38 protein-coding genes and 2 pseudogenes (1 of these 40 running past the window's edge) are annotated in these 57,671 nt (G+C 74.6%); 21 read left to right on the forward strand and 19 right to left on the reverse strand.

What is annotated here, in order from left to right:
- Nucleotides 1-305 precede the first annotated feature (305 nt).
- From Q5530_RS00005 to Q5530_RS00025, 5 genes are all read left to right on the forward strand, one after another.
- Nucleotides 306-1,172 carry a tyrosine-type recombinase/integrase gene (locus tag Q5530_RS00005; protein ID WP_415359797.1) on the forward strand — a complete coding sequence of 289 codons (867 nt, stop codon included), beginning with the start codon at nt 306-308 and terminating at the stop codon, nt 1,170-1,172.
- A gap of 141 nt (nt 1,173-1,313) precedes the next feature.
- Nucleotides 1,314-5,174, forward strand: a complete 3,861-nt coding sequence (drmA, locus tag Q5530_RS00010; RefSeq protein WP_415359798.1) for a DISARM system helicase DrmA — start codon at nt 1,314-1,316, stop codon at nt 5,172-5,174.
- Nucleotides 5,171-7,072, forward strand: a complete 1,902-nt coding sequence (gene drmB, locus Q5530_RS00015; protein WP_415359799.1) for a DrmB family protein — start codon at nt 5,171-5,173, stop codon at nt 7,070-7,072. Before drmA ends, drmB begins: the two co-directional genes overlap by 4 nt.
- Nucleotides 7,069-7,839, forward strand: a complete 771-nt coding sequence (gene drmC, locus Q5530_RS00020) for a DISARM system phospholipase D-like protein DrmC (RefSeq protein ID WP_415359800.1) — start codon at nt 7,069-7,071, stop codon at nt 7,837-7,839. Before drmB ends, drmC begins: the two co-directional genes overlap by 4 nt.
- Before the next feature lie 223 nt (nt 7,840-8,062).
- On the forward strand, nt 8,063-10,606 hold the full coding sequence (locus Q5530_RS00025) for a DUF262 domain-containing protein (RefSeq protein ID WP_415359801.1): 2,544 nt from the start codon (nt 8,063-8,065) through the stop codon (nt 10,604-10,606).
- Nucleotides 10,607-10,659: 53 nt separating this feature from the next.
- Here the strand turns inward: Q5530_RS00025 and Q5530_RS00030 are convergent.
- The 14 genes and pseudogenes from Q5530_RS00030 to Q5530_RS00095 all read right to left on the reverse strand — a co-directional run.
- A pseudogene (locus Q5530_RS00030) lies at nt 10,660-10,950 on the reverse strand (NUDIX domain-containing protein); the annotation flags it as partial.
- A gap of 445 nt (nt 10,951-11,395) precedes the next feature.
- Entirely contained in the window at nt 11,396-12,400 is a 1,005-nt protein-coding gene (locus tag Q5530_RS00035; protein ID WP_415359802.1) for a 3-deoxy-7-phosphoheptulonate synthase, read from the reverse strand.
- Nucleotides 12,393-13,853, reverse strand: a complete 1,461-nt coding sequence (locus tag Q5530_RS00040) for a DHA2 family efflux MFS transporter permease subunit (RefSeq protein WP_415359803.1) — start codon at nt 13,851-13,853, stop codon at nt 12,393-12,395. The genes Q5530_RS00035 and Q5530_RS00040 overlap by 8 nt, the downstream gene beginning before the upstream one ends.
- Nucleotides 13,850-24,100 (reverse strand): amino acid adenylation domain-containing protein, encoded by a 10,251-nt coding sequence (locus Q5530_RS00045; protein WP_415359804.1) that lies wholly within the window; start codon nt 24,098-24,100, stop codon nt 13,850-13,852. Before Q5530_RS00045 ends, Q5530_RS00040 begins: the two co-directional genes overlap by 4 nt.
- A gap of 17 nt (nt 24,101-24,117) precedes the next feature.
- Nucleotides 24,118-24,894, reverse strand: coding sequence for an ABC transporter ATP-binding protein (locus Q5530_RS00050; protein WP_415359805.1), 777 nt, complete (start codon nt 24,892-24,894; stop codon nt 24,118-24,120).
- Nucleotides 24,891-25,913: a FecCD family ABC transporter permease gene (locus Q5530_RS00055; protein ID WP_415359806.1), complete on the reverse strand. Its 1,023-nt coding sequence runs from the start codon at nt 25,911-25,913 to the stop codon at nt 24,891-24,893. Before Q5530_RS00055 ends, Q5530_RS00050 begins: the two co-directional genes overlap by 4 nt.
- A complete protein-coding gene (locus tag Q5530_RS00060; protein WP_415359808.1) occupies nt 25,910-26,905 on the reverse strand; it encodes a FecCD family ABC transporter permease in 996 nt (331 codons plus the stop codon). Before Q5530_RS00060 ends, Q5530_RS00055 begins: the two co-directional genes overlap by 4 nt.
- Nucleotides 26,905-27,909 (reverse strand): ABC transporter substrate-binding protein, encoded by a 1,005-nt coding sequence (locus Q5530_RS00065; protein WP_415359810.1) that lies wholly within the window; start codon nt 27,907-27,909, stop codon nt 26,905-26,907. The genes Q5530_RS00060 and Q5530_RS00065 overlap by 1 nt, the downstream gene beginning before the upstream one ends.
- 46 nt (nt 27,910-27,955) lie before the next feature.
- On the reverse strand, nt 27,956-28,825 hold the full coding sequence (locus Q5530_RS00070) for a siderophore-interacting protein (protein ID WP_415359812.1): 870 nt from the start codon (nt 28,823-28,825) through the stop codon (nt 27,956-27,958).
- Nucleotides 28,822-29,064 carry a phosphopantetheine-binding protein gene (locus Q5530_RS00075; protein ID WP_415359814.1) on the reverse strand — a complete coding sequence of 81 codons (243 nt, stop codon included), beginning with the start codon at nt 29,062-29,064 and terminating at the stop codon, nt 28,822-28,824. The genes Q5530_RS00070 and Q5530_RS00075 overlap by 4 nt, the downstream gene beginning before the upstream one ends.
- The gene (locus Q5530_RS00080; protein ID WP_380638919.1) at nt 29,061-29,735 is read right to left on the reverse strand and encodes an isochorismatase family protein; all 675 of its coding nucleotides are present in this window, start codon (nt 29,733-29,735) and stop codon (nt 29,061-29,063) included. The genes Q5530_RS00075 and Q5530_RS00080 overlap by 4 nt, the downstream gene beginning before the upstream one ends.
- 3 nt (nt 29,736-29,738) lie before the next feature.
- Nucleotides 29,739-31,391, reverse strand: a complete 1,653-nt coding sequence (locus Q5530_RS00085) for a (2,3-dihydroxybenzoyl)adenylate synthase (protein ID WP_415359815.1) — start codon at nt 31,389-31,391, stop codon at nt 29,739-29,741.
- Nucleotides 31,392-31,441: 50 nt separating this feature from the next.
- Nucleotides 31,442-32,638: an isochorismate synthase gene (locus Q5530_RS00090; protein ID WP_415359817.1), complete on the reverse strand. Its 1,197-nt coding sequence runs from the start codon at nt 32,636-32,638 to the stop codon at nt 31,442-31,444.
- 178 nt (nt 32,639-32,816) lie between these two features.
- The gene (locus Q5530_RS00095; protein WP_415359819.1) at nt 32,817-33,638 is read right to left on the reverse strand and encodes a 2,3-dihydro-2,3-dihydroxybenzoate dehydrogenase; all 822 of its coding nucleotides are present in this window, start codon (nt 33,636-33,638) and stop codon (nt 32,817-32,819) included.
- Nucleotides 33,639-33,869: 231 nt separating this feature from the next.
- Between Q5530_RS00095 and Q5530_RS00100 the strand changes: the two are divergent.
- From Q5530_RS00100 to Q5530_RS00125, 6 genes and pseudogenes are all read left to right on the forward strand, one after another.
- Nucleotides 33,870-34,355, forward strand: a pseudogene (locus tag Q5530_RS00100) (RNA ligase family protein); the annotation flags it as partial.
- Between the two features lie 475 nt (nt 34,356-34,830).
- Nucleotides 34,831-34,977 (forward strand): hypothetical protein, encoded by a 147-nt coding sequence (locus tag Q5530_RS00105; protein ID WP_415360452.1) that lies wholly within the window; start codon nt 34,831-34,833, stop codon nt 34,975-34,977.
- A gap of 45 nt (nt 34,978-35,022) precedes the next feature.
- Nucleotides 35,023-35,541, forward strand: coding sequence for an AAA family ATPase (locus Q5530_RS00110; protein WP_415360438.1), 519 nt, complete (start codon nt 35,023-35,025; stop codon nt 35,539-35,541).
- Nucleotides 35,541-38,303 carry an RNA repair domain-containing protein gene (locus tag Q5530_RS00115; protein WP_415360439.1) on the forward strand — a complete coding sequence of 921 codons (2,763 nt, stop codon included), beginning with the start codon at nt 35,541-35,543 and terminating at the stop codon, nt 38,301-38,303. The genes Q5530_RS00110 and Q5530_RS00115 overlap by 1 nt, the downstream gene beginning before the upstream one ends.
- A gap of 109 nt (nt 38,304-38,412) precedes the next feature.
- A complete protein-coding gene (locus tag Q5530_RS00120; protein WP_415359820.1) occupies nt 38,413-39,852 on the forward strand; it encodes a phosphatase PAP2 family protein in 1,440 nt (479 codons plus the stop codon).
- Nucleotides 39,853-40,144: 292 nt separating this feature from the next.
- On the forward strand, nt 40,145-41,905 hold the full coding sequence (locus Q5530_RS00125) for a sigma-70 family RNA polymerase sigma factor (RefSeq protein ID WP_415359822.1): 1,761 nt from the start codon (nt 40,145-40,147) through the stop codon (nt 41,903-41,905).
- Between the two features lie 6 nt (nt 41,906-41,911).
- Here Q5530_RS00125 and Q5530_RS00130 read toward each other — a convergent pair whose 3' ends face one another.
- Nucleotides 41,912-42,658: a GAF and ANTAR domain-containing protein gene (locus tag Q5530_RS00130; protein WP_380638933.1), complete on the reverse strand. Its 747-nt coding sequence runs from the start codon at nt 42,656-42,658 to the stop codon at nt 41,912-41,914.
- Nucleotides 42,659-43,037: 379 nt separating this feature from the next.
- On the opposite strand from Q5530_RS00130, the gene Q5530_RS00135 reads away from it, so the two are divergent.
- The 3 genes from Q5530_RS00135 to Q5530_RS00145 are packed head-to-tail and all read left to right on the forward strand — an operon-like array spanning nt 43,038 to nt 45,369.
- On the forward strand, nt 43,038-43,478 hold the full coding sequence (locus Q5530_RS00135) for a hypothetical protein (protein ID WP_415359823.1): 441 nt from the start codon (nt 43,038-43,040) through the stop codon (nt 43,476-43,478).
- 33 nt (nt 43,479-43,511) lie between these two features.
- Nucleotides 43,512-44,708 (forward strand): sensor histidine kinase, encoded by a 1,197-nt coding sequence (locus Q5530_RS00140; RefSeq protein WP_415359825.1) that lies wholly within the window; start codon nt 43,512-43,514, stop codon nt 44,706-44,708.
- A 1-nt stretch (nt 44,709) separates the two neighbouring features.
- Nucleotides 44,710-45,369, forward strand: a complete 660-nt coding sequence (locus tag Q5530_RS00145) for a response regulator (protein ID WP_415359826.1) — start codon at nt 44,710-44,712, stop codon at nt 45,367-45,369.
- Here the strand turns inward: Q5530_RS00145 and Q5530_RS00150 are convergent.
- Together Q5530_RS00150 and Q5530_RS00155 are read right to left on the reverse strand one after the other, a co-directional pair.
- A complete protein-coding gene (locus Q5530_RS00150; protein ID WP_415359827.1) occupies nt 45,362-45,913 on the reverse strand; it encodes an RDD family protein in 552 nt (183 codons plus the stop codon). The two genes, Q5530_RS00145 and Q5530_RS00150, sit on opposite strands and share 8 nt — an antisense overlap.
- Before the next feature lie 60 nt (nt 45,914-45,973).
- Nucleotides 45,974-47,521 carry an FAD-dependent oxidoreductase gene (locus Q5530_RS00155; protein WP_415359828.1) on the reverse strand — a complete coding sequence of 516 codons (1,548 nt, stop codon included), beginning with the start codon at nt 47,519-47,521 and terminating at the stop codon, nt 45,974-45,976.
- 176 nt (nt 47,522-47,697) lie between these two features.
- Here Q5530_RS00155 and Q5530_RS00160 point away from each other — a divergent pair, with 176 nt between their 5' ends.
- Genes Q5530_RS00160 through Q5530_RS00170 form a run of 3 tightly spaced genes read left to right on the forward strand, consistent with a single transcriptional unit; the run spans nt 47,698 to nt 51,112 of the window.
- Nucleotides 47,698-48,519, forward strand: coding sequence for a carotenoid biosynthesis protein (locus Q5530_RS00160; protein WP_415359829.1), 822 nt, complete (start codon nt 47,698-47,700; stop codon nt 48,517-48,519).
- 35 nt (nt 48,520-48,554) lie between these two features.
- Nucleotides 48,555-49,643, forward strand: coding sequence for a glycosyltransferase (locus Q5530_RS00165; RefSeq protein ID WP_415359830.1), 1,089 nt, complete (start codon nt 48,555-48,557; stop codon nt 49,641-49,643).
- Entirely contained in the window at nt 49,643-51,112 is a 1,470-nt protein-coding gene (locus Q5530_RS00170; protein ID WP_415359832.1) for a phytoene desaturase family protein, read from the forward strand. The genes Q5530_RS00165 and Q5530_RS00170 overlap by 1 nt, the downstream gene beginning before the upstream one ends.
- Here Q5530_RS00170 and Q5530_RS00175 read toward each other — a convergent pair.
- Nucleotides 51,096-51,770, reverse strand: a complete 675-nt coding sequence (locus Q5530_RS00175) for a CDP-alcohol phosphatidyltransferase family protein (protein ID WP_415359834.1) — start codon at nt 51,768-51,770, stop codon at nt 51,096-51,098. The two genes, Q5530_RS00170 and Q5530_RS00175, sit on opposite strands and share 17 nt — an antisense overlap.
- Nucleotides 51,771-51,814: 44 nt before the next feature.
- Here Q5530_RS00175 and Q5530_RS00180 point away from each other — a divergent pair, with 44 nt between their 5' ends.
- The 4 genes from Q5530_RS00180 (at nt 51,815) to Q5530_RS00195 (ending at nt 55,391) form a co-directional block, all read left to right on the forward strand.
- On the forward strand, nt 51,815-52,657 hold the full coding sequence (locus tag Q5530_RS00180; RefSeq protein ID WP_415359836.1) for a YhjD/YihY/BrkB family envelope integrity protein: 843 nt from the start codon (nt 51,815-51,817) through the stop codon (nt 52,655-52,657).
- 66 nt (nt 52,658-52,723) lie between these two features.
- A complete protein-coding gene (locus tag Q5530_RS00185) occupies nt 52,724-53,146 on the forward strand; it encodes an Hsp20/alpha crystallin family protein (RefSeq protein WP_415359838.1) in 423 nt (140 codons plus the stop codon).
- A gap of 320 nt (nt 53,147-53,466) precedes the next feature.
- A complete protein-coding gene (locus Q5530_RS00190; RefSeq protein ID WP_415359839.1) occupies nt 53,467-54,762 on the forward strand; it encodes a sensor histidine kinase in 1,296 nt (431 codons plus the stop codon).
- Entirely contained in the window at nt 54,726-55,391 is a 666-nt protein-coding gene (locus Q5530_RS00195) for a response regulator (protein ID WP_380643577.1), read from the forward strand. The genes Q5530_RS00190 and Q5530_RS00195 overlap by 37 nt, the downstream gene beginning before the upstream one ends.
- A gap of 183 nt (nt 55,392-55,574) precedes the next feature.
- On the opposite strand, the gene Q5530_RS00200 is transcribed toward Q5530_RS00195, so the two are convergent.
- A protein-coding gene (locus Q5530_RS00200) for an FtsX-like permease family protein (RefSeq protein ID WP_415359840.1) crosses the window boundary here: on the reverse strand, nt 55,575-57,671 show its 3' portion. It continues 471 nt past the right edge of the window; the window shows 2,097 of its 2,568 coding nt (coding positions 472-2,568); the start codon falls outside the window, past its right edge; the stop codon is at nt 55,575-55,577.

The raw sequence follows: 57,671 nt of genomic DNA on the forward strand, positions 1-57,671 counted from the left end.
GGTCGGGAGTGAGGATGAAGCCCTTGCCCAGGACGTTGGAGCCTTGGAACGATCGTCCTCGATTGGATACCAGGCGGAACTGGCCGTGTTTCACGAAGTGAACGGTCGATCCCCAATGTGGACTCCTGGTTGCGTTTCAGCAGGTCCGCGGCACAACCAGGGCATGATGACAGGACCGAGCAGGTGATATCCCACAGTGCCGAGCAAGCCAACGAGGCTGAGGTTCAGGCCACAACACCGGCTCTCCGCGAACTCCACGAGGAACTGGTATCCGAATGCGGCCTCACCAGTCCATGATGTCGCCCATGGACATCGAGGGGTTCATCGAAGCGCAGCGTGCCGACGGCTACTCACGCAACACAATCGGAGCCCGGGTCCGATGCATCAAGGCGATCGCGCGCCACGCCGGCACAGCCGCCGGCAAGCTCACGCTCGACTCCGTGGTGGCGTACTTCGCAGACAGGGAGCTTCGCCCCTGGTCCCGGCGAACCTACCTGAACCACCTCAAGGTGTTCGGCAAGTGGCTCGGGGTCGACCTGATCGAGGGGATCCGCAAGCCCCCGGCCCCGAGGTCGACGCCCGACCCGCTCTCCGAGCAGGATCTGAAGAAGCTGGTGGACGCCGAACAGGGGCCACGGAAGCTGTGGGTCCTGCTCGGCGCGTTCTGCGGCCTCCGCGCCCATGAGACGGCGAAGCTCTCCGCTGCCGATGTGATCACAGGAGACGGCGGCGAAATCGTTCTCAGGGTGACCGGTAAGGGTGGGCGCACAGACGTCGTCCCCGTCCCGCCGGTTGTCCTCGAAGCGCTCGATCTGGAGAAGAGCGGTCCGCTGTGGCCCGGGGTGCGGCCCGAACGGGTATCCCGAGCGGTTGCGGTGGCGGCGGCCAAGCTGGGCATCCGGATGCGGTACCACCAACTCCGACACCGTTACGGGACGGCGGTGTACCGATCATCCGGGCGTGATCTCCTGCTCACCCAGCGGCTCATGCGGCATTCGTCACCGGCGACGACGGCCGGGTACGCCGCCGTGGCCGACGATCAGATGCACGTGGTGGCCTATGCGTTGCCGGGCGCCGATCCTCAGGGGACCCGATCGGCGTCAAAGAGGCGCAGCTCGCAGCCCTGTTCGACCTGTGAGCCCGTCCGCCAAAGCAGAGCAACCAAAAATTGAGCCCCCCTCGGATAACGGACTGATCAGCACATGACATGTGGAACTGAGGTGCGCTCGATATTCACAGAGGTCCGCGCCATGCCTGAATGGTCGATACCCTCAGCGCTCCAGTTACCCGCCGGACGGGAGAGGACTCCGTTCATGCCCGACCAGCAGCCTGACGCCACGGGCTTCGCGGTTCCGCACCCCATCGACGAGGTGCCCCAGAGTTTCCTGGCCGGCGACTCGCACGACGTGCGGAGCGCGCTGGAGAAGTACATCTCCCGCGATCTTCTCGGCCCCTGGGACGGCGAACTCGAAGATCTCGCACCCGGCTCCGCCGGTCCCCTGGACCGCTACCTCGTCGGCATGCTGGGTCCGAAGCGCATCCCCGCTGAAATCAAGGACCACAACGCCGTGGCTCGCAAGGCGGCACAGGACGATGACGACGGAGCCGGGTTCAGCGGCGGAGGGGACGGTCAGGACGCCGAACTCCCGGAGCTGCTCACACCACAGGTGGCTGGCCGGATCTGGGCTTCCTCCATGGGACTGTCCTTCGTCGTTCCGGCCTCGATCGGCGAGATCAGCGTCGTGGCGTCCTGGGGCAGCTACACCCAGGGCGAGTCACTGTCCGACTCCGCTCGGCCCACTCGTCGCTGGGCCCGCCGACCGGTCAGCCACGAACGGCGGATCACCGTGACCACCGTCGGCGACCAGGAGCCCTACCTCCTGGAAGGCGAGCACGCCGACCAGCCATCGGTCCAGCTCCGGGTCAAGGTCCGGAGTCGGGTCGAGGATTCCGACGGCGAGAGTGGCACGGAGCTGCGCGTCGTGGAGGTCGCTCTCGTCAACGCGCTGGACGAATCGCGCGACCTGCGTGACGCCAACTGGCTCTTCCAGACCAAGCTCGAAGTCACCGGATCGACCAAGGACGCCGCCGTCTTCCTGCCGATCGACGACCCCCTGCTCCCCGGCAACGCGCGACGTGCACCCGAGGACCCCGAGGAACGTCGCCTGAGGCTGCTCTACCGCGACCAGTTGCGCCATGCCGTCGGCCGCAACGTGGCCGTGCACCCCAAAGTGCGGGAGGGTGAACGCCGAGCGTACGAACTCGTCACCACCTGGCTGCCTGCCTACAACGTCGCCGCGACCACCGCACCCGGTATCGAGCGACAGAAGCTCTTGACCGGCCTCGAACTCTCCATGGACAAGCTTGCCGGCCTTGCGGTTCCCGCGCACCGCGAGCAGCTCGTCACCGCCCTCCGACCACTCTCGGACGGTTACGCGACCTGGCTCGCCCAGCAGCGCACGGACGCGCAGCGGCTTCCCGAGGAGCTGAGGACCAGCGCCGAAGTGGCCATCGACGAAGCCCGGGACATCCGCGCGCGGATCTCCGAGGGCATCGACACCCTGCTCTCCGATCCCCTCGCGCTCGAAGCTTTCCGCTTCGCCAACCAGGCGATGGCACTTCAGCGGCGCAACACCGCTCTGGCCACCCTGCGCTCGGCCTCCGAGGACGGCTCGCTGACGTACCGGCAAGCCAAGGCGGAGATCGACAACCGAGGTGAGGCGGCTGCGAGCTGGTACCCCTTCCAGCTCGCGTTCGTCCTGCTGAACCTTGCCTCCCTCAGCGACCCCGCGCACCCCCACCGCGGCACCGGCCACGAGGCACTGGTCGACCTGCTCTTCTTCCCCACCGGCGGCGGCAAGACCGAGGCGTACCTCGGCCTGGCCGCGTACACCTTCGCGCTGCGCCGCCTCCAGGGAACCCTCGGCACCGGTCCGGACGCCCGCAGCGGCGAAGCAGGTGTCGCCGTCCTGATGCGCTACACCCTGCGGCTCCTGACCGCACAGCAGTTCCAGCGGGCAGCCGCGCTGGTGTGCGCCGCCGAGGTGCTGCGCCGCGAGGCGTACGACGGGGTGCGCGACGAGGCGGGCGCCTGGGTCACGGCTCCCGATCACCGATGGGGGGCCACGCCCTTCCGCATCGGTATGTGGGTCGGTGGCACGGTTTCCCCGAACTGGTACAAGGAAGCCGCCGAGCAGGTCGCTGAAGCGCGGGAGGCAGGGCACGGCAAGGCCGCTCGCGCCTTGCAGGTGCTCAGCTGCCCCTGGTGCGGGGAGGGCTTACGCGCCCACCGCGACCTGTCCACCGATGACGACGTTCGTCGCGTCTTCGTCTACTGCCCCCGTGGCGAGGGTGGGGACGCCTGTCCTTTCTCCCGACGGCTCTCCCCGAACGAGGGCCTGCCGATCCTCACCGTGGACGAGGAGATCTACCGACTCGTCCCCAGCCTGCTGATCGCCACGGTCGACAAGCTCGCCCAGTTGCCCTGGCGGGGTTGGGCGGGCTTGCTCTTCGGCCGGGTCTCCCACCTGTGTCCCCGGCACGGCTACCGACACGGGGACCTGGACCAGGAAATCGGCTGCGGCAGCCACCACCAGAACAAGCGCGGAGGCAGAGCCAGGGGCGGCTTGGACAAGGTCGTCTCACAGCCCGTCACCCAGCTACGTCCGCCGGACCTGATCATCCAGGACGAGCTGCACCTGATCTCCGGTGCGCTGGGTACGACGGTCGGGTTGTTCGAGGCGGCAGTCGACCAGCTGTGCACCTGGTCCTACACCGATCGGGAAGGCACCACGCACGAGGTCGGACCCAAGATCATCGCTTCCACCGCGACCACCAAGCGCGCCGCCGAACAGGTGCTCGGGGTGTTCGGCCGCAGGGTCGCGGTCTTCCCGCCCCAGGTGGTGGATGCGGGGAACACCTTCTTCTCGCTCCAGGTCCCCGTGACCAAGGACCAGCCCGGCCGCCGCTACCTGGGCGTCTGTGCCCACGGCTTCCGCATCAAGGCCGCCGAGATCAGGCTCGCGGAGATCCTGCTGCTGGCCGGGCAGGAGCTGTTCGACCAGTACGGGTCTCCCGCGGACCCCTACATGACCCTGGTCGGCTACTTCAACGCCACTCGCGAGCTGGCGGGTATGCGTCGGTACCTGGACGACGACATCACCACCCGGGTACGCCGCAACGGTACGGCCAAGGGGATCGCCGATCGCATCGTCACCAAGTCCGGGATGCTCACGATCCAGGAGCTGACCTCTCGGGTTTCCTCGGCGGACATCAACACGGCCCTGCGCAGGCTGGAGACAGGCTTCGACCCGGAGCACGACACCAGCCTGCGGCGCAGGGCCTTCGCCGCGGAGGTGACCGACGCACTCAAGAGCAAACCTCCTCGCAAGCCCCGCGGCCAAGGGGCAACTCCGGACCACAAGGGCGTCGACGCGGTGCTGGCCACCTCGATGCTGCAGGTCGGCGTCGACGTGTCGCGATTCGGACTGATGATGGTGGTCGGTCAACCGAAGAACACCGCCGAGTACATCCAGGCGTCCTCCCGCGTGGGACGTGACCCGCAGCGGCCCGGCCTCGTCGTCACCCTCTACAACTGGACCCGACCGCGGGACCTGGCCCACTTCGAGGACTTCGAGCACTACCACTCGACCTTCTACCGCCAGGTGGAAGCCTTGTCCGTCACCCCCTACACCCGGCGGGCGTTGGATCGGGGCACCGCGCCCACGTACATCGCCGCTCTCCGGCACGCCGCCTTCGAGCATTCGCACAACCTCGACGCCGGGACGCTCGACCTCGACGGACCGATCGCCCAGCGGGTCGAGAAGCGCCTGCTGGAGCGAGCCGAGACGGTCAGGGGAGAAGTCGCCCGGGGCTACTTCAAGGAACGGATCGAGGCGCTCAAGGACTCCTGGCGCAACCGGCGGGAGAGCGACGGGGGCAGCCTCGGCTACAGGGAGAAGAAGCTCAAGGACCGACATGTCATCCGTCTACTGCGCAACGCCGACGGCGGCCGGTGGAACGAGTTGACGGTGCCGCAATCAATGCGCGAGACGGAGAACGAGATCAATCTGCTGTTCCCCGGGAGTGGGAACTTCGCCGGGCAAACCGGTCCGGCATGGCGGTTCAGATCCCCTGCTGACGCGGACCACAGTCCGGAAGGGACCCAGGAATGAGTGGCGCGTACCGCAGGGTTGGCGCGGCGCGACCCAGCCACCTGATGTACACCGGCGGCATCGGATCACTGGTCGACTTGCCGAACTTCTCCGTCCTGGTCAAGGGTCTGGAGTCGTGGACCTACGGTGGAGTGCACGGCTATGACGTGGACGAACCACGACTCCGCGCCGCCGTCAACCGCGCCCTGCAACTCTACGGTTCGGATCGAATCACCGAACTCCGGTCGGCCCCGTGGATGGAGGGCGCGGACCAGGACCCCAAGGGGCAGGCCGCCCAGCAGATCGGTGCGCCGGTCATGCCATTCCCGCAATGGCTGCGCTGTACCGCGTGCAACGAATTGGGGTCAATCGGTTCAGATGTTTTCCGCTTCATCAACTCGGTGCCGAGAGCTCCGCACGAGGCCAGATTCACTCACAAGGGCTGCGGGAAGAGGAAGAAGGAACCGCTGGCCGTTGCCGCCCGCTTCCTGCTCGCCTGTACGGCCGGCCACCTCGACGAGTTCCCCTACGTCGCCTTCGTCCACCACGGCGGACCCTGTCCCAAAGGAGTCGTGCCGCGGATGAAGATGTTCGACCACGGTGGCAATCAAGCGGCCAGAGTTACCATCAGTTGCACCCCGTGCGGCACGCGCCGCAACATCCAGGAAGCCCAAGGGGCGCAGGGTGCGCAGAACCTGCCGGCCTGCCGGGGTCGGCACCCGCACCTGGATTCCTTCGACGACGAAGGTTGCGGCCAAGCGGCGATGCTGCTGGTGTCCGGCGCCTCCAACCAGTGGTTCCCGATCACGCTCAGCGCCCTTGCGTTGCCGCAGACCGGTGATGAAGGGTTGGCGAAGCTGGTCGAGGCACGGTGGGATGAACTACAGGGAATGACCGATCAGGCTTCCTATAAACTATTGTCCAACATTCCCGTGTTCAGCTACCTAAAAGATCATGACGCCACTGCGTTGATCGCCGCCGTGCACGCCCGAAATGCCGTGCAAGAAGGAACGGCCACATCAGATAAGGTCAGCCAAGAAGACCTCCTGACCCCGGAGTGGGAAACACTCTCAGCAGCCAAGTTACCCAATCCAACCAATGACTTCGCCTTGGCGCACGTCCCGGTACCCCCCTCGCTCACCTGCCTGTTCTCGCACGTCCGCCAGGTCGAGAGGCTGCGTGAAGCCCGAGCCCTGATCGGGTTCACGCGCCTCGACGCCCCGGACCCGGAGGACCCCGACCTGGTCACCCGGGTCAAACTCAGCCGCACTTCGCAGAAGTGGATCCCGGCGAGCGAGGTCCGCGGCGAGGGCATCTTCCTCAGGCTCGACGAAGAACTGGTCGCCGACTGGGTCACCCGGGTCGAGGACTCGGCGCAGATGATCGCGCACCTGGAGTCCTACAAGCGTTTCCGGACCAACCGCCGTTCCGATCGCCTCACCGGTGCGTTCGATCCGGAGCGCGGGTGGCCCGGCGAACGTTACATCGCCTTGCACACGCTGTCGCACCTGCTGATCAGGGCGATCGCGCTCGATTGCGGCTACAGCTCGGCCAGCCTCGCGGAGCGGATCTACGCGGGCAATGAGGACGACCCCCGCACCGGCATCCTCATCTACACCGCCGTGCCGGACTCCGAAGGCACTCTCGGCGGCCTGGTGACGCTGGCCGAGGAGGAGCACTTCGAGCGGATCGTGCGCAGCGCCTTGGCCGGAGCCCGTCACTGCTCGTCGGACCCGCTGTGCGCGGAGCGGCTTCCCCAGTCCCCTGCCGATTTCCTGCACGGCGCTGCCTGCCACGTCTGCCTCTTCGTCTCGGAGACGACTTGCGAGCGGGGCAACCGCTTCCTCGACCGGAGCTTCCTCGTGCCGATCGGCAACGATCCGTCCATCGTGCTGTCGCCGAAGGAGCTGACGGGTTGAGCAGGGCGGAGTTCGAGGCGGCAGCCGCTGAGGCGGTCGCCGTGCTCGGACCCGCCCAGACCAGGGACCTGGCGGGGCAGTTGGCCGAGGGGCGCAGTCGGGAGTACATCCTGCACGCGGTCCGGATGCGCACCGCGGGACCTACCGTCCACCGCCTCTTGAACGCCGTGGACCTCGCGGGCATACCTACTGGCGAGGTGGCGATGTACCTGCGCGGCTTCGCAGCCGCCTGGACGCGGCAGCGGGAACTGACCGAGGTGCAGCCGGTGTGGAGCGGACCACCGACCCCCGGCGTGCCGGTCCGGTCGACTGCCCAGGTACTGGTGTCCGTCGTCGGACAGGCGACGACGGAGGTGCTGGCGATGACCTACTCCGCTGCTGCCTACAAGCCGTTGACCGCGGCCCTGCGCGCAGCGGCGGAGCGCGGGGTCGAAGTGGACATCGTGGTGGAGACGATCCAGGGCGCCGGCGGCCTGCTGACCGGCCCCGAGCCGGCCCGGGCTTTCTCGGAACTGGCCGGGTTCACCACCGTGCGACTCTGGCACTGGCCGCTGGACCAGCGGGAGGAACGGGGTGCCCGGCAGCACGCCAAGATCCTGGTGGTCGACCGACAGGTCCTGTTCCTCGGCAGCGCGAACCTGACCGCCTCCGGAGCGCGTCACAACATCGAAGCAGGCGTTCTGATCCGCGGCGGCACCGCACCGGCCCGCTCCGCCGAGCACGTCAGGGAGCTGCAACGACGAGGTGTGCTGCGGCCGCTGAAGTGACCGCCTCATCGGACTTCGGTCTCGAACTCCAGGATGAACGACGAGTGGGGCAGCACTTCTCCCGCCGGGCCCATGTTCAACGCGGTCAGGCGGTGTAACGGCTCGAAGGGGTTGAGCGACGAATAGCCGTGCGGTTGATCTCAACGCCCCTGGGGTGTGCCGGCAACCGCAGGCGGAGACGAGTGGGCCGGCCGTTTGAACTCGGCTGTGATCGAGGTAGGGCATGAAGGCATCTGAGACCAGTCTGGTCGGTCTGATCCAGGGGCAAAAGCAGTTCCAGATCCCGCTGTACCAACGGACCTACTCATGGCAGGACAAACACCTCGGTCGTCTGTGGGATGACATCGTCAACCAGATCGAACTACTCACAGCAGGTGCGGCCGGTCCCTCCCACTTCCTGGGCTCGGTTGTGCTCGCGCCTTCGCCGAACACCGAGGCCCCCTTCGAGCGATGGCTGGTTGTCGATGGTCAGCAACGGTTGACGACGTTGAGCGTGGCGCTGGCCGCCGTACGGGATCACCACCTTGCCGCCGACGACCGGGAAGCGGCCGAACGCATCAACGACCAGTACCTGGTCAACCGCTGGAAGAAGGGCGACGACCACCTGCGACTCCTGCCCACGCAGGCCGACCGCCCCTCCTACGTCGAGTGCATCCGGACGAACAAGTCGGGCGGTGAGGATCGGCTCGCGGTGGCGTACCGGTTCTTCCGCAGCCGACTTGAGGCTCTGGAAGCCCCGATCAGTGTCGAGGATGTCGAGCAGGTGCTCACCACACGGCTGACGCTGGTGGTCATCACGGCCGACCACGGCGACAACGTGCACCGGATCTTCGAGTCGCTGAACAACACAGGACTGCGGCTCAGCCAGGCGGACCTACTGCGCAACTACCTGTTCATGTGCCTCCCCACGCGGGGCGAGCAGGTGTACGAGGACTACTGGCTGCCATTGCAGCGCAGTTTGAGCAATGATCAGCTTGAACAGCTGATGTGGCTGCAACTGGTGCTGGACGGGGACGAACGGGTCCGCAGACAGGACATGTACGCCGCACAACAAGCACGTTTGCGTCGCGAGGGTGAGACCGAGAACGCGGCGGAGGCATACATCGAGGAGTTGGCCCGCCGCTCCGCACATTTCATCCGAATGGTCGACCCGACGCGTGAGCCCGACGTCGAGGTTCGCGAGTACTTCCAACGCCTCCTGCAATGGCGTGGTGGTGTCGCCTACCCGGCGGTCATGCTGCTGCTCGACCGGCAGGAACGAGGTGAGCTCTCCTCACCCGACCTGCTGCGGGCACTGTCCTACATCGAGAGCTTCCTCGTGCGGCGCGCGATCTGCCAGGTGCCGACGAACAACCTCAACCGCATCTTCCAGGCGTTGCCTTCGCAGTTGCCTGCCGGCCGACCGGTCGTGGACGGGTTGCACTGGGTCCTGTCGGGTGCCCGGAGGTTCTGGCCGAGCGACGAAGAGCTGCGGAAAGCCATCCGCTGGAACCCCTTCTACTGGCAGGGCAGGCCGGAGCAGCAACGTATGGTCCTGCAACGCCTGGAGGAGAGCTACGGGCACCCGGAGCCGGTGGACTTCGCCGCTGCCGCTCTGACCGTGGAACACGTGTTGCCGCAGAACCCGGGAGGAGAGTGGCTGGCGGTACTCGCCGAGGATGCCGGCGAGGACGAGTCGGCACAGGAGCTTCACGAGCGCCTCGTCCACACCCTGGGCAACCTCACGTTGACCGCGGAGAACGCCAAGCTGTCCAACCACCCGTTTCAGCGCAAGCAGGACCTGCTGTCCGGAAGCCACCTGGAGATGAACCGCCGTATCGCCGAGGCCGCGCGCTGGGGCATGTCGGAAATCCTCGCTCGCGCCGACGACCTCGCCGATCGGGCCACCGCGCTGTGGCCCGCTCCGGGAGAAGGCAGCCACAAGGTCGAGCGCGGGCGGGACTGGGCTCTGCTCCACCAGGCCCTGTTGGTCATGCCTGCGGGTACGTGGACCACCTACGGGGATCTGGCCACGCTCGTCGGCTCGCACCCCCGGCCGATAGGCGCGCACCTCGCCAACACTCCCGGGGTCGTCAACGCCTATCGCGTGCTGGGCCACGGCGGACGGGTGTCAGACACCTTCCGCTGGGCGGGTGAGGACCGGGGGGACGTGCTGACCGTGCTGCGAGCCGACGGGATCACCCTCAACGAGCAGGGAGTCGCCGATCCGGTGCAACGGCTGACTGCCCGCGACCTGGCCGACCTGTTGGGGATGGCCGAACCCGGCAGCACGACTACCGGGGTGGGTGCTGATGCGTTGGCCGAGCGGCAACAGCGCTTCCTCGATCAGCTCCACGAGCACAACTCCGACGCAGTCGCCGACGCAGTCGTGAAGCTGCTCAAGCGCTGGACGACCCTCGGCGGAGTTCTTCAGTTCGGTGACGGAACCACGGTGACGAGCTGCTTCCTCGTGCTGGAACGCCCGAACCAGCCAGACATCTGGCCCCTGACGATCTACCCCACCTATGGACGCTCCGGTTACCTGGAAGTGGTTTTCAAGTACTTGGCCACCCGCGAGCCCTTCGAGGAGCTCGCCCTGCGCGACGAGCTGCGCGTCCGCCTCAACAAGCTCCCCGGCGTCAATCTTCCGGAGAGCAAGCTCGCCTTGCGGCCGAGCATCCCACTGAAGGTTCTCGAAGATCAAAATTCGGTCGAAACGTTGTGCGAAACCCTGCACTGGTTCTACCGGAGCGCAGAAATCAAACAATCAACCCCGACCGGGGATTGATCGAATCATACCCAAAGTGTGCAACCAGCCTGACTGTCGAGGTAGTGAACCACGGGTTCCCGGTTGATCGGCGTCCCGGCCCAGCGGCGGGTTTCGAAGAAGAGGCCGAGGCGGGGTTCGGGACCGGAGCCGTTGACGTGCAGGGTGTGGACCAGGCGTACGTCGACGGGGTCGAGGTGGAGGCCGACTTCCTCCTTTGCTTCGCGAACGGCGGCGTCGAGTTCGCCGGAGGGCAGGTGCCACAGGCCGTCGAAGAGTGGGTTGGCATCACGACGGCGGGTGAGCAGGATGTCGTCATCACGGACGATGAGAAGGTGGACGTCGATCAGATGTCGGTCGGCCATGGGTCCTCGTCGGTTGCTCACGCGGTCTGGGACCCGGCGCAGCTCACGTGGTGCGTGATTCTCGGGGTGGATCGGTCGTCAGTTGTACGATTCGTTTATCGATCATGTTGACTACCCGCTCTGTTGCGCTTTGCGTCGTGTCGATCGCGAGTATTGGGCAGCCTCCGCGGTCAGGCCACATCCAACAGCGACGACGCCCTTGCCGAGAGCTGCGCCGTTTGCAGTCTGGGCATGGAAACGACCGGAGACGACCCCGCCGCCGTCATTCAGAGCATAATCCAAGCCGACTCGCAACGACGTCACCGGCCGGGTCGTGGCAAAGCGGAATTGGCCGTGATGACCAGCACCCCCGGCGGCGGCTGACAGGTAACACCGGTCCCATCCTTCGCGACAACCGCCCGGTGCACCCCGGAGCAGGGCCCACCGGTCGAACTCCTGCCGGTCCTCAGCCGCGCCGCCGCCGGGCGGCCCGCGCCAGGGTCTCCAGCAGCGGGACCGTGCGGTCCCAGCCCAGGCACGAGTCGGTCACGCTCAGGTCCGGCCGCAACCGCCCGACCGCCAGGTCCTGCCGCCCGTCGGACAGGTAGGACTCGACCATCACCCCCACCAGGGCCCGGTTGCCGCCCGCCACCTGCTCCGCCAGGTCCTCCACCACGGCCGGCTGGCGGTCGTGGTCCTTGCCGCTGTTGCCGTGCGAGGCGTCGACCACCACGCGGGGCGGCAGCCCGGCCGCCGTCAGCGACGTCAGCGCCGCGGCCACGTTCGCGGCGTCGTAGTTGGGCGTGGGACCGCCCCGCAGGACCAGGTGGGCGTCGGGGTTGCCGGTGCTGCGCAGGGTGGTCAGCCTGCCGTCCGCCGCGACCCCCGGGAACGCGTGGGACAGCCCGGCCGCGCGGACCGCGTCCACCGCGGTGCCGATGTGCCCGGACACGCAGTTCTTCATGCCCACCGGCATCGGCAGCCACGAGGCCAGGTGCCGGTGCGGCTGGGACGCCACCGTGCGCGCGCCCACCGCGCCCCAGCTGATCAGGTCCGCCACGTAGTGGGCCAGCACGGGGTCCACGAACTCGTAGGCCAGCGGCAGGCCGGTGGCCGCCGCCTCGGCGAGGAACGCGCGGCCGCGGCGGATGCCCGTCGCGATGTCGCCCTTGCCGTCGAGGGAGGGGTCCGGCAGCAGGCCCGTCCAGCCCGACACCGTGCGCGGCTTCTCCAGGTAGGCCCGCAGCACCACCACCAGGTCGTCGGCGTACCGCTCGGCCGCGCCCGCCAGCAGGGCCGCGTAGTCGAGCGCCGCGCCCGGGTCGTGGACCGAGCAGGGGCCGACGACCACGAGCAGCCGGGGGTCGCGGCGGGACAGGACGCCGGTGACGGTGTCGCGGTGCCCGGTCACCGCGTCGGCCACGCGGTGCGCGGCGAACTCGGCCGGCGTGGGCAGGGTGTCCTCAGGCATCTGCGGGGTCCTTCTCGCTCGGGTTCCGGGACGCGCTCGCGGTGGTGGGCTCGTTCGGGATCCGGGCTCGGCCCGGTGCTTCGGGGCGGGGCAGCCTGGTGGCGCCCAGCGCGGCGACGACGGCCAGCGCCAGCACCCACCAGAAGGTGTCGGCGAACGCGGCGGACGCGTCGGGGCCGCGGGTGTCCAGGCGGGCCTGGAGGACGACCGCGAGGGCCGCGGTGCCCAGGGACCCGCCCAGGGTGTTGAGGAGGTTCAGCGCGCTCGCCGCCCCGGGCAGGTGGGCCGGCTCGATGCGGCTGTAGACGATGTTCATCACCGGCGCGCCGATCATGGCCGCGCCCGCGCCGCGCACCAGCAGGGACAGCGCGACGGCGACGTCCGGCAGGTCGTGGTGCAACTGGGTGAACGGCGCGGTGCCGACGGCCACCAGCACGATGCCGGTCAGCACCAGGGTGCGGGGCGGGGCGGTGACGACGGCCCGGTTGATCGCGATGGCCGCGACCGCCGCGCCCACCCCCTGCGGGGCGAGCAGCAGGCCGGTCTCCCAGGCGGTCAGGCCGCCCGCGCCCTGGAGGTACAGCGGCAGCAGGAACATCGTGCCGAACACCGACGCGCCCAGCAGGACCAGCGCCAGGGCCGCGACGCCGAACGGCGGGCGGGCGAACAGGCGCGGGTCGACCAGCGGGGTCCGGGTGGTGCGCAGGCCGTGGACGACGAACCCGACCAGCATCGCCGCGCCCACCGCGATGGACCCCGCCGACACGACCGGCGGCGTGCCGCCCTCCAGGCCGGTGAGGCCGAAGACCAGCACGGCCAGGCCCGGCGACAGCAGCAGCGCGCCGCGCGCGTCGAACGGGGTGCGGGTCGCGGCCGGTGGCGCGGCGGGCACCGCGCGGAGGGCCAGCAGCACCGCGACCGCGCCGATCGGCACGTTCACCGCGAACAGCCACGGCCAGTCGGCCACGGCCAGGACCGAACCGCCGACCAGCGGACCCAGCACGGGCGACAGCAGCGGCACCACCGAGACCACGGCCAGCACGCGGCCGATCCGCTCGCGCCCGGCCGCCCGCGCCAGCAGCGCCTGCCCGGTCGGCGGCAGCAGCCCGCCCGCCAGGCCCTGGAGCACGCGGAACGCGACCAGGCTCGGCAGCGACCAGGCCAGCGCGCACAGCACCGAGGCGAGCACGAACACCACCACGGCGGCGAGCCAGGTCCGGCGGCCGCCGAACCGGTTCGCCAGCCAGCCCGACGCGGGCACGGCGGCGACCACCGCGAGCAGGTAGGCCGTGCTGACCCACTGGACGTCGGTGACCGCCGCGTCGAACCGCTCGGCCAGCACCTCGACGCCGACGGACACGATGGTGCTGTCCAGCGTCGCCATGAACGTGCCGAGCACCAGGACGAACGCGGTGCGCCACAGCGCCGCGTCCACCTTCGGGGCGGCGCTCACCGCCCACCCGCCGGCGCGACGAGGTCGAGCAGCGAGGCGGCGTCGTCGTCGAAGCGGTCCGGCAGCCCGCGCAGCACCGCCAGCAGGTCGTCGACCAGCGCCCGCGCCTCGTCCGGGCGGAACAGCCCGGCCTGGTGGCCGAGGACGCCGGTCCAGCCGCCGCCGGTCTCGGGCACGACGGTGAGGGTCACCGGGTGGTGCGTCCGCTCCCGGAAGCGCGTGCCGGTGACGGTCAGTCCGGGCGCGGGCTCGCGCAGCCGCGCCGGGTCCACCGGGTAGTTCTCGAACACCACCAGGCTGTCGAACAGCCGCCGGCGGCCGGTCAGCGCCTCCAGCTCGGCCAGGCCGACGTGGTGGTGCTCCACCATCGCCTGCTGCCGCGCCTGAAGGTCCGCCAGCGCTTGCGCCGCGGTGCCGGTGAGGCGGGCGCGCACCGGCACCGTGTTCGCCAGCAGCCCGATGATCTCCTCGATGCCGTCCACGTCGGCGGTGCGGCCGGAGACCATGACGCCGAAGCAGGCTTCCCGCCGCCCGGACCGGGCCGCGAGCACCGCCGCCCACGCGCCCTGGAGCAGGGTGTTCGGGGTCAGCCCGCGCGCCGCGGCGGCCCGGGTCAGCTCGGTCACCACCGGCTCGTCGACCTCGAACAGCACGGGGTCGGTCGCGCCGACGGCCTCGGGCCGGCCGGCCACGAGGTGGTCCCCCTCGGGCAGGTCCGCCAGCTCGGCGCGCCAGGCGCGCAGGTCGGCGGTGTGGTCGCGGGCGGCCAGCCAGCGCGGGTAGCGGGAGAACGGCACGGGCTCGGACAGCGCGGCAGTCTCGGACAGCGCGGCGGAGCCGGACGACGGTGCGGTCCCGCCCACCCGTGCGGTGTAGAGGGCGAACAGCCCGGTCAGGATGCGCGGCGCGGACCACCCGTCGGACAGCACGTGGTGGCTCGTCAGCACGAACTCGTGGCGGTCGGGGCCGCGCCGCAGCACGGTCAGGCGCACCAGGGGTCCGGTCGCCGGGTCGAACGGCTCGGCGAGGTCCGCGGCCAGCGCGCGGTCCACGTCGGCGTCGTCGGGCGCGTCGAGCACCCGGAACGCGGGCTCCGGGTCGACCGGCACCACCTGCACGTCGTGGCCCGGCGGGAACACCGCGCCCAGGTTCGGGTGCCGCCGCAGCAGGTCCGCGCCCGCCGCGCGCAGCGCCGCCACGTCCAGGGCGCCGGACAGCGAGAACGCGGCCTGCACGGTGTAGGGGTCCGCCGGGCCGTGCAGGCGCGACTGCTCGAGCACCAGCTCCTGCAACGGGGTCAGCGGCAGCACCTCGCCGGCGGGCACGTCGGCGGTGAGGTCGACGAGGGCGCGCCGGAAGCACTCGCCCAGGTCGCGGACCTCCTCCTCGGTGAACAGCGCGGCGGGCCAGGTGAAGCGGACGCCGAGCGCGTCGCCGTCGCCGGTGTCGCGGGCCAGGGCGTTGACCATCAGCGCGTGCGGCAGCGGCAGGTCGTCACCACCGCCCGAGCCCAGCGGGTCGGCGTCCGGCGGCGCCTGCCACGCCGTCTCCGCCGCCGGGGCGGCGGGGAACCGGCCCAGGTAGTTCCAGCTGATCTCGGGCGTGCGCCCGAGGTCGGCGCGGGAGCCGGCGAGGATGCCGTGGCCCAGCCCGTCGCCGGCGGCGCGCAGGTGGTCCCGGACGGACCGCAGCCGCGCGGCGGCACCGCCCTCGGGCAGCGTGATCCGGGCGGGGTGGACGGCGGTGAACCAGCCGACGGTCTGGGACAGGTCGACCGGTCCGGAGAAGTCCGGGGCGTGCGGCGGGCGGCCGTGGCCCTCCAGCGCGACCAGGAGGTCCGGCTCGCCGCCGCGCCAGTCGGCCACCGCCAGCGCGAGCGCGGTGAGCAGCACGGTGTCCGGGGTGGTGCGGTAGGCGGCGGGCAGGGTGGTGAGCGCGGCCCGCGTGGTCTCCGGGTCCAGCGCGACCTGGTGGTGCGCCGCGGTGGCGGCGGTGTCCCGGGCGGGGTCGAGCGGGGTGCGCGCCAGCGGCGCGGCGGGTGCTTCGGCCACCCGCCGCCAGTGCGGCAGCTCCGCCTCCCGGTGGGGCCCGGCCGCGCGCAGCGACCGCGCCCAGCCCAGGAAGGACTGCCCGTGCCGGGGCAGCGCCTCCCCCGTGGCGTGCACGTGCGCGATGTCGTCGAGCAGCACCCGCCAGGACACCGCGTCCACGACGAGGTGGTGGGCGACCAGCACGAGCCGGCCGAGCCGGGTCGGGCCGGCGTCGACCCAGACCGCGCGCAGCACCGGCCCGGTCCGCGGGTCCAGGCCCGCGCGGGCCTCGGACACGTGGGCGTCGACCAGCGCGCGCAGGTCGTCGGACTCCCCCGCGCGCACGGCGGTCAGCACGTCCGCGCCGGTCACCGCGCCCACCGCGGGGACGCGCAGCGCGTCCTCGACCAGGTGGGCGCGCAGCACGTCGTGGCGGGCCAGCACGGCGTCGAGCACCGCGCGCCAGGTCGCCGCGTCGCCGCCGGCGGGCACGCACACCTCGACCCACTGGCAGAACCCGTCGGCCGCGCCGCGCCGCAGCAGGTCCCGCATCACCGGGGTGAGCGGCGCGTCGCCCACGGCGGGCGCCTCGTCGGCCCGCGCCGGCCCGCCGCAGCGGGCCGCGATGCCGGCGACCGTGCCGCCCTCGAACACGTCGCGGGCGGTCAGGACGACCCCCTCGCGCCGGGCCCGGGAGACCACGCGCAGGGACACGATGCTGTCGCCGCCGACCTCCAGGAAGGAGTCGTCCAGGTTGACCTCGTCGGTGCCCAGCACCTCGCGGAACACGCGCAGCAGCACGGCTTCGGCGGGCGTGGCCGGTTCCCGCGCCGCGGTGGGCGCGACCTCGGGCGCGGGCAGGGCGGCCGGGTCGAGCTTGCCGCCGGGACCCAGCGGCAGGCGGTCGAGGACCACCAGCGCGCTCGGCACCATGTGGTCGGGCAGCGCCGCGGCCAGGTGCTCGCGCAGCCGCGCCCGGTCGACCTCCGCGCCGTCGGTGGGGATGACGTAGCCGACCAGCCTGTTCTCGCGCACGACCACCGCGCACGCCCGCACGTCGGGGTGCCGGGTGAGCACGGTCTCGACCTCCGGCAGCTCGATGCGGAACCCGCGCAGCTTGACCTGGTGGTCGGCGCGGCCCAGGAACACCAGCTGCCCGTCCGGCCGCCACCGCACCAGGTCGCCGGTGCGGTACATGCGCTCGCCGGGCGGGCCGAACGGGTCGGCCACGAACCGGTCGGCGGTCAGGCCCGGCCGGTTGAGGTAGCCGCGGGCCAGCTTCGGCCCGGCCAGGTACAGCTCGCCGGTCACGCCCGCGCCGACCGGCAGCAGGCCGGCGTCCAGCACGTAGGCCCGCACCTCCGGGTCGGGCCGGCCGATCGGCAGCGGTCCCGCGTCGTCGGGGTCGTAGTGCCAGGTCACCGAGTTGACGGTGACCTCGGTGGGGCCGTAGGCGTTGAACAGCGCCCGGCGGCCGGTGCCCCAGCGGCGGGCCAGCTCGGGGTCGAGGCGTTCCGCGCCGACGACGAAGAACACCTCCGGCGGCACGGTGCGGTCGTCGGGCACGGCGGCCAGGAACGACGGCAGCAGGTTCACCCCGGTCACCCGGTGCTCGGCGATGTAGTCCAGCAGCTCGTCGCCGGGCACCCGCACCTCCTCGGGCGCGATGACCGAGGCGCCGCCGGACAGCAGCGGCAGCATGAACTGCCAGAACGCCACGTCGAAGCTGGTCGAGGCGAAGTGCAGGTAGCGCTCGCGCCCGCCGATCCCGACGACGTCCTCCTGGAGGGAGACCAGGCTCGGCACGCCGCGGTGCGGCAGGGCGACGCCCTTGGGCCTGCCGGTGGTGCCGGAGGTGTAGATGACGTAGGCCAGCGAGTCCTCGGTGAGGTCGCGGCGCGCGTGCGCCGGGTCGGCGTCCCACCCCGCCGGACCGCCCCCCTCGGACGGGTCCACCCCAGACGGATCCACTACCGGCAGGTCCACCGGGACGTCACCGGTGGCGACCACGGCGGTCGGCGCGGCGTCGTCGAGCATGAAGGCCAGCCGGTCGCGCGGGTAGGTCGGGTCCATCGGCACGTACACCGCGCCCGCCTTGAGCACGCCGAACAGCGCCACCACCAGCTCCACGTCGCGGTCCAGCAGCACCGCGACCGGGTCCTGGGGCCGCACGCCCCGGTCCAGCAGGGCGTGGGCCAGCCGGTTCGCGCGCCGGTCCAGCTCGGCGTAGGTCAGCGAGCGGTCGCGGCAGACCACGGCCTCGGCGTCCGGGGTGCGGCGCACCCACGCGCCGAACTCGGCCAGCGCGCCGCCGCGCGGCCGGGTCGGCTCGGGACCCGCGCCCACGCGCAGCAGGTGGTCCTGCTCGTCGGCGTCGAGCGCCCGCAGCCGGGCCACCGGCCGGTCGGGGTGGGTGACGATCTCGCCCAGCAGGTTGCGCAGCCAGCGGCCGTAGGAGCGGACGGTCCCCTCGTCGAACAGGTGCGGCTGGTAGCCCAGGCCGAGGGTGATCTCGTCGCTGGGCAGCACGACGACGGTCAGCGGGTAGTGCGTGGCGTCGGTGATGTCCACCCCGGTCAGCTCCAGGCCCGGTGCGACGGGGAAGCGCCGCCGGTCGGAGAGCGGGAAGTTCTCCATCACCAGCATGGTGTCGAACAGCTCGCCCGCGCCCGCCGCCCGCTGGATGTCGGGCAGGCCCACGTGGTGGTGCTCGCCCAGCGCCACGGCCTCGGCGTGCACGCGGTCGAGCAGGTCGGCGGCGGTGTCGGCGGCGGTGTGCCGGACCCGGACCGGGATGGTGCCGCCGAGCTGGCCGATCATGCCCTCGACGCCGTCGACCTCGGCGGGCCGGCCGGAGACCGGGCAGCCGAAGACCACGTCGCGGCGCCCGGTCAGCCGGCCCAGCAGCACGCCCCAGGCGGCGTTCAGCACGGTGGTCGGCGTGGTGCCCCGCTCGCGGGCGAACGCGCGCAGCCGCTCGCTGAGGTCCGGGCCGAGCCCGACCAGCACCCGCTCCGGGCGGGCGGCGGCGGACGCCGTGCCCGCCGGGGCCAGGTGGGTGCCCTCGACGCCGGCCAGCGCCTCGCGCCACGCGTCCAGCGCCGCCTCGCGGTCGCGGTCGGCGAGCCACCGGAAGAACTCGGCCGGCGAGGGCGCGACGGGCGCGGCCGGGCCGCCGCCCAGCTCGGCGTAGGTGGCCAGCAGGGTGCGGCCGACGACGGGCATGGACCAGCCGTCGAGCAGCGCGTGGTGGATGGTGATGGCGAGGCGGTGCTCGTCCGGGGCCGGCGCGTCCGGGGCCGGCGAGCACAGCAGGAACCGGATCAGCGGCGGCCGGTCGGTGGGGAACGGGCGCTCCAGCTCGGCGCGGCACTCGGCCGCCGCGCCCTCCTCCGACGCCGCCGCCACGTGCCGCCAGTCCAGGCGCACGTCGGCGGGCACGACCTGGACCACGTCGCCGGCCGCCGTGGTGTGCAGGTGGACGCGCAGCGCGGGGTGGCGGCGCAGCAGCTCGGCGGCGGCGGCGCGCATCCGGTCGGCGTCCAGCGCGCCGCGCAGCAGGGTCACCGCCTGCACCACGTAGACGTCGGCCTCGCCCTCGGCCCGCACCAGGGACTGGAACGACAGGCCCACCTGGAGCGGGGTCGCCGGGAGCACGTCGGCGACGCGGCCGGTGCGCTCCAGGGCGTCGATCGCGTCCTGGTCGAGGTCCACCAGGGGCAGGTCGGACGGGGTCAGGCCGCCGCCGTCGGGTCCGATGCGGTCGGCGTGCGCGGCCAGCTCGGCCAGCGCCCAGCCCCAGGCGCGCTGGAGGTCCGCCACGGCGTCGGGCGGCAGCACGGCGCGGGCGGCGGTCCACTCGACGGCCAGGCGCGGCTCGCCGTCCTCGCGCACGAAGCAGTTCAGCGCGAGCACCTGCTCCAGGGCCTTGGCGGGCGGCTCCACGACCGCGAACGCCTCGCCCTCCGGCAGCCGCCACCCCTCGCCGGGCTCCGCGGTGAACCGGCCCAGGTAGTTCAGCAGCACGTCCGGCGGCGGGGTGGCCGACAGCTCCGCGCGGGTCACCGGGTCGAGGTGGCGCAGCACGCCGTAGCCCAGGCCCTGGTCGGGGGTCGCGCGCTTGGCCTCCTTGGCGGCGCGCAGCAGGCGGTCGACGTCGCCGCCGTCGAGCGCGGCGGCGGGCACGCGCACCGGGTACTCGGCGGTGAACCAGCCGACCGTGCGGGACAGGTCCGCGCCCGGGTGCTCGCGGCCGTGGCCCTCCACGCCGACCGCGACGTCGCCGCGCACGCCGTGCCGCCGCAGGGCCAGGGCGAGACCGGCCAGCAGCACCTCGTCCACGCTCGCGCGGTAGGCGGCGGGCAGGGTGGTGAGCAGCGCGGCGGTCACCTCCGGCGGGGCGACGGTGGTGGTGCGGTCGGCGGTGGCGACCGTGTCGACCGCCTGGTCCAGCGGCCGGTGCCCGAGGCGGGCGGTGTCGAGCGCGCGCCGCCAGTGCTCCAGCTCGCCGCGCCGGGTCCCGCGCTCGGCCTGCTCGGCGAGCAGCAGCGCGTGCCGCCGCCAGGACGTGCCCACCGGGGCGAGCTCGGCGCCGGCGCAGGCGGCGTGCAGGTCGGGCAGCAGGACGCGCCACGACACGCCGTCGACCACCAGGTGGTGCAGCACCACGACCAGCCGGTCAGGCTCGCCGGCGGGGGTGCGCACCAGCGCCACCCGCGTCAGCTCGCCCGCCCGCGGGTCCAACGACGCGGCCAGCCGGTCGGCCACCGCGGCGACGTCGCCGGTCAGCTCGCGCACGTCCGGGGTCACCGAGCCGCGCGGGCGCACGACCAGCCCGCCGTCGGCGGTGACCAGCAGCCGCAGGGCGTCGTGGAGGTCGACGACCCGGCGCATGCCGCGCGCCAGGTCGTCGACGGACAGGGGGCTCACGTGCGGCGCGGTCCACTGCGCGTACCCGGCGATCGCGACCGGGTCGGGGTGCGGGTCGAGCAGGGCGCGCACGATGGGCGGCGCGGGCACGGGCCCGGTGGGCTCGTCCACGACGGTCTCGGCGGCGCCGGTCGTCCGCGCCGCCGCGGCCAGGGACGCCAGGCTGCGCCGGGCGAGCAGGTCGCGCGGGCGCAGCTCCAGGCCGTGCGCGCGCAGCCGGCTGCTGACGCTGATCGCGGTGATGCTGTCGCCGCCCAGGGCGAAGAAGTCGTCGTCCACGCCGACCCGCTCCGCGCCGGTCACCTCCGCGACGACCGCGCACAGCGCGCGTTCCCGCTCGGTGCCCGGGGCGCGCCCGCCGCCCGCGGCGCGGGGCTCGGGCAGGGCGGCGCGGTCGAGCTTGCCGTTGACCGTGACCGGCAGCTCCTCCAGCACCACCACGGCCGAGGGCACGAGGTGGTCGGGCACCCGGTCCGCGAGGGCCGTGCGCACGGCCTCGGGCGTGACCGCGGTCCCGGCGGCGGGCACGACGTAGCCGATCAGCCGCGCCGCGCCGGTCCCGGTGCGGACGGCGGCGGCCGCCGCGCTCACGCCGGGCAGCGCGCCCAGCGCGGCCTCGACCTCGCCGACCTCGACGCGGTGGCCGCGGACCTTGACCTGGCCGTCGCGCCGGCCCAGGTACTCCAGGCCGCGGGAGGTCCAGCGGGCCAGGTCGCCGGTGCGGTACATGCGGTCGCCGGGCGCGCCGAACGGGTCGGCCACGAACCGGTCGGCGGTCAGGCCGGGGCGGTCGAGGTAGCCGCGGGCCAGCCGGGGCCCGGCCAGGTACAGCTCGCCGCGCACACCCGGCGGCACCGGCCGCAGCGCGTTGTCCAGCACGTAGGCCCTGGTGCCGGGCAGCGGGAAGCCGATGGTGGGCTCCGCGCCCTCGACGCGCGCGCTGGTGCCGTCCACGGCGGCCTCGGTGGGGCCGTACATGTTGCGGGCGGCGACCCCGGAGGCGGCCACGCGCCGCCACAGGCCGGGCGGGGTGGCCTCGCCGCCGAGCACGAGCAGCACCGGTCGGTGGTCGCCGTGCAGCAGGCCGGCGTCGACCAGCGGCGCGGCCATCGAGGGGGTGGTGTCCACGACGTCGACGCGGTCGCGGGCGTAGGCGGCCAGCAGGGCGTCGGCGTCGCGGGCCAGGTCGGCGTCGTAGACGTGCAGCTCGTGCCCGCACAGCAACCACAGCAGCTGGTCGAGCGCGGAGTCGAAGGCGAACGAGTAGGTGTGCGCGACGCGCAGCCGCCGGCCCGCGGCCCGCGCGGCCTCCGCCACGGTGGTGGAGCGGTGGTGGTGCGCCAGCGCCGCCAGGCCGCCGACGCGGCCCAGCACGCCCTTGGGCCGCCCGGTCGAGCCGGAGGTGTGGATGACGTAGGCGAGGTGGTCGGGGTGGCGCTCCACGTCGGACAGCGGTTCCCCGCTCAGCGAGGCCAGTTCCGCCCGCACGTCCGGCGAGTCGAGCCGCAGCGTCCTCTGTGGACTGATGTCGGCCGTGCCCCCGACGGCCAGCACGAGCACCGCGCCCGCGTCGGCCACCAGCTCCCGCAACCGCTCGGCCGGGTGCTCGACGTCCAGCGGCTGGAACGCGGCCCCCGCGTCGAGCACCGCCAGCAGCGCCACCACCAGGTCGGCGGAGCGGGGCAGCGCGAGCGCCACCACGTCGTCGGCCCCGATGCCGCGCGCCCGCAGCAGCCGGGCCAGCCGGTGCACCCGGTCGACCAGCTCGGCCGAGGTCAGCCGGTCCGCGCCGGACACCAGCGCGGTCGCGGCCGGGTCGAGGTCGGCCAGCAGGTCGGGCACGTCGCGCGGCGCGCCGGGCAGCGCGGCGGGCGACCACTCGGCCAGCAGCCGGGCCCGGTCCTCGTCGCCGACCAGGTCGATCCGGCCGACCGCCGGGGCGGAGGGGTCGGTCAGCCCGGCCAGCAGGCGGCGCAGCGCGGTCAGCTTGCCCTCGACGGCGGCCCGGTCGTGGGTGCGGGCGTCGACCTCGAAGCCCAGCAGCAGGCCGCCGTCGTGCGTCGGCAGCACGCTCAGGCCCATGTCCTCGGGCGGGCCGCCGGCGACGTTGCGCATGACCCCGGTCGCGCCCGCGAAGTCGATGGCCAGGTCGAACGCCTTGAGGTTGATCCCCCGGCCGTGCAGCAGCGCGCCCGCGCCGGGCACGGCCAGGTCGCGCGGCAGGTCCTCGCCCCGGTAGCGCTGGTGGGCGCGCATCTCGCGCATCACGCCCGCCACCCGCCCGCCCAGCTCGCCCAGCCGGTCGTCGCCGCGCACCTCCACCCGCAGCGGCAGCACGTTGACGGCCATCGCGGGGGTGCGCAGCGCGACGCCCGTGCGGCACATCAGGGGCAGCGCGAACACCACGTCCGCGCGGCCCAGCACGCGGTGCAGGAACGCGGCGTAGCAGGCGATCAGCGCCTCGCCCCAGGTGATGCCCTCCCGCTCGGCGGCGGCGCGCAGCCGGGCGAACTCCTCGGCGTCGACGACGGCGCGGGCGGTCAGCGTGCCGCCGGCCGCGTCCCCGTCCGGCAGGGGCGCGGCGGTGTCGTCCAGCTCGGGCAGCGGGGTGAACCGGTCCACCCAGTAGCGCCGGTCGCGCTCGGCCCGCTCGCCGCCCCGGTAGTCCAGGTCGGCCGCGACCAGGTCGGCGAACCGGCCGAAGGTCGACGGCGGCGGCGCCTCGCCCGCGACCAGCGCGGTGTAGCGGGCGGCGGTGCGGCGGGCGAGCATGGCCGCGGTGTAGCCGTCGAACACCAGGTGGTGGCCCAGCTGCGTGTACCAGACCTCGCGGTCGGACAGGCGGATCACGGTGAAGGAGAACAGGTCCCGGTCCACCATGCCCCGGCACGCCTCGGCCACGCGCTCCCGCTCGGCGGCCACGAACGCGTGCGCGGCGGCCCCGGGGTCGGCCTCCCCGCTCAGGTCCACCAGGGACGGCAGCGGCACCGGGTCGTCGGACACGACCTGCCGCGGCCCGTCCGGGGTGTCGAACACGCGCAGGCGCAGGCTCTCCGCCTCCGCCGCGGTGGCGCGGATCGCCTCGGCGAGCAGCCCGGTGTCGACCGGCCCGGGTCCGCGCACCTCGACGACGTCGCCGACCACGTAGTAGCGCGAGTCGGGCTCCAGCCGCTGGGCGTGCCAGATGCCCAGCTGCGCGCCGGTCAGGTCGAGGACCGCGGCGGTTGCCGGAGCGGGGTGGACCGCAGCGGGGTGGGCCGAAGCGGGGTGGGCGGGTGCGGTGGTCAACGGGGCTCCTGGGGTGCTCAGAGCGCGGGCACGACCATGGGCGTGCCGGTCACGGGGTCGGGGACGACGACGCTGGGCAGGTCGAAGACCTCTTTCAGCAGCGCGGCGTCCACCACGTCGGCCGGGGCGCCCTCGGCGACGACCCGGCCCTCCTTCATGGCGACCAGGTGGTCGGCGTAGCGGCACGCCTGGTTGATGTCGTGCAGCACGGCGATGACGGTGCGGCCCTCGTCGCGCAGCCGGGCCAGCAGGGTCAGCAGCTGGTACTGGTGGGTGATGTCGAGGAACGAGGTCGGCTCATCCAGCAGCAGGTGCGGCGTCTCCTGGGCGAGCACCATCGCCACCCAGACGCGCTGCCGCTGCCCGCCGGACAGCTCCTGCACGGGCCGGTCGGCCAGGTCCTCGACGCCCGCGAGCACCATCGCCTCGGCCACCGCGGCCTGGTCGTGCTCCGACCAGGCGGACAGCAGCGACTGGTGCGGGAACCGGCCGCGGGCGACGAGCTGCCGCACCCGGATGTCCTCGGGCGCCACCGGGTCCTGCGGCAGGAAGCCCAGGGCGCGGGCCAGCGCCTTGGTCGGGTACGCGCCCACCTCGCGGTCGTCCAGGCGCACCTCTCCCCCGGCCGGGCGCAGCAGCCGCACCAGCGCGCGCAGCAGGGTGGACTTGCCGCAGGCGTTGGGCCCGACGATGGCGGTGAAGGCGCCGTCGGGGATGTCGAGGCTCAGCCGCGTCGACACCACCCGGTCGCCGTAGCGCAGGGTCAGGTCCCTCGCGGTCAGGCGAGCGGTCACGTCCGCCGCACCTCCTTGGTGAGCAGCCAGATGAGATAGCAGCCGCCGATGGCGGTGCTGACCACGCCGACGGGCAGCGGGACGGGGGCGAGCAGCGCCTGCGCGACCAGGTCGGCGCCCTGGAGCAGCACGGCGCCGGTCAGCGCGGCGGGCAGCAGCGGGATGCCGGGCGAGCGGGCCAGCCGGCGGCCGATCTGCGGCGCGGCGAGCGCGATGAACGCGATCGGGCCGGCCACCGCGGTCACGGTGGCCGTGCAGCCGACGCCGATCAGCACCAGCTGGAGGCGCAGCCGCTCCAGGCCCACGCCGGTGGTCACCGCCACGGCGTCGCCCAGCGACGCCTGGTGCACCGCCTGCGAGCGCAGGACCAGCAGCACCAGCAGCACGGCGAGCACCGCGAACGGGATGCGCAGGTCGGCCCAGTCCACGCCGTTGAGGGAGCCCGCGCTCCACCCCACCGCGGCGATGGCCACCTCCAGCTCGGCGCGCAGCACGATCCACGAGTTGACCGCGGTCAGCGTGGCGTTGACCGCGATGCCGATCACCACCAGCCGCAGCCCGGACAGCCCGCCGCCCAGCGACAGCAGGTAGACCGCGGCCGCGGCGACCACGCCGCCCACCGCCGAGCCCAGCGCCAGCTGCGCGGACGTGCCGGACAGGACCGTGATCGCGATCAGCGCGCCGGTGTACGCGCCGGCGTCGAGGCCGATCACGTCCGGGCTGCCCATGGGGTTGCGGGTCAGGTTCTGGAAGATCGCGCCGGCCAGGCCCAGCGCCGCGCCGAACACCAGGCCCGCCAGGACCCGGGGCAGCCGCCACTCGCGGATCACCACGTTCGACCCGCCGCGCGCGCCGCCGAGCGCGTCGAACACCTTGGCCGGGCTCGCCCAGGTCGCGCCGTAGCACAGCCCGAGCAGGCCGAGGCCCGCGATGACCAGCACCAGGACGGCCGACAGCAGCAGCGTCCGGCGCTCCGCCCTGGCCGAGAACCTCCCCCGGCGCAGGACCACGGTGCTCACAGCGCCGCCGCCCCGTACCGCCGGACCGCCCAGACCAGCACCGGGCCGCCGAGGAACGCGGTCACGATCGCCACCGGCACCTCGCCGGTGGGCAGCAGGACGCGGGACCCGATGTCGGACACCAGCAGCAGCACCGGCCCGAGCACCACCGCGTACGCGGTCAGCCACGGCACCGACGCGCCCGCCATGCGCCGCGCCAGGTGGGGCACCATCAGGCCCACGAACAGGATCGGCCCGGCCACCGCCGTCGCCGCCCCGGCCAGCACGGTGATCAGCACCAGCGTCGCCAGCCGCACCCTGGCCACGTTCGCGCCCAGGGCGTGCGCGGTGGTCTCGCCCAGCGCGACGGCGTCGAGCTGCCTGCTCAGCAGCAGCGCGCCGAGCACCGCGAGGGCGATCACCAGCAGCGGCCACCCGGTCGGGGCCTGCTCCCGGCCGGCCAGCGAGCCGACCGACCAGAAGCGGTACTCGTCGAACACGTCCGGCAGCAGCAGGCGCATCCCGAGGGACACGCCCGTCAGCACCGAGCTGAGCGCCACGCCGGTGAGCACCAGGCGCAGCGGCGAGCTGCGGCCCACCGAGTAGACCAGCAGCGCCGCCAGCACCGCGCCGAGCACGGCCAGCGACAGCTCGCCCGCCGCCGTGGCGGTGGCGCCCAGCGCCGAGCCGACGGTGATGGCGAAGGCCGCGCCCGCGGTCACGCCGAGCACGCCCGGCTCGGCCAGCGGGTTGCGGGACAGCACCTGCACCAGCACGCCGGACACGGCCAGCGCGGCGCCCGCGCCGACGGCCAGGACGGCGCGGGGCACCCTGATGTCGCGGACCACGAGGTGGTCGCTGGACCCGTTGGGCTCCAGCAGCGCCCGGACGACCTCGGCCGGGGCGATGGCGTGCGCGCCGACGCCGATGCTGAGCACCGCCACCCCGACCAGCAGGACCAGGGCGGCGACCAGCAGCACGACCCGCGCGCCCGACCGCCGGCGCGTCCCCATCACTTCCGCAGCAGCGGCGCGAACGCCTCGTCGGCGGCTTCCAGCGTCTTGACGGCCGACCCGTAGGTGGCCGCCTCGGTGTAGCGCAGCGGGAAGGTCTTGCCCGCCTTCACCGCGGGCAGCTCCTTCCACAGCGGCGAGTCCATGACGTACTGGACCGGCGGGGGGACCGAGCCGTCGGCGGACACGGAGTAGGTGATCGCGTCGGCCTCGGCGAACGCGGCGGGCATCTCCTCGATCGAGGAGTACTCGCTGACGTCCTTGGAGCCGCCGCCCTTGACCTTCACCTGGCCGTAGTAGCTCGCGCCCATGTCCTCGACCACGTTGGTGCCCCAGGAGCCGTTGAACTCGCGCTGGAAGTTGCCCTTGGCGACCTCGCCGTACGCGCCGACGTGGGCCAGCTTCAGCTGCGGCAGCACGGAGGCGTACTTGTCGGCCAGCTCCTTCGCCTTGGCGTCGTACTCACCGCGCAGGGCGTCGAACCCGGCCAGCGCGCCGGCCGCGTCGGACTGCTTCTTCGACAGGTCGCGCCACATCGACGGCACCGACGGGCCGATGGCCACGACGGGGGCGATGGCCTCCAGCCGGGCCAGGTCGATGTCGGCCAGCACGGGCTTGGGCACGCCGATGACGATCAGGTCGGGGTCGGCCTGGGCGATGGCCTCGTAGTTGGTCTCCGCGGCCGACTCGCCCGCGACCTTGGTCAGCTCCTCGTACTTCTTGAGGTCCTCCTCGGACATCAGCGGGATGCCGCGCTTCCAGGTGGAGATCCCGACGAGCGGCGCGTCCGCCTCCAGCAGGGCGGGCACCGCGTACCCGGTGGCCACCACCCGCTCGGGCGAGACCGGGATGGTGATGTCGCCGTTGTCGGCGGTGAACACCCGGGTCTCGGACCCCGTCTGGGCCGCGGGCGCGTCACCCCCGTCGTCGGAACCGCAGCCGGTGGCCACGGCGAGGGCGACCGCGAGGGCGGCGACGAGGCGGGGGGATCTGGCGATGGACATGGTCGTTCCTCGGGATTCGGTGTTCTTCGTCGGGGATCGGGGGACTTCAGTGGTCGTGGTCGTCGTCGAAGTCGACGACGCCGCGCTTCCAGTAGCCGGTGATGTCGTGGTCGGCCTTGGCCAGGCCCAGCTCGTCGCGGACCCAGCGGCGCAGGGGCTTGATCGCGCCCGCCTCGCCCGCGGCCCACGCGTAGAGGCTCTCGCCCTCGGGGACGCGCACCGCGCGCACGGCGTCGGCCAGCAGGCCGGTGGAGCCGGCCGGCGCGTCGCCGCGGTGCAGCCAGCGCACCTCGACGTCCTCGGGCGCGGACAGCTCGATCTCCTCGTCCGCGCCGGCGACCTCGATGAACGCCCAGCCGGCCGCGGTGCGCGGCAGCTCCTCCAGCCACCGGGCGAGGGCGGGCAGGGCGGTGATGTCGCCGGCGAGCAGGTAGCGGTCGTAGCGGTGCGGGACGATCAGGCCGCCGGGCGGGCCGGCGACGTGCACGACGGCGCCCGGTTGGACCGCGCGGGCCCAGTCGGCGCCCAGCCCGCCGTCGTGCAGGGCGACGTCGAGGTCAAGCTCGCCGGTCGCCGGGTCGTAGCGGCGCACGGTGTACTCGCGCGAGGTGGGCGAGGGCTTGGGCCAGCGCAGCATGAGCCCGTCCGGCTCGGGCAGGCGCAGCGTGCCGTCCGGTTCGGGGAACAGCAGCTTCACGTGCTCGTCGGGCGAGTGCGCCTCGAAGCCCGCGGTGCCGGGCCCGCCCAGGGTCACCCGCAGCAGGGCGGACCCGACCAGCGCGGTGCGCACCACCTCGACCTCGCGGACGCGGATCGGGTAGCCCACCTTCTCCGGCACCCGGCCCGCGCGGACCTCGGCGATCCGCTCCAGGTGGCGGCCCCGGTGGTCCACCCGGCCCTGGCCCGGCCGGCTCACGCCCCGGCCCCGGCGACCAGCTCGGTCCAGCGCGCCAGGCGCGGGTCCTCGGCCAGGTCCGCGAACTCCAGCCCGGTCGCGCCCGCCGCGCGCCAGCGCTCGACCAGGCTCATGATCCGCATGGAGTCCAGGCCGAGGTCGAGCAGGTCCGCGTCGGCGTCCAGCTCGGCGGGCTCGACGCCGAGCAGGTCGGCGACGTCGGCGCGGACCAGTTCGGCGGACGGGGTGGTGGTGCTCATCGTGCCGCTCCAGCGGGGATCGGGGTGGACGCCGACAGCGCGGCGAGCGCGTCGGCGGTGGTGGTGACGACGCCGCAGCGCTGGGCGACGTACTCGCACGCCTGGTCGTGCCGCTCGCGGGAGAAGTCCGCGACGGCGTCGCACACCAGGAACGGCCGGACGTCGCGCATGAACGCCTCCACGGCCGTCGCCTGGCAGCCGATGTGGGCGTAGACGCCGGTGATCAGCAGCTGGTCGCGCCCGAGCGCGGCCAGCTCCTCGGCGAACTCGCTGCGCTGGAAGGCGCTGTAGCGCCACTTGGTCAGCACGGTGTCGCCCGGCCGCGGCGCCAGGTCGGCCACGATGTCGGCGGCGGACGGGTCGGCGTCGATGACCCCGCCGATGCCCGGACCCCAGAACTCGGTGAGCAGGCCCCGGTCGGCGGCCTCCTGCCGGCCCGGCTGCGCGGTGTAGAACACCGGCACGCCGAGCTCGCGCGCCGCCGCGATCAGCGCGGCCGTGTTCGCCGTCATCTCGGGGATCGGCGCGCCCTGGTAGGGCGCCAGGAAGTAGCGCTGCGCGTCGTGCACCAGCAGCGCGGCGCGCGCCGCCTCGGGGCGCCAGTCCACCCGACCGGGCGGCAGCTCCGCCGCGGTGGGCATCGGGTAGGGCCGGATCTCCGGCAGGGACACGGTTCACCCCTCCTTGGCCAGGGCGGCGAGCGCCACCCTCAGCTCGCGCTTGCTGGTCTTGCCGACGCCGGTCACCGGGAACGCCTCGACCACCTGGACCAGGTCGGGCACCTTGAACGCGGCCACGCCGCGCTCCCGGACGAAGCGGCGCAGCTCGGGGCCGGTGGGCGCGGCGCCCGCGACCGGCACCACGTAGGCGCAGGTGCGCTCCCCCAGGTACTCGTCGGGCACCGCGACCACGGCGGCGTCGAGGACGCCCGGGTGGGCCATCAGGTGGTTCTCCACCTCTTCGGCGGCCACCTTCTCGCCGCCCCGGTTGATCTGCTCCTTGGCGCGGCCCACCACCTCCAGGTGCCCGGTCGGCGTGCGCCGCACCAGGTCGCCGGTCCGGTAGAAGCCGTCCGCGGTGAACGCGGTCGCGTTGTGCCCGGCGGCCCGGTAGTAGCCGCGGATCGTGTAGGGGCCGCGGGTCAGCAGGGCGCCGACCTCGCCCGCGGGCACCTCGTCGGTCGAGGCCGCCGCGGGGTTGTCGGGGTCGACCACGCGGATCTCGTCGTCCAGCGAGATCGGCCGGCCCTGGGTGGTCAGCACGAGTTCGTCGGGGTCGTCGAGCCGGGTGTAGCAGACCAGGCCCTCGGCCATGCCGAACACCTGCTGCAACCGGCAGCCCAGCGCGGGCCCGATCCGCTCGGCCAGCTCGCGACCGCACTTGGCGCCGCCGACGAGCAGGACCTCCAGGGAGGACAGGTCGCGGGAGGTGCGCGCGGCGGCCTGCACCCAGGCGGCGGCCAGCGGCGGCACCACACCGGTGATCGTCACGCCCTCGGCCTCGATGAGCCGGAAGGCGGTGTCCGCGTCCGGGCGGGGCGCGAGCACCGTGGTGGCGCCCGCGTGCAGAGCGCCGAGCACGCCCGGCGAGCTGAGCGGGTAGTTGTGCGCGACCGGCAGCGCGGCCAGGTAGACGCTGTCCGGGCGCAGCGCGCAGATGCGGGCGCTCTCCCGGACGCTGTAGAGGTAGTCGTCGTGGGTGCGCGGGATCAGCTTCGGCAGCCCGGTGCTGCCGCCGGAGAGCTGGAGGAACGCCACGCCCGCCGGGTCGGGGTCGGGCAGCTCGCGCGGCGCGGTGGCCGCCAGGTCGTCGAACTCCGCGGAGCCGACCACCAGCACGTGCCGCACCGAGCGCACCCCGGCGGCCACGGCGCGCGCGGTGGCCGCGTGGTCGTGCCGCTCGTGCTCGCCGACGGTGAGCACCGCGACCGCGTCGCTCTGCTCGGCGAAGTGCCGCAGCTCGCTGTCGCGGTGCGCGGGCAGCGCGAACACCGGCCAGGCGCCCACGCGCCACAGGCCGAACACCGCGGGGAGGAACTCGGGCACGTTCGGCAGCTGCACCACGACCCGGTCGCCGGCGCGGACGCCCAGCTCCAGCAGGCCGGCGGCGATCCGGTGGGCCCGCTCGTCCAGCTCGGTGAACGTCCAGCGCGCCGTCGCGCCGGCCCGCTCGCCCACCACCGCGGTGCGGTCGGTGTGGGCCTCGGCCAGGGAGGTGAGGAGCGCGCCGAAGGTCTGCCCGCGCCAGTGCCCGGAGGCGCGGTAGCGGGCCGCGACCGCCGGCGGCCAGGGGGTGTGGTCGGGTCCGGCGTCCGAGGCGGGGTTCACGGCGGGTCCCGCGCCCGCGCTTACGCCGTGCCCTGCATCCGAACCGCCGCTCACGCCGTGCCCTCCAGCCCGAGCGCGCGCAGCAGCGTGCGGAACTTCGCGCTGGTCTCGGCCAGCTCCGCGGCGGGGTCCGAACCCGCGACGACCCCGGCGCCCGCGAACAACCGCACCATCCGGTCGCACACCTCCGCGCTGCGGATGGTGACCACCCACTCGCCGTCGCCCTGGAGGTCGGACCAGCCGACCAGACCGGAGTAGTAGCCGCGGTCCTCGGGCTCCAGCTCGGCGATCGCGGCGCGCGCCCGGTCCACCGGCACCCCGCACACGGCGGGCGTCGGGTGCAGCGCCTCGGCCAGCGCCAGCGCGGAGGACCCCGGATCGGTCGGGTCCGCGAGCCGACCGGTGATCCGGGTGGACAGGTGCCACATGGTCGGCGTGCCGATCACCGAGGGCTCGGCGGGCGCGTCCAGGTCGACGCAGAACCGGCCCAGCACCTCGGCCACCTGCGCCGAGACGTGCGCGTGCTCGGCGCGGTCCTTGGCGGAGGCGAGGAGGGCGGCGACGCGCCTGCGGTTCTCGGCCTCGTCCGCGACGCGCGGCAGCGAACCGGCCAGGGGGTTGGCCACCACCTCGGTGCCGCGCCGGGACACCAGCAGCTCCGGGCTCGCCCCGACGAGGGTGCGCGGCGCGGGGTCGCCCGGCGCGCTGACGTCCACGGCGAAGGCGTGCGCGGCCGGGTTGAGGCGCACCAGGCGGGACAGCAGCGCGGGCACCGGAACGGGCTGGTCCGCGGTGACCTCCAGGCAGCGGGCCAGCACGACCTTGTCCAGCTCGCCTGCCCCGATCAGCTCCAGCGCGCGGCGCACGCCGTCGGCGTAGACCTCCGGCTCGGGCCGCGGCGTGATCGACCACTTGGCGGAGGCGGGGGCCCCGGCCGGGCCGCTGCCGTCGGGCGCGCCCGCACGGCGCACCACCGCGGGCACCACGAGGCTGGCCTCGGCGTCGGGCCGGAACCCGATCGCGCCGACCGCCACCGGGTCCTCCACACCGTGCACCGCCGCCGCGTCGAGGGCCTCGGACACCGCGGCGGCCCGGGACCCGTGCCCGGACCGGACGGGCGCGTGGACGCCGTCGGCCAGCAGGGAGCCGGTCGCCGAGGAGTAGAAGAAGGACCCCGGCAGGTAGGCGGCCAGCAGGTCGGCCGCCCGGTGCACGGGTCGAGGTCGGACCATTGCGGGTGTGGACACGTCGGGTGGTCCCTTTCGGAGATCGTTGGGGCGGCGGCGTTTCGCCAGCCTCACCAAACTTAGGAGAGCCTAGCCTAATCCGGCAGCGCGCAGAACCCTTCGGCGACGATCAAGCCCGGTGATCGGGCTCGGCGATGGAACTCGACACCTGAGCACGACGACCGGGCCCGGCGCCCGGTCAGGCGACGAGGGTCGCGCCGCCGTCCACGTACAGGTTCTGCATCGTGATGTGCCGCGCGCGGTCGGAGACCAGGAACAGCACGGCTTCCGCGATGTCGGCCGGGTCCGCGATGCGCCCCAGGGGGATGCCGACCCGGAACTGCTCCGGGTCGCCCGCGAGCACGCCCCGGGGACCCTCCTCGTCCGTCCACAACAGACGTTGCATCCGGGTGTCGGTCGAGCCGGGCGACACCACGTTGCACCGGATGCCGCTGCCCGCCAGCTCCAGGCCCAGGCACCGGGTGAGCATCGTGATCGCCGCCTTGGACGCCGCGTAGGCGGCCATCCCCACCCGCGGCACCCCGACCGAGTTCGACCCCACGGTCACCAGCGCGCCGCCGCCGCGCGGCACCATCCGCCGCGAGACCTCCCGCAGCACGGTGAACGCGCCGGTGGCGTTGACCGCGAACGTGGCCGCCCAGTCCTCGTCGGTGGTGTCGCACACCGACCTGTGCCGCAGCACGCCCGCGACCGACACCCCGATGCCGATCGGACCGACCCGCTCCTCGACCTCCGCCACCGCCCGGACCACCGCACCGGGGTCGCCCACGTCCACCACCAGGGGCACGACCCGCTCGGGGTGGCGCGCGGCCACCAGCGCGAGGGCCTCGGCGTCGACGTCCAGCGCCGCGACCGTCGCACCCGCCCCGACCAGCGCGTCCACCACGGCCTCGCCGATGCCCCGGGCGGCCCCGGTCACCAGCGCCACCCGGCCCCCGACGCCCGCTTCCCCGTTCCCCGACGCGGTCACCGGCACTCCTCTCCCCGACGAGCAGGTCATTAGGTTGGCCTAACCTAACTTCTCGGCCCGGCCCGTGGGTTGGTCGATGTGAGTGATCTAGCTCATGACGACCTTCGGGGCCCCGAAGTCACCCGACCGGCACCATCCCTTCGGGGGTGGCGGGCCGGTCGTCCGGCTGTTCCCGAACGGGCGCGCGGCCGACGAAATCCGGTCGATCACCCGCGGCCGGCCTGTCTACGGTCCTCCTGTCGTCCGCCACCGGGAGGGAACATGCGCACCCAGTACCCGCGCACACCGCACCTCCCGTGGTCCCCGGGCGCGTCGTCGGACGACGTGCGGGTGGTCGACCCGGTCGGGTTGCGCGGGCGCGAGGTGGTGGTCACCGAGAAGCTCGACGGCGAGAACACCACCCTGTACCCGGACGGGCTGCACGCCCGGTCCCCGGACTCCGCGCACCACCCGTCCCGCTCGTGGGTCAAGGGGCTGCACGGGCGGATCGCGGCGCGGCTGCCGGCCGGGTGGCGCGTCTGCGGCGAGAACGTCCACGCCCGCCACTCCCTCGCCTACACCGACCTGGAGAGCTGGTTCTACGGCTTCTCGGTGTGGGCCGGTGACCGCTGCCTGGACTGGGACGCCACCGAGCGGTTCCTGCGGGAGCTGGGCGTGCCCACTCCCCCGGTGCTGTGGCGCGGCGCGTTCGACGAACGGGCGCTGCGCGCGCTGCGGGTCGACACCGCGCGGCAGGAGGGTTTCGTGGTGCGCACCGCCGAGGGGTTCGGGCGCGCCGAGTTCGGGCGCCGGGTGGCCAAGTGGGTGCACCCCCACCACGTGCGGACCGACGTGCACTGGGCGACCGCGCCGGTGGTGCCCAACGGCCTGGGCGCGGCGTCCGCGCTGTGGGACGCGCGGTCCGGCGCGCCGGTCGACGTCGCGGCGCTGCTCGCGGCGGTCGGCTGCGCGGGGGAGGTCGCGCCCGCCGGGCGGGTGGCCGAGGAGCTGGACCGGACCGGGGACGCGCGGTTGGCGGGCGTGCTCGCGGCGGCGCTGCACCGGGTGCCGCGCGGTCGGGTGGCGACGCTGCCGGCCGGACCGGTCGGTGTCGCCGCGGCGCGGCGGACCGCGGACCTGGTCGGGCTGCACCGCCTCCCGCACGAGCCGTTCCCCGACGAGCACCGCCGGGCCGGTCTGCTGCGGCTGTCGACCGCCGCGGACCTGGAGGTGCTGACACGCGGTGTCCGCCGCCGTCGCGGACGCGCCCGGACCGCGCGACCAGGTGGCGTGGTCCGCCCTGCACGCCGAGGAGGTGGGCCCGTGGGCCCCGCTGCGCTCGGGCCTGCGCGACCGGCTGGGCACCGGCCCGGCCGCCGACCGGTGCTAGGCCGGGGCGCGGGACGCGAGCCTGCGCGCCGGGCGGGTGCTGGACGTGGCCGAGGCGGTCGCCGCGACGTGGCGGTGGCGGTCCGGCGACTTCCCGGTCCTGGTGCACCTGGTGGGCGGCGCGGGCAGCGGCAAGACGACGTTCGCCGCCGGGCTGCCCGACGTGGGCGCCCGCGTGTCGCTGGACGACCTGCGCGAGGAGGCGGGCGACCGGGCCGACCAGCGGGACAACGGCCGGGTGCTGCGCGCCGGGCTCGACCGGCTCGGCGCCGCGCTGCGGGAGCACCGGACCGTCGTGTGGGACGCCACCTCGCTGTCGGACCACCGGGGGGCCGCGGTCCACGCGGTCGCCCGGCGGCACGACGCGCTGGTGACGCACGCGGTGCTGCTGGTCGACGAGCGCGAAGCCGCCCGGCGCAACGGGTCCAGGGCGCGCCCGGTGCCGCCCGCGGTCCTCGCCGACCGGGCGCGCCGGTTCAGCCCGCCGTACCCGTGGCAGGCCCACCGCACCTGGTACGTCGGCGCGGCCGGCACCGTGGACGACACCGACGACGGGGAACCGTGATGCGCACCAGCGAGCAGGTCTACCACCAGGTCCGCTGGGACCCGCGGCTCGACCCGGCCCTGTTCGTGCTCGGCGTCGGGCAGCGCGGCGCGGCGCCGGAGCGGGTGCCGCTGCCCGCGTTCGCGCCCGGCGGCGAGGTGCCCTGGCACCGGGTGCTGTTCGTGGAGGCCGACGGCGAGCTGGTGTGGGACCGGGCCGCCGGGCTGGACCGCGTCGGGGAGACGGCGGCCGGGCGGGTGCGCGTGCCGCGCCTGCTGCGCCCGCCGGTGTTCACCGCGAGCACCCCGCACGCCTGGGACCCGGTGGCCGGGTGGGTGCCCGCGCGCCCTCGGGACGCCGCCGGCCGGGACCGCGTCCCACGCCGGCCGGAAGCCGTGCCCGCGCGCCCGCGCCGCGCCGCCACCTCGACCGAGGTCCGCGTGCTGACCTGGAACGTGCTGTGGGACCGCTACGACGCCGACCGCATCGACACGGCGGGCCGCCGGCCGCTGCTGTCGGCCGAGCTGGCGACCGCCGACGCGGACGTCATCGCGCTCCAGGAGGTCGAACCGGACCTGCTCGCGGTGCTGCTCGCCCAGCCGTGGGTGCGCGACGGCTACGCGGTGGACGTCGACCCGACCGGGCCGGACGTGGACCGCACCGGCCTGGTGGTGCTGAGCCGGCTGCCGGTGCGGGAGTCCGGGCGGTTCCCGCTGGGCCCGCACAAGGCCGTCGCCGCGGTCGTGGTCGAGACCGCCTCGGGTCCGCTCGTCGTCGCCGCCACCCACCTCACCAGCGACCACACCGCGAACGGCGCGGCGAAGCGGCGGGCGCAGCCGGCCCGCGTCGCCGAGGCCCTGGCCGGCGTGCCCGGCGACGTGGTCCTGGCCGGCGATCTCAACGACGGCGGCCGGCGGCCGGCCACCGCGCTCGGGATGCGCGACGCCTGGCTGGAGGCGCGCGACGACGCGCCGCCGACGTTCGACCCCGGCGCCAACCCGCTGGCCGCCGTGTCCTCCCTGACCGGGCGGGCCGCCCGGCTCGACCGGGTCCTGCTGCGGGGCCAGGTGCGGTGCGCGGGCGCGGAACTGCGCGGCACCACGCCCACCGCGGCGGGGCTGTTCGCCTCCGACCACTACGGCGTGCTGGCCCGGCTGGCGCCGCGCCAGGCGCCCGCCGACGTCCCCGAGGCCGGGCTGACCCACTCGGCACCAACCCAGACACCCACCCACATCCCCGACACCGCACCGACACCGCGCACCGCGGTGGTGTGGCTGCCCGCGGCGGGCGAGGACGTGGTGCGGGTGCGCCGGGAGCACGACCACCGCGCCGACCGGTGGCCGCCGCACGTGACGGTGCTCTTCGGGTTCGTGCCGGAGTCCGACTTCGACCGCGCCGTGCCGCTGCTGGCCGGCGCGGTCGCGGAGGTGCCCGCCTTCCCGGTGCGGGTGGCCGGGGTGCGGGAGTTCCGGCCCGACGTGGTGTGGCTCGACCCCGCCGCTGACGGCGCCGGGCCGTGGGCGGCGCTGCACGACGCGGTGCGGCGGCGCTTCCCCGCGTGCGCGACCCGCGAGGGCTTCACCCCGCACCTGACCGTGGGCCGGTCCCGGCCGGCGGCCGGGTCGATCGGCGCGTGGTCGGACCGGGTGGACCGGCTCGTGGTGCTGTCGCGGCGCGGCGACGGGCCGATGCCGCCCCGCGCGGCGGTCGCCCTGGGCACCGGCGAGGTGACCTGGTTCCCGGAGCCGCCGACCCCGCCGGGACCGTCGCTGGACGCGGTGGCCGGGCGGGTCGCCGCCGCGCTGTCGGCCGCGCTGGACGACGTGCGCGTGGTCGGCTCGCGCAGGACGGGGTGCGCCCTGCCCGACGCCGACCTGGACCTGGTGGCGGTCGCGCCCGACCCGGCGGAGGTGGTCGCACGGGTGGTCGCGGCGCTGCCGGGCGCGACCTCGGTGCGGCCGGTGGTCGGCGCACGGGCGCCGGGGCTGCGGCTGGAGGTGGACGGGCTCGGCGTGGACGTGGCCGTGGCCGCCGGTGGCGCGGACCGGGAGGTGGTGCTCGGTGCGGTGACCGACGCCGAGGCGGTGCTCGCCGCCGGCGGCGACCGCGTCGACGCCTTCGCGCGGCTGGCCCGCGAGGTGAAGGCGTGGGCGCGGGCGCGCGGGCTGGACTCGGCGCCGTTCGGCGGCGTGCCGGGCCTGGGCTGGTCCGTGCTCGCCGCGCGGACGGTGGCCGGGTGGCGCGGGCCGGACCTGCCCGCCGGGTTCTTCGCGACGTGGGCGGCGTGGGACTGGCACGACCCGGTCGCCCTGACCGGCACGCCGGAGCCGACCGGCGCGCCCGTCGCGGTCCTGACGCCGACCGCGCCCGTGCGCTCGTGCACCGGGCAGGTGAGTCCCGGGTTCCGCGACCTGCTCACGGCCGAGCTGTACCGGGCGTGGGAGATCGTCGAGTCCGGCGGCGACGGGCTGACCGCGCCACCGGACGCGCACCGGGCGCACGCCGCGTGGGCGCTGGTGACGGTGCCGCGCCGGCTGGTCGGCCCGGTGCGGGGGCGGGTGCTCGCGCTGACGGCCGCGCTGGGGGCGGCGGGGTCGCCGGACGTCCACGCGTGGCCCCGGCCGGTCGGGCGCGACGCGGGCGCGACGCGGTTCGCGATCGGCCTCGGCCGGCGACCCGTGGGCGCGGCGGTGCTGGCCGACCTGGTCGCCCGGTGGACGACGGGGTGGCGCGGCGTCGAGGTCGCCCGGGTCGGCAACGGCGAGGTGCCGACCCTGCGTTGAGCCGGGTCCCGGCGGCGCTGGTGCGTTCGGCGCACTCCCGGCCGCGCCGACCGGGGTAGTTGATCTCGGACGGGATTGCGCGCCGGCCGGTTTGGGCACCACACACGTCGTGACGATCAGTGGAGCGGACCGGCGGACGGTGGTCACCGCGGAGAAGTTCGCGGTGCGCAGCGCGGTGTCCTTGATCGCCGCGAGCGCGGCGGGCGCGGCCTTCTTCGTGGTGCTGGCCGTGGTCTGGGCGGACTGGGCCCCGGTGCGCGCCGCCGACCAGGCGATCTCGACCTCCTTCAACCGCTGGGTCGCCGGCTCGGAGACCGCGGTGGCCGTGCTGCGCGGGATCACCACCCTGGGCGACACCACCACCCTGATCGGCGTGGCGGGGCTGGCCACGGCGTGGCTGCTCCTGCGCCGGCGCCCCTGGGTCGCGGTGCACGTGGTCGTCACCGCGGCGGGCGGCGGGCTGCTCGGCGTGGTGGTCAAGGAGCTCGTCGGGCGGCTGCGCCCGCTGGTCGAGGTCGAGGTGGCCGACGCGGCGGGACCGAGCTTCCCGAGCGGGCACACGCTGGGCTCCACCGTCACCTACGGCGTGCTGCTGCTGGTCTTCGCCTCCGTGCCGCGCGGCCGGGCGGCGCTGACCTGGCTGGTGGTCGCGGTCGTCGTCGCGGTCGGCGCGACGCGGGTGGCGCTGGGCGTGCACTACGCGACCGACGTGCTCGGCGGCTGGTTGCTGGGCCTGCTGTGGCTGGCGCTGACCACCGAGGTGTTCCGCCAGTGGCGGCGCGACCGCGGGATGCCGGACGTGCCCGTGTCGCACGGCCTGGTGCCCGAGGCGGCCGACGACCTCGAACCCGCGCCGGAGCGGGCGCACGTGCCGGGCGGGGCCTGGCGCGCCGCGGCGCGGCTGCTGGTGGCGTGGGGCCTGCTGCTGGGCGCGCTGTTCGCCCTGGGCTCGTGGCTCACCGCCGCGGGCGAGGACGTGCCGCCCGCGTGGGACCGCGCCGTGGTCGAGTGGTTCGCCGAGCGCCGGACCCCGGCGTGGGACGCGGTCCTGGTGCCGCTGGGCGACGCCACCGGGACCGGGCCGGTGATCACCGCCGCGGTCGTGGTGTGCGTGCTCGCCCTCGCCGCGACCCGCGACTGGCGTCCCGTCCTGCTGGTCGTCCTCGGCCTCGTCGGCGAGGTGGCGCTGTTCCTGATCACCTCGTCGATCATCGACCGGGCCCGGCCCGCGTCCCGGATCCCCAGCGACGTCCCGCCCACCTCCGCGTTCCCCTCCGGGCACGTCGCGGCGTCCCTGGTCCTCGGGGCCGCCGTGGTGCTGCTGGTCCGGCGGGCGGTGCGGGGGTGGTGGCGGGTGCCGGCCGTGGTGCTCGCCGCGGCGGTGCCCGCGGTCGTCGCGGTGCAGCGGCTCTACACCGGTCTCCACCACCCGACCGACGTGCTGGGCAGCCTGCTGCTCGCGCTGGTGTGGATCGCGGTCGTGCACACCGCGGTCTACGGCGGCGTCGTGGTCCGGCCCGCGGAACGGCGGTCCGGCGCGCGCTCCTGACACGTGATCCGAGTCTCGTGCGGTGGGACTCCCGGACCCTGTATAGGGTTTCCGCGGAGAACTCACCACCCGCCGCGTCGAGAGGGGGCGATCGGTGCTCGGGGAGCCCGACGAGCGCGACGTGGCCGGGTGGCGGGCCGTTGGCCCGACGGCCCTGCGCGCGGAACTCGACCGCGCGCTGGGCGCTCCGCACGCTCCCGGTGTGCCGGACTTACCCGACGCTCCGTCCGCTCCACACGCTCCCGGTGTGCCGGACTTACCCGACGCTCCGTCCGCTCCACACGCTCCCGGTGTGCCGGACTTACCCGACGCTCCGTCCGCTCCCGGCTTACCCGATGCCCCGGGCGCTCCAGCCGCCGCGTCCGCCTCGGACGCCGAGCTGATCGCGGCGGTGCGCGGCGGCGCGGTGCGGTCCTACGGGCAGCTGTACTCGCGCCACGTGCAGGCCGCGCGCAACCTGGCCCGGCAGCTGTCGCGCTCGCCAGTGGAGGCCGACGACCTCGTCTCGGACGCCTTCGCGAAGGTCCTGCTGGTCCTGCGGGGCGGGCGCGGGCCCGACGAGGCGTTCCGGCCCTACCTGCTCACCACGCTGCGGCACACCGCGTACGACCGGACCCGGCACGAGCGCCGGGTTGAGCTGGCCGGCGACCTGGAGGCCGTCTCGGGGGTGGAGCGCGCGGTCAGCCAACCGTTCCACGACACTGCGGTGGCCGAGCTGGAGCGGTCGCTGGCCGCGCGGGCGTTCGCCAGCCTGCCGGAGCGGTGGCGGGTGGTGCTGTGGCACACCGAGGTCGAGGGGCAGTCGCACACCGACGTCGCGCCGCTGCTCGGGTTGACCACCAACGGCGTGGCCGCGATCGCCTACCGGGCCCGGGAGGGGCTGCGGAAGGCGTACGTGCAGGCGCACGTCGTGCAGGACCCCGGTGGGCGCTGCCGCGCCGCGGTCTCGCGGTTGGGCGCGTGGACGCGGCGCGGGCTGTCCGCGCGGGAGACCGCGCAGGTCGAGTCCCACCTGGACGAGTGCCTGGACTGCCGCTCGCTGGCCGCCGAGCTGACCGACGTCAGCGGCGCGCTGCGCGCGGTGGTCGCACCGCTGGTGCTGGGGGCCGGCGCGGCCGGTTACCTGGCGACGGCGGGGAGCGGGCAGGCCGCGGCGGTGTCGGGCGCCGCGGCGGTGAGCGGCGCGACCGGCGGCGGCTCCGGAACAGGCGGTCCTGGAACAGGCAGCGGAGCAGGCGACCCGGGGGCAGGCGGCGGGGGCGGCTCCGGGACAGGCAGCGGTAACGGCCCCGGAACAGGCGGCGGGGGCGGCTCCGGCGCGGGTGGCCCCGGGTCCGGCAGCGCGACGTCGCCCGCGCAGTGGCTCGGCGCGGCGGCCGCGGCCACCGCCGTCCTGGTCGCGGTGCTGGCCGGGACGAACACCACCCGGCAGGCGATCGTGCCCACGGCCGGCTCGACGCCGACCCCTACCCGGGTCGCCGGTTCCACCGCGCCCGCACCGGAGCAGACGCCCTCCCCCGGCCCCACCACCACGACCGCACCCACCACGACCGGCGCCACCACCTCCTCGACCACCGGTCCCGCGACGGTCGCGACCACCACGGCGGACACGACCACCACCACCCCGGTCGAGCAGGTCGGCGGCGAGCTGACGCCGATCGTGCCGACCGCGTTCGCCACCGACACCGGCGGGCCGCCCACCGAGCTGCCGGTGGTCGTGCACAACACGGGCCTGGTCCCGCTGCCGCCGCCGGTGCTCGCCCTGGTCCTGCCCGACGACGTGCGCGTGGTCGGGCCCGGCCAGTCGCTGCTGGGCAGGCGGCTGGTGGCGCTCGACGGCGCGGCCGGGCAGGCGCGGGTGGGGTGCCCGTCGAGCCGCGGCACGGTGACGTGCACGGCCGAGCGGGCGCTCGCGCCCGGCGAGTCGGTGACCTTCGTGCTGCGGGTGCTGGCCGGGCCCGCGGCGGTGAGCGGCGCGATCACCGGCACGGTGACGGCGGGCGCGCTGCTCGCCACGCCGGTGCGGGTACCGGTCACCATCACGCCGCGGTAGCGCCGGCTAGGAGAGGTCCCGGCCGATGCGGTGGCCGATCAGCGCCTCGCGGAAGCTGCCCCGCTCGTGCGCGGCCACCAGGTCGGCGGCGATGTCGCGCAGCTTGCTGTTGCCGTGCTGGGAGGCGCGGCGGAGCAGGGCGAACCCGCCGTCGGTGTCGCAGGAGAAGTGGCGCATCAGCAGCCCCTGCGCGAGGCCGATGGTGTGCCGGGTGCCCAGGGCCGTGGTCAGGTTCTCCACCAGGCGGCGGCTGTCGTGGAAGAGCTGGGCGTTGTCGAACGCCACCCCGGCGTGCAGGGTGATCAGCAGGATGATGTCGTAGGCGTGGTCGTCGAACAGGTGCGGCTCGCGGCTGAGCAGCGTCACCGCGGCGTGGGGCGGGCGCTGCGAGGGCACCGGCAGGACCAGGCAGCCGCGGAACTCCCGGAGCGCGAGGCGGGCGGTGAACAGCGGCCACCGGTCGTCGTCGCGGGTGTCCTCGATCCGCCGCGGCTCGCGGTAGCGCAGCACGTCGAGCAGCGGGCCGCCGTCCGTGGCGGGGTCGGCCTGGCTCACCGGGGGCTCGCCGGTGGTCGCGACGACCTCGAACCCCCCGTCCTCGCGGCCGACCGAGATGAAGGCGAGGTCGCACCCCGGTACGGAGGCGACCAGGTGGTCCAGGAAGTGGCGGGCGGTCGCCTCGTACGCCTCGTCGTCGTTGAGCCGGGCCATCTCGGCCAGCGCGCCGGCGAGCGCCAGTACGTCGTGTGTCATTCGGTGCATCCCCCCGGAGGTGGTCCACCGCGTCCCGGCCGCGACCGACCGGGACGACGGGAGTGGTCCGTCGGGATGCTGCGCTGCTGAACACGCCCGTCGCGGCTCAGGACAGTAGCGCACGGGCCGTTCGCCGCCGCGGGCAGGACCGGTGGAGCGGGGCCGGGGAGGGCCGGGGTGCGCGGACGCTGGTTTGCTCAACGGTTCCGCACACCCCGGCCCCGGCCCGCCGGAGCGGGCCTGCCGTGCCAAAACGCGCGCGCACGGGTGAAGGTGATTTACCCTGCGTGGAGAGGGTTAAACGGCGACCTCGGCCGAAAGTACGAGAACGCTGCCCGATGGGGTGCACCCACCCCCCGGAGCGTCCTACGTTCCGCTCATGACTACGACACAGGACACCACGGCTCCCCCGGCCACGCTCGTCGCCGCGTTCTTCGGCTTCCTGGTCTCCGCGGTCTCCGCGCTGGCCGGCGGCCTGGTCGTGCTGGGCATGGAGGCGGAGCTGGCCGACGCGGTGCGCCGGTCCAACCCGGGGTTCACCGAGGACCAGGTGGGCTCGGCGGTCACCCTGGGGCAGGCCACGGTGCTCGGCACGGCCGTGCTCATCGCGCTCGTCTACCTCTGGCTGTCGTTCAAGCTCAAGGCCGGGCGCAACTGGGCGCGGGTGACGCTGACCGTCTTCACCGCGCTCCAGGTGGCCGCGGTGGTCACCGGCGACGGCAACACCTGGGTCGGGTACGCCAGCGCCGCCGTCGCGGTGCTCGCCCTGGTGCTGTCCTACCTCCCCTCCTCCTCCGCGCACTTCCGGCGGGCCCGCTAGCCGGCCGGCCGGGCCGGGTTGGATGATCCGCGGATGACCTCGACCGGACCGCAGGCCAGGCGCGGCGTGCTCGTCACCGAGCTCGCCGTCCTGGTCGCGGCCGTCGCGGTGGACCTGGTGTGGCAGGTGCGGTCGCCCGGTCCGCCGGGCACGCTCGCGACGGTGGTGGGCTCGTTCGCGTCGCCCTCCGGGTCGGCGGCGGCGGTCCTGGCGGTGCTGCGGCGGCGGTTCCCCCGGCACGTGCTCGGGTTGGGGGTCGCGGTGGCGGCGCTGTCGCTGGTGGGCACGGCGCTGGTGGCGGCCGGCGGGGGCGCGTTGGCCGAGGGGCCGCCGACCGCGGAGGTGTGCGCGGCGGCGCTGCTGGTCGGCGCGGGGTGCCGGCGGCTGCCGCCGGTCCGGGCGGCCGCGCTCACGGCGGCGCTGGGCGCGGCCATGGTCGCCGCTCCCCTGGTCCGCTTCGGGCTCGACTCGACCGAGGCGCTGCTGGGCGTGCCCGCGGCCGTGCTGTGGGGCGCGGCGCTGGCCGTGGGGCTGGTGCTGCGGGACGCCGACCGGCGCCACGTGGTCGCGCTGGACCGGGTGCGCACCGACGAGCGCCTGCAACTGGCGCGCGAGCTGCACGACCTGGTCGCCCACCACGTCAGCGGCATCGTGGTGCGGGCGCAGGCGGCGCGGGTCGTGGCCGAGCACCCGGCCGGGCACGACCCGGTCGAGGTGTACCGGGAGATCGAGGAGGCGGGCGTGGAGGCGCTGACCGCGACGCGGCGGCTGGTGGGGATGCTGCGCAGCCGCGAGCACGCGCCGCCGCCGCCCGGCACGGGGTTCGGGGAGGCCGTGCGCGCCGCGGCGGACGGGAGGTCCACCGTGGACATGTCGGAGGAGTTGGAGGCCATGCCGGTCCCGCCGCAGCTGGCCGGCACGGTGCACCGGGTGGTGCTGGAGGCGCTGACCAACGTGCGGCGGCACGCGCCGGGCGCCACCGACGTCCGGGTCAGCGCGTTCACCGACGGCGACGACCTGGTGCTGGAGGTCCGCAACGACCGGGTGCCCGCGCAGCCCGCCGACCGGTCCGGCAGCGGGTACGGCGTGATCGGCATGGCGGAGCGGGTGACCGCGCTCGGCGGCAGCCTGCACGCCGGTCCCGAGTCGGGCGACCGCTGGCGCGTCACCGCCCGGCTCCCCCTCGGCCCCGAGGACTCCCCCTTCGGCCACCTCCCGAAGGGGGTCTGAGGTGGCCACGCGGGTGCTCATCGCCGACGACCAGACGCTGGTGCGCACCGGCTTCCGGCTCATCCTCGACGCCGACCCGGGCATCGAGGTGATCGCGGAGGCGGCCGACGGCGAGTCCGCGGTCCGGCTGGCCCGGAAGCTGCGGCCGGACGTGACCCTGATGGACGTCAGGATGCCCCGGTTGGACGGCATCCGCGCCACCGAGCTGCTGGCCGGGCCGGGGGTGGACGACCCGCTGCGGGTGGTGGTGGTCACCACCTACGACATCGACGAGAACGTCTACGCGGCGCTGCTCGCCGGCGCCTGCGGGTTCCTGCTCAAGGACGCCGGGCCGCGGCTGCTGGTGGAGGCGGTGCACGCGGCGGCCAAGGGCGAGGCGATGGTGTCCCCCTCGGTGACCGTGCGGCTGCTCGCCCACTTCACCGGTGGCGCGCGGGCCGGCGGGCGGCCCCGCCACGATCCGGACCTGCCGCTGACCTCGCGGGAGCTGGACGTGGTGCTGGGCGCGGCGCGCGGGCGGACCAACGCGGAGATCGCGACCGACCTGGGCGTCTCGCTGTCCACGGTCAAGACGCACCTGGCGAGCGTGCAGGGGAAGCTGGGGGCCCGCAACCGCACCGAGATCGCCGTGTGGGCGTGGGAGCGGCGACTGCTCAGGTGACCTCCCCGGCGGGGGTCCTGTCGGCGGGGGTCCTGTCCTCGGCGGCTTCGCCCTCGGTGACCTCGGCGGCCTCGGCGTCCTCGGCGGCCTTCCGGGCGCGCACGACGACCGTGCGGGCCACGAGGTCACCCAGCCGCTGGTGGCGCGGCGTGACCAGGATGAGCACGACGCCCACCAGCCCCAGGAACAGGGTGTCGACCTGGAGCAGCAGCCAGCGCAGCAGGTAGGCCCGCAGGGTCGGCGGCCCGCCGCGCAGGGTCGTGATCCGCAGGCCCAGCCACCGCATCGCGGGCGTCGTGCCGCCGTGCCGGTGCGGGCACCACACGTCGACCCACAGGGTGCCCAGCAGCGAGGTCACCACCAGCGCGCCGAGCGGCACGAACAGCGCCTGCGGCGGTAACCGCACCACCCCGGCCAGCAGCACCACCGCCGCGAGGCTGAAGATCGTCACGGACAGGGCGGCGACCACGACCAGCAGCGTGTCCAGGCCGTACTGCGCCAGGCGCCGCAGCGCCAGCCCGGCCCCCGCCCGAAACCTCGCCACGGTCGGTCATCATGCCAACACCGCTCGTCTCAACAGGCGCGGGGCGGCCGTCCCGCGTCGTCAGACCCGGACGACGGGCCTGGCCCGGCGGGCCGCGCCGCGCAGGAGGGCCGACCGGCCCCGGTTGGGCACCGTCCACAGGTCGTGGCCGCGCACGCCCCACCGCGCCAGCAGGGCGTTCGCGGCGAGGAAACCGGTGGTGGCGGCGCGTTCCATCAGCGCGACCGGGAGGTCGACCCGGGTCAGGTCGCCCGCCAGCACCAGCCCCGGGTCCGGGGTGTCCACGGTGGGGCGGCCGGTGAAGGAGCCCGGCGCGAACAGCGGGCAGTCGTCGGCCAGCACGTGCTCCGCCTGCGCCACCCGCGCCCCGGTCAGCTCCGGGTAGACGCCCTCGGCCTCCGCCACCAGCCCGGCGACCACCTCGTCCCGGTCCGCGTCCCCGGCCAGGGCGTAGGCGTGCAGCTCCACGACGGACCCGCCGGTGCGGTCGCGGTAGTCGCGGGCCTCCGCCTCGAAGTGGTCGAGCACGCTGATGTTGTCCAGCAGCCCGAACCCGCTGGTGCCCAGGAACGGCGGCCGGTCGCGCTGGACCGGCCGGTCCAGCCACAGCCTGCTCACCAGGAACGGCGGCGCGGTGCGCAGTCCCGCGACCCGCGCCCGCCACGCCGGGTCGCCGAGGTCGGGCGAGGCGGCCACCACGGCGCGCAGGCCGCGCACGTCGGTGGCCAGCACGACCCCGTCCACCTCCTCGCCGTCGACGAGGTGGCCACCGGGGCGGCGCGAGACGCGCTCGACCGCGCTGCCCGTGCGCACCTCCGCGCCCAGCGCCTCCAGGTAGCGGCGCAGCGGTCCCCAGAGGGTCCTCGGGTAGGGGTCGCGCGGCACGTCGAACAGCAGCCCCTCGCTGGAGCCCAGGAAGTAGATGTGGAACATGGTCGCCAGCTCGGCGGCCGACAGCGCCGACGGGTGGGCGAAGAAGCTGCGGGAGAACACCTCGAACGCCAGGTGCCGCGCGGTGTCGGGGAAGCGGATGTCCCGCAGGAACGCGTCGGCGTCCACGGTGTCCAGCTCGGTGTAGGTGCGCGGCAGCGACACGTCGAACAGGGCGGTGGCCGCGCGGGTGTCCATCCGGGTCAGGTCCCGCAGGGTGAAGGTGTCGCTGCGCAGCACGAAGCCGGCCACGTTCCACGGCGGCGTCAGGGGCAGGCCGGCGAAGCTCTCCCTGGTGCCGTCGGCGTGGACCAGCGGGTAGTCGGCCACCGGCCGCAGCAGCGCCAGCTCGGGGTCGACGCGGCGCAGCAGCGCGCGCAGGTTGTAGTACTGGCGGAAGAACGCGTGGAAGCCGCGCGTCATCGTCTCGCCCGTGGCGGTCTCCCAGCCGCGCACCCGCCCGCCCAGCTGCTCCTCGCGCTCGTGCAGCACCACGCGCGCGCCGCGCTCGGCGAGGCCGACCGCCGCGGCCACCCCGGCGATGCCGCCGCCGACCACCGCGACGCGCGGTCCCGCGCCGTCCGCGCGGGGCCGGCCGGGCGGTCCGGGCAGCAGGCGGGCGTGCCGGTCGCGGCCGGGCGCGGCGCGGCCGTCCCCGACCGGGGGTGAGGTGGTCATGCGGCCGATCCTGGCACCGGGGGCGGGGTCCCGCTGGACGAGTGGTGGGCCGGCCGGTGGGCGGTGGCGGGCCGGCCGCCGGGCGGGAGCGGACGCCCGGCGCGCACCACCCCCGGCACATCACCCCCGGCGCACTCGTCCAGCCTGATCGGGTGAGGGACCTTAGGGTCGTCCCCATGTCGACCGGTGTGGCTTCCCGCGTTCCCGTGCGCGTCCTCCCGGCCACCGCGTGGGCCTGCGGCGCGGGCGTGGTGCTGGCCCAGATCGTCTACTCGATGACCGACCCCGGCGACCGCCTGCCGACCACGGTGCTGTCGGTCGTGCTGTTCTGCGTCGCCTCCACCCTGGACGCGGCGTCGCGGTCCGGGTGGCGGGTGGCGGGCGCCCTGGTGGCCGTCGCGGGTGGCGGTGGGCTGCTGGCCGAGGCGGTCGGGGTGCGCACCGGCTTCCCCTTCGGGGAGTACGACTACACCGGCACCCTGGGCGCGGAGGTGCTGGGCGTGCCGGTGCTGGTGCCGATGGCCTGGACGATGATGGCGTGGCCGGCGGTGCTGGTCGGGCGGGCGCTGGGTGGGCGGGCGCCGGGCGCGGGCTGGGCGGTGGTGCCGCTGGCGGGGTGGGCGCTGGCGTCCTGGGACCTCTTCCTCGACCCGCAGATGGTCGACGCGGGCCACTGGGCGTGGGCGCACCCGGAACCGGGGCTGCCCGGCGTGGACGGCATCCCGCTGACGAACTTCGCGGGCTGGCTGCTGGTGGCGCTGCTGATCACCGGGGTCCTGCACGCGCGGCTGGGCCGCCGGGCCGACCGGGAGACCGACCTGCGCGCCGGGCCCGCGCCGGTGCTCTACCTGTGGACCTACGGCTCGTCGGTGTGGGCGCACGCGGCGTTCTTCGACAGGCCGTGGGTGTCGCTGGTCGCGGGCGTGCTGATGGGCGCGGTGGCGGTGCCGTTCGCCGTCGCGCTGTGGCGGGCGCACCGGCGGGGCGGGCACCGGTGAGGCGCCCTCGGGCGAATCGGCTGTTCCGGGGGCTGGTGAGGGGCGGTTCGGCGGTGGCCGCGCTGGGCGCGGCGCACGCCCTGGTCAACTCCCGCCTGGTGCGCACGCCGCCCGCCGACCCGCCGCCGTGCCGGGAACCGGTGTCGCTGCTGGTGCCCGCCCGCGACGAGGCCCACCGGATCGCACCCACCCTGCGGTCGCTGCTGGCCCAGGAGGGCGTGCCGGACCTGGAGGTGCTGGTGCTGGACGACGGGTCCACCGACGGCACCGCCGACGTGGTCCGGGCCGTCGGTGGCGACCGGGTGCGGGTGATCGCCGGCGACCCGCCGCCGCCCGGCCTGCCGGGCAAGCCGCACGCCTGCGCCCGGCTCGCCGCCGAGGCGCGCGGCCGGGTGCTGGTGTTCGTGGACGCGGACGTGGTGCTGGCGCCGCACGCGGTGGCCGCCGCCGTGCACCTGCTGCGCTCGGCGGGGCTGGACGCGGTGTCGCCGTTCCCCCGGCAGTTGGCCGACGACGCCGCGACGCGCCTGGTGCAGCCGCTGCTCCAGTGGTCGTGGCTGGTGTTCCTGCCGCTGCGCCTGGCCGAGCGGTCGCCGCGGGAGTCGCTGTGCGCGGCCAACGGCCAGTTCTTCGTCATCGACGCGGCGGCGCTGGCGCGCTGCGGCGGGTTCGGGGCCGTCGCCGACGCCGTGCTGGACGACATCGCGCTGATGCGCGCGGTCAAGCGCGCGGGCGGGCGCGGCGCGGTGGCCGACGGCAGCGGTGTCGCGGAGTGCCGGATGTACCGGGGCTGGCCGGAGGTCGCGGCGGGCTACGAGAAGTCGCTGTGGGCGGCCACCGGCAGCCCGGTCGCGGCGGTCGCGCTCGCCGCCGGGCTGGCGTCGGCGTTCGTGCTGCCGCCGCTGGCCGCCCTGGCGGGGTCGCGCGCCGGGCTGCTGGGGTACGCGGCGGCGGTCGCGGGTCGCGTGGTCGCCGCGCGCCGCACGGGCGGTCGGGCGTGGCCGGACGCGCTGGCGCACCCGGTCTCGGTCGGCGCGCTGCTGACCCTGCTGGCCCGCTCGTGGCGGGCGCGCCGCGCGGGCGCCCTCACCTGGAAGAGCCGACCGCTGCACGGGAGCCGCTGATGGCCGGGGTCGTCGTCGTGGGCGCGGGCATGGGCGGGTTGGCCGCCGCCGCCCGGCTGGCCGCGGGCGGGCACCGGGTGACCGTGCTGGAGCAGGCCGGGACGCACGGCGGGAAGCTGGGCGAGCTGCGGCGCGACGGGTTCGCCTTCGACACCGGGCCGTCCCTGCTGACGCTGCCGCAGGTCTACCGCGACCTGTTCACCGCCACCGGGGGCCCGCTGGACGACGTGGTCGACCTCGTGCCGGTCGAACCCACCTGCCACTACCGCTTCGCCGACGGGTCCGAAGTGGACGTCCCGCACGACGCGGCCGCCGTGCCCGCCGCGCTGGACGCGTGGAGCCCCGGCACGGGCGGGGAGTGGGCGGCGCTGATGGCGGACGCGGCCCGCCTGTGGGACCTGGTGGGCGAACCGGTGCTGCAACGGCCGCTGGGCGGGGCGGCCGACCTGGTGCGGCGCTCGGCGAGCGTGCGGGACCTGCTGGCGCTGTCGCCCTGGCGGACGCTGCGGACCGTGGGCGGGCGGCGGCTGTCCGACCCCAGGGCGCGCGTGCTGCTCGACCGGTACGCCACCTACAGCGGCTCGGACCCGCGCCGGCTGCCGGGGTTGATGACCGTGGTGCCCTACGTCGAGCAGCGCTACGGCGGCTGGTACGTGCGCGGCGGCCTGCGCCGGCTCGGCGACGCGTTGTTCGACCGCTGCGAAGAGCTCGGCGTGCGGTTCGAGTTCGACGCGCGCGTGACGGTGGTGGAGACCTCGGGCTCCGGCGTGTCCGGGGTGCGGCTGGCCGGCGGCGCCCGCGTGCCCGCCGAGGTCGTGGTGTCCGACGCGGACGCCACGCGCCTCTACCGGGACCTGCTGCCCGACCGGCGCGCCCGCCGGCCGCGCCGCGCCCTCGGCCGGGTCGTGCCGTCGCTGTCGGGTTTCGTGCTGCTGCTGGCGTTGCGCGGCCGGTCGCCGCGCCCTCACCACCACCGCGTGCTGTTCCCGGCCGACTACGACGACGAGTTCGACTCCCTGTTCGGCCGCGCGCCGCGCCCGGTGCCGGACCCGGCGGTGTACGTCTGCTCCCCCGACGACCCGGCGGTCCGGCCGGACGGCCACGAGGCGTGGTTCGTGCTGGTGAACGCACCCCGCCAGGGCCAGGTCGACTGGACCGCCCCGGGTCTGGCCGAGCGGTACGCCGACCGCGTGCTGGACGTGCTCGCCGCGCGCGGCCACGACGTGCGCGACCGGCTGCTGTGGCGTGAGGTCCGCACCCCCGCCGACTGGGAGCGCGACACCGGTTCGGCGGGCGGCGCGCTGTACGGCTCGTCGTCCAACGGCCCGCGCGCCGCGCTGCTGCGCCCGGCCAACCGCGCGCCCGTGCCGGGCCTCTACCTGGTCGGCGGGTCGGCCCACCCCGGTGGCGGCCTGCCGCTGGTGGCGATGTCCGCGCGCATCGCGGCCGACCTCATCGGACCGGCGTGAGCCCGGCCAGCCCGCGCCGGAGCGCCACCGCGAGCTGGACGCCGCCGACCACGGCCACGACCGCCCACAGGGCGAGGCACACCGCGCCCCAGGACCAGCCGAGCCACGGCGCGCCCGCCGGCCACGCGCCCGCGCCCAGGCACGCCACCGCGACGATCACCACCCGGGTGGGCCGTTCCGCGACGGTCACCGCGCCCGCGCCGGTCATCCCGACGCCCTGAGCGCGGGCGCGGGCGTACTCGTGCAGGAACAGCGCCCCGCCCACCGCCGCGCCCAGCCACCCCGGGCCGCCCAGCACCACCAGCAGTCCCACCAGGGCCACGTCGGAGAGGCGGTCGGCCACCGCGTCCACCACCGCGCCCAGCGGGCGCGCCCGGCCGGTGCGCAGGGCCACCGCGCCGTCCAGTCCGTCGAGGACACCGGAGAGCACGACCAGCAGCGCGGACAGCAGCGCCCACCGCCCGCCCAGCGCGGCCGGCCCGAGCGCGGCGACCGCCACCAGCACGCCGCACACCGAGAGCGCGTCCGGGGACGCGCCGGGCAGCCGCCGGGCGAGCGCGTGCACGAACCTGATCCAGCCCACCGCCAGGCGGTTGCCGGACACGTCCTGCCCGTGCAGCCGGGACCAGCCCTCGACCGGCTCGTCCAGGTTGTCCACCAGGTCACGGTACGCGGGCCAACCCGCCGGGTACGTATGCGGCCATGGGACTCACCCGCGCGACGCTCCGCCACGCGCTGACCGCGCTGCGCGGGCGCGACCTGGCGCTCTGGGCGGCCGGCATCACCTTCTTCGCCGCGCTGGCCGTCGTCCCCGTGCTGCTGCTGGCGCTGCGCGGGGCGGCCGAGCTGTTCGGCGCGGACCTCGTGCTCGACGGGACGCGCCTGCTCGCCGGCGCGCTGCCCGAGGCCCAGCGCCCCGGCCCGGCGCTGGAGCAGCTCGCGACCGCCGCCCTGGACGCCTCCTGGTGGGCGCTGGCCTCCGCCCTGCTGCCCGCCAGCCTGTACGGGGAGGGGCTGCGCCGGGGCCTGGCGCAGCTGGCGGGCGAACCGGCCGGTGCGAAGACCGGCTGGTCGGGGCGGCTGGGGTTCCTTCCGGTCATCGCGGTCTCACCGCTGCTGATCGCGGCGCCCCTGGCGGTGGCGCCGCACGTGGCGCCGCAGTACCGGGCGGGTGGCTGGTCGGCGGTGTGGGGCGTGGTGGTGTCCTTCCACGTCGACTGGATCGCGCTGTCGGTGGCGATCTGCCTGGTGTTCCTGGCCACCGGCCCGTCCGCGCTGACGCGGGCGCAGGCGGTGGTCGGCGGGTTCGTCGCGGGAGCCGTGCTCACCGGTTTCCTGCACGGCTTCCTGCTGTTCCTGGCCATCCCGGTGGACTGGGCGTTCCCGTTCGCCGGGCTGCGGGTGGTGGGCGCGGTGGCGGCGCTGGGGCTGTGGACGTACCTGCTGCACGTGATCCTGCTGCTGGGCTACCGGGTGCTGCTGAGCTTCCGCGCGTGTGAACGAGAACACACCCGGGTCGCACAGCTCGCGGAACAACAAAGTTGAGTCCCTCGTTGTCAAGTACAGGAGGCGGCGGGGACCGCCGGGAGCAGAGATCAGGAGGCGAGCGCCGTGGGCATGCGCACGGACCCGTTCCGGCAGTTGGAGCGGCTGACCCAGCAGGTGTTCGGCGACGAGGGCACGCCGTCGCGTTCCTCGGCCGTGCCGATGGACGCCTACCGCAGGGGTGACGAGTTCTTCGTGCAGTTCGACCTGCCGGGCGTCTCCCCCGACTCGATCGACCTCAGCGTGGAGCGCAACGTGCTCACCGTCCGGGCCGAGCGCGCCGCCGAGACGGGCGAGGAGCGCCGGTGGCAGGTCGCCGAGCGGCCGCGGGGCGTGTTCTCGCGCCGGGTGTTCCTGGGCGACGCCCTGGACAGCGACCGGATCGAGGCGGACTACGAGGCGGGGGTGCTGACCCTCCGCATCCCGGTGGCCGAGAAGGCGCAGCCGCGCCGGATCGCGGTCGGCCGGCGCGAGCGGGTCGACGCCTGATCCCCACCCCCGACGGCCCGGTCGCGAGCACGCGGCCGGGCCGTCGACGTGTGTGCGGCGTGCACGCGGCCGGGCTGTTGACACGCGCGTGTCCGGCCGTTGACGCGCACGCGACCCGGCCGCCGACACGTGTGCGGCCGAGTCGCCGACGAGCGCCCGGCCCGACCGCCGACGCGCGTGTCCGAGCCGCCTACCTGCGTATGTCCGGTTCAGGGGTACCCCCTGAACCGGACATGTCACCCCTTCAGGGGGTGACACCCCCGGTGATCTCTAGTCTCATGGGGGTGTCCCCTATCCCCACCAGGGTGGAACACGGCCGGATGAGCACCGCGATCAGCGACCACCTGGGCCGTGCCCTGCGGGCGACGTGGCAGGGCCTGCTGCTGATCGGCCTCGCCGCGCTGTCGCTGGTCTCGTTCATCCTCACCGTCGTCTCGATGGCCTTCTCCGTGCTGGGCCTCGGCCTGGTGCTGGTGCCGGCCGCGATCGGCGTGCTGCGCTGGACCGCGAACCAGGGCCGCAGGCTGGCCGGCGCGGCGGGCGTCGAGACCGCGGAGCCCTACCTGCCCACCCCCCGGCCGACGAGCGGGCTCGCCGGGCTCGCCCAGCGCGTGCAGTGGGTGCTCGTCGAGGCGGCCACGTGGCGCGACCTGCTGTGGGCGTTGACGAACTCGCTGGTCGGGTTCCTCGCGGGCCTGCTGCCGGCGACCATGCTGGGCTACGCCGTCCAGGGCGTGGTGGTGCCGCCCGTGCTGTGGGTGGCCGACCCGGGTGGTGACGTCGTGGCCTTCTGGAACGGCCTCATCCCCCTGGACGAACGGGGCACCACCGCCGCGCTGTCCGTGTTCGTCGGCCTGCTGGTGGGCACGCTGTGGTCGTGGTCCGCGCCGCACCTGGTGCACGGGCAGGCGGTGTTCACCCGCTCCCTGCTGGCGCCGACGAAGCGCTCGCGCCTGGCGGACCGGGTCAAGCAGCTCGCCGACTCGCGCTCCGCGATCATCGACATCCAGGAGGCCGAACTGCGCCGCATCGAGCGCGACCTCCACGACGGCGCGCAGGCCCGGCTGGTGGCGATCGGCATGAAGCTCGGCGCGGCGGACCGGTACCTGGAGTCCGATGTGCACAGTGCCCGCACGCTGCTCACCGAGGCGCGCGAGGCGTCGGTGAAGGCGTTGGACGAACTGCGGAACCTGGTCCGCGGCATCCACCCGCCCGTGCTCGCCGAACGCGGCCTGGGCGCGGCGATCGAGGCGCTGGCGTTCGAGAGCCCGCTCGACGTGGAGCTGACCGTGGACCTGCCGCGCCGGCTCTACCCGCCGCTGGAGTCGGCCGCCTACTTCGCGGTGACGGAGCTGCTGACCAACGCGGCCAAGCACGCCGACCCCCGCCGGGTCGAGATCACCGCGACGCTGACCGAGGACCTGCTGCGCATCACCGTCGCCGACGACGGCCGCGGCGGCGCGGACCTCGACCACGGCACCGGGTTGCGGGGCATCGCCCGCAGGTGCGAGACGTTCGACGGTACGCTGGCCGTTCGCAGTCCAGTCGGGGGACCGACTGCCATCACCCTGGAGCTGCCGTGCGCGTCGTCCTCGCCGAGGACCTCTACCTCCTGAGACAAGGTCTGGTCCAGCTGCTGGAGTCACACGGGTTCGAGATCGTGGCCGCCGTGGACAACGGGCCGCAACTGCTCTCCGTGCTGCTCTCCGAGCGCCCGGACGTGGCCGTGGTGGACGTGCGGCTGCCGCCGACGTTCACCGACGAGGGCATCCAGGCGGCGCTGGAGGCGCGGCGCCAGGTCAAGGGCCTGCCGATCCTGGTGCTGTCCCAGCACGTGGAGAGCCTCTACGCCCGCGAGCTGCTGGCCGACGGCGCGGGCGGCATCGGCTACCTGCTCAAGGACCGGGTGTTCAACAGCGACCAGTTCATCGACGCGGTGCGCCGCGTCGCGGACGGCGGCACCTCGATGGACCCGCAGGTGATCTCCCGGCTGCTGGCGGGCAACGCGCGGCGCGAGCCGCTGGCGACGCTGACCCAGCGGGAGCGCGAGGTCCTGTCGCTCATGGCGGAGGGCTGCTCCAACGCCGCGGTCGCCCAGCGCCTGGTGATCAGCCAGGGCGCGGTCGCGAAGTACACCACGAACATCTTCACCAAGCTGGACATCCTCCAGTCCGACGACCACAACCGGCGGGTGCTGGCGGTCCTGGCGTACCTGAACGCCCCGTCGGGCCGCGCCACCGGCTGAAAAGGAAATCCCGGGCGGCCGGGTGGGCCCCCGAAGAAATCACGCCGCAAGAAATCACGCCGCAAGAAATCACGCCGCCGCCGGGGGGGACCCGGCGGCGGCGCGCCCTCTTTCGAGGGGGGTGGGTCCCGGAGCCAGGGGGGAGGAGGCTCCGGGACCCGATAGGGGGTGGTTCGGGGGGTATCAGTCGGCCGCCCGAGCGGCCTCGGCCGAGGGCACCGCCAGGATCTTGCGGGCCGGCAGCAACGTCGCCGCCAGGGTCAGCGCGAACGCGCCCACCACGACCGCCAGGAAGATCCACACGGGTCCCGCCGGCAGTGGTCGGTCCAGCACCACGATGCTGAAGGGCATCAACGTGGCCACCGAGGCGACGGTGCCGAGCACGATGCCGATCGCCGCGACCACCGACGCCTCCAGCGCGAGCATCTGCATCACCTGGCGCGGCGTGGTCCCGATCAACCGCTGCACGCCCAGCTCGCGCTTGCGCGACGCGGTCGCCATCACCAGCGTGTTCGCCACCGAGATCAGGGTGTACCCGGTGATCAGACCGACCAGCAGGTAGTTCACCCAGGTCTGCGTCTCCGTGCCCTTGGCGAAGGTGATGATGGCCGAGCTGTCGCCGACGACCGCGCCGGGCACCCCGGCCATCCGCTCGCCCACCGCCGCCATCAGCGCCTCCGGCGAGGTGCCGGGCGCGGCCTTGACCAGGATCTGCTGCGCCAGCCCGGTGGTGGTGTGCTCGGCCAGCAGGCCGGCGGAGACCATGATCGTCTCGTAGCCCTCCTTGGCCTCGTACAGCGCCACGACCGTCACCTCGGCCGGCTCGCGGTCGCCCAGGCGCAGCGTCACCTTGTCGCCGACGCCCACGCCCATGTCGGTGGCCTGCGCCACCGGCAGCCCGGCGGTCGCACCGGTCAGGTCGGCCAGGTCGCCCTGGACCGGGGTGATGCCGGTGATCTGCGCCGCGCTCCCGCCGTCCACGCCCTGCATCGGCCACGGGCTCGACACGTGCGAACCGTCGTAGGGCTTGTCGATCCAGCCCGCGCTGGTCACGTACCGGGTGGCGGCTTCCACGCCCGGGACCGACCGCACCTGCTCCACGACGTCGGGCGCCAGGCCGCCGGTGGCCGAGGACACCACCGCGTCGGCCCGCAGGTCCTCGGCGAACCAGCGGGTCGCCGCCGCCTCCTGCGTGGTCGAGAGGTAGAAGTTCGACAGCGCGATGCCGACCGCGAGCATGATCGGCGTGACCGCCGCGGCCATCCGCACCGAGCGCAGCCGCACGTTGTTGTTGGCCAGGTACCCGACCACACCGCCGGCGGCGCGCACCGGCGCGGCGAACACGCGGCCGATCACCTTGGTCAGGCCGGGGCTGATCAGCGCCAGCCCGATCGCCCACGCCATCACCGCCGGGCCCGCCGTGGCCGAGGCCACCGGGCCGGCCATGAACGCGCCGGTGACGATGAACAGGCCGATGCCGATGAGGAAGAAGAACACCGCGAACAGCACGCGCGGGAAGGTGACCCACTTGCGCTGCACCGACGCCTCGGCCATCGCCTCGACCGGGTTCACCTTGGCCGCGCGGGAGCTGGTGATGCGGGCGGCCAGCAGCGCGCTCAGCAGCGCCACCGCCGGACCGATCAGGTAGGCGAGGAAGCCCTGGTGGTACTCCACGACCGGCGAGATGACCCCGGCCTCGGAGATGATCTCGAACATCAGCGGCCCGATCACGATGCCGGGCAGGCAGCCCAGCACCGCGGCGCCGATCGCGACGAAGAACGCCTCGCCGACGATCATCCGGCGCACCTGCCGCGGCGTGGCGCCCAGGGCGCGCAGCGACGCGATCTCCTTGAGGCGCTGCTGGATCGACAGGCCCAGCGTGCTGGAGACGACGAACATCGCGATGAACACCGCCATGCCGCCGAACACCGCGGCGAGCGGGATGAGCTGCGCCCGGCCGCCGACGGCCTCCGGGTGCTCCGCGAGACCGCGGTCGTCCCCGATCAGCGCCAGGTAGGGCTGCCCGGCGAACCGGTCCTCCAGGGACTCCTGGAAGGCTTCGGCGTCCACGCCGGGGCGCAGGAACAGGCCGAAGGCGCTGACCTGGTCGCCGTGCCGGCCGAGGTCGCCGATCGCCGAGTCGGCGAAGAACAGCAGCGACTGCGGGTCGCGCTCCGCCGGCGACACGACACCCGTGACGCGGAAGGAGTCCGTCTCGCCCCGGGTCACCACGTCGACCTGGTCGCCCACGCCGACGCCGGCCAGGCTCGCGGTGGCCGC

Source organism: Saccharothrix sp. BKS2, assembly GCF_047689505.1.
GTDB lineage: Bacteria > Actinomycetota > Actinomycetes > Mycobacteriales > Pseudonocardiaceae > Actinosynnema > Actinosynnema lopnurensis.

Bases quoted from the DNA above. Each gene is read 5' to 3' on its own strand.
- Q5530_RS00005 (WP_415359797.1), top strand. From the start codon at position 306: ATGGACATCGAGGGGTTCATCGAAGCGCAGCGTGCCGACGGCTACTCA.
- drmA (WP_415359798.1), top strand. From the start codon at position 1,314: ATGCCCGACCAGCAGCCTGACGCCACGGGCTTCGCGGTTCCGCACCCC.
- drmB (WP_415359799.1), top strand. From the start codon at position 5,171: ATGAGTGGCGCGTACCGCAGGGTTGGCGCGGCGCGACCCAGCCACCTG.
- Q5530_RS00025 (WP_415359801.1), top strand. From the start codon at position 8,063: ATGAAGGCATCTGAGACCAGTCTGGTCGGTCTGATCCAGGGGCAAAAG.
- Q5530_RS00035 (WP_415359802.1), bottom strand. From the start codon at position 12,400: ATGCCTGAGGACACCCTGCCCACGCCGGCCGAGTTCGCCGCGCACCGC.
- Q5530_RS00060 (WP_415359808.1), bottom strand. From the start codon at position 26,905: ATGGGGACGCGCCGGCGGTCGGGCGCGCGGGTCGTGCTGCTGGTCGCC.
- Q5530_RS00065 (WP_415359810.1), bottom strand. From the start codon at position 27,909: ATGTCCATCGCCAGATCCCCCCGCCTCGTCGCCGCCCTCGCGGTCGCC.
- Q5530_RS00075 (WP_415359814.1), bottom strand. From the start codon at position 29,064: ATGAGCACCACCACCCCGTCCGCCGAACTGGTCCGCGCCGACGTCGCC.
- Q5530_RS00095 (WP_415359819.1), bottom strand. From the start codon at position 33,638: ATGACCTGCTCGTCGGGGAGAGGAGTGCCGGTGACCGCGTCGGGGAAC.
- Q5530_RS00115 (WP_415360439.1), top strand. From the start codon at position 35,541: ATGCGCACCAGCGAGCAGGTCTACCACCAGGTCCGCTGGGACCCGCGG.
- Q5530_RS00130 (WP_380638933.1), bottom strand. From the start codon at position 42,658: ATGACACACGACGTACTGGCGCTCGCCGGCGCGCTGGCCGAGATGGCC.
- Q5530_RS00135 (WP_415359823.1), top strand. From the start codon at position 43,038: ATGACTACGACACAGGACACCACGGCTCCCCCGGCCACGCTCGTCGCC.
- Q5530_RS00140 (WP_415359825.1), top strand. From the start codon at position 43,512: ATGACCTCGACCGGACCGCAGGCCAGGCGCGGCGTGCTCGTCACCGAG.
- Q5530_RS00155 (WP_415359828.1), bottom strand. From the start codon at position 47,521: ATGACCACCTCACCCCCGGTCGGGGACGGCCGCGCCGCGCCCGGCCGC.
- Q5530_RS00160 (WP_415359829.1), top strand. From the start codon at position 47,698: ATGTCGACCGGTGTGGCTTCCCGCGTTCCCGTGCGCGTCCTCCCGGCC.
- Q5530_RS00170 (WP_415359832.1), top strand. From the start codon at position 49,643: ATGGCCGGGGTCGTCGTCGTGGGCGCGGGCATGGGCGGGTTGGCCGCC.
- Q5530_RS00180 (WP_415359836.1), top strand. From the start codon at position 51,815: ATGGGACTCACCCGCGCGACGCTCCGCCACGCGCTGACCGCGCTGCGC.
- Q5530_RS00190 (WP_415359839.1), top strand. From the start codon at position 53,467: ATGAGCACCGCGATCAGCGACCACCTGGGCCGTGCCCTGCGGGCGACG.